Source organism: Brevibacillus sp. AG162 (assembly GCF_006715575.1).
GTDB lineage: Bacteria > Bacillota > Bacilli > Brevibacillales > Brevibacillaceae > Brevibacillus > Brevibacillus brevis.
Genome location: NZ_VFNO01000004.1, coordinates 461,372 through 519,042, shown reverse-complemented (window position 1 = coordinate 519,042; position 57,671 = coordinate 461,372). Strand labels below are relative to the sequence as shown.

Annotated in this window: 54 protein-coding genes (2 of these 54 running past the window's edge); 7 read left to right on the top strand and 47 right to left on the bottom strand. The window is 47.2% G+C overall.

Annotated elements, in window-relative coordinates:
- The 9 genes from hisD to uvrB all read right to left on the bottom strand — a co-directional run.
- Positions 1 to 92 carry the beginning of a histidinol dehydrogenase gene (gene hisD, locus FB479_RS16205; RefSeq protein ID WP_142065974.1) on the bottom strand. The gene continues 1,207 nt to the left of window position 1, outside the view, so 92 of the gene's 1,299 nt are visible here — the first part of the coding sequence; the start codon lies at positions 90 to 92; its stop codon lies off the left edge, out of view.
- A 20-nt stretch (positions 93 to 112) separates the two neighbouring features.
- Positions 113 to 760 carry an ATP phosphoribosyltransferase gene (hisG, locus tag FB479_RS16200; protein WP_142065973.1) on the bottom strand — a complete coding sequence of 216 codons (648 nt, stop codon included), beginning with the start codon at positions 758 to 760 and terminating at the stop codon, positions 113 to 115.
- 3 nt (positions 761 to 763) lie between these two features.
- Positions 764 to 1,939: an ATP phosphoribosyltransferase regulatory subunit gene (locus tag FB479_RS16195; protein ID WP_142065972.1), complete on the bottom strand. Its 1,176-nt coding sequence runs from the start codon at positions 1,937 to 1,939 to the stop codon at positions 764 to 766.
- Between the two features lie 181 nt (positions 1,940 to 2,120).
- Positions 2,121 to 2,624, bottom strand: coding sequence for an acyltransferase (locus FB479_RS16190; protein WP_047069713.1), 504 nt, complete (start codon positions 2,622 to 2,624; stop codon positions 2,121 to 2,123).
- Positions 2,625 to 2,639: 15 nt separating this feature from the next.
- Positions 2,640 to 3,575 (bottom strand): HPr(Ser) kinase/phosphatase, encoded by a 936-nt coding sequence (gene hprK, locus FB479_RS16185; protein ID WP_007718288.1) that lies wholly within the window; start codon positions 3,573 to 3,575, stop codon positions 2,640 to 2,642.
- 154 nt (positions 3,576 to 3,729) lie between these two features.
- Positions 3,730 to 4,098, bottom strand: a complete 369-nt coding sequence (locus FB479_RS16180) for a phage holin family protein (RefSeq protein WP_142065971.1) — start codon at positions 4,096 to 4,098, stop codon at positions 3,730 to 3,732.
- A 40-nt stretch (positions 4,099 to 4,138) separates the two neighbouring features.
- Positions 4,139 to 4,768, bottom strand: a complete 630-nt coding sequence (locus FB479_RS16175) for an HD domain-containing protein (RefSeq protein WP_106656794.1) — start codon at positions 4,766 to 4,768, stop codon at positions 4,139 to 4,141.
- A 66-nt stretch (positions 4,769 to 4,834) separates the two neighbouring features.
- Positions 4,835 to 7,702 (bottom strand): excinuclease ABC subunit UvrA, encoded by a 2,868-nt coding sequence (gene uvrA, locus FB479_RS16170; RefSeq protein ID WP_106656795.1) that lies wholly within the window; start codon positions 7,700 to 7,702, stop codon positions 4,835 to 4,837.
- 15 nt (positions 7,703 to 7,717) lie between these two features.
- Positions 7,718 to 9,694: an excinuclease ABC subunit UvrB gene (gene uvrB, locus FB479_RS16165; RefSeq protein WP_106656796.1), complete on the bottom strand. Its 1,977-nt coding sequence runs from the start codon at positions 9,692 to 9,694 to the stop codon at positions 7,718 to 7,720.
- Positions 9,695 to 9,874: 180 nt separating this feature from the next.
- Here uvrB and FB479_RS16160 point away from each other — a divergent pair, with 180 nt between their 5' ends.
- On the top strand, positions 9,875 to 10,807 hold the full coding sequence (locus tag FB479_RS16160; RefSeq protein WP_142065970.1) for a flagellar hook assembly protein FlgD: 933 nt from the start codon (positions 9,875 to 9,877) through the stop codon (positions 10,805 to 10,807).
- Between the two features lie 63 nt (positions 10,808 to 10,870).
- Here the strand turns inward: FB479_RS16160 and FB479_RS16155 are convergent, their stop codons facing one another.
- From FB479_RS16155 to ftsE, 6 genes are all read right to left on the bottom strand, one after another.
- The gene (locus FB479_RS16155; RefSeq protein ID WP_255438411.1) at positions 10,871 to 12,571 is read right to left on the bottom strand and encodes a hypothetical protein; all 1,701 of its coding nucleotides are present in this window, start codon (positions 12,569 to 12,571) and stop codon (positions 10,871 to 10,873) included.
- A 130-nt stretch (positions 12,572 to 12,701) separates the two neighbouring features.
- Positions 12,702 to 14,063: a PDZ domain-containing protein gene (locus FB479_RS16150; protein WP_142065968.1), complete on the bottom strand. Its 1,362-nt coding sequence runs from the start codon at positions 14,061 to 14,063 to the stop codon at positions 12,702 to 12,704.
- Between the two features lie 15 nt (positions 14,064 to 14,078).
- On the bottom strand, positions 14,079 to 15,548 hold the full coding sequence (locus tag FB479_RS16145; protein WP_142065967.1) for a S41 family peptidase: 1,470 nt from the start codon (positions 15,546 to 15,548) through the stop codon (positions 14,079 to 14,081).
- 92 nt (positions 15,549 to 15,640) lie between these two features.
- Positions 15,641 to 16,843, bottom strand: a complete 1,203-nt coding sequence (locus tag FB479_RS16140) for a murein hydrolase activator EnvC family protein (RefSeq protein WP_142065966.1) — start codon at positions 16,841 to 16,843, stop codon at positions 15,641 to 15,643.
- Positions 16,844 to 16,870: 27 nt separating this feature from the next.
- Entirely contained in the window at positions 16,871 to 17,767 is an 897-nt protein-coding gene (gene ftsX / locus FB479_RS16135; protein ID WP_048034987.1) for a permease-like cell division protein FtsX, read from the bottom strand.
- Positions 17,757 to 18,443 (bottom strand): cell division ATP-binding protein FtsE, encoded by a 687-nt coding sequence (gene ftsE / locus FB479_RS16130; RefSeq protein WP_069850788.1) that lies wholly within the window; start codon positions 18,441 to 18,443, stop codon positions 17,757 to 17,759. Before ftsE ends, ftsX begins: the two co-directional genes overlap by 11 nt.
- Positions 18,444 to 18,774: 331 nt before the next feature.
- On the opposite strand from ftsE, the gene FB479_RS16125 reads away from it, so the two are divergent.
- Positions 18,775 to 19,932: an iron-containing alcohol dehydrogenase gene (locus FB479_RS16125; RefSeq protein WP_142065965.1), complete on the top strand. Its 1,158-nt coding sequence runs from the start codon at positions 18,775 to 18,777 to the stop codon at positions 19,930 to 19,932.
- Between the two features lie 53 nt (positions 19,933 to 19,985).
- On the opposite strand, the gene FB479_RS16120 is transcribed toward FB479_RS16125, so the two are convergent.
- Positions 19,986 to 21,086 carry a GerAB/ArcD/ProY family transporter gene (locus FB479_RS16120; protein WP_106656803.1) on the bottom strand — a complete coding sequence of 367 codons (1,101 nt, stop codon included), beginning with the start codon at positions 21,084 to 21,086 and terminating at the stop codon, positions 19,986 to 19,988.
- Positions 21,087 to 21,225: 139 nt separating this feature from the next.
- Between FB479_RS16120 and FB479_RS16115 the strand changes: the two genes are divergently transcribed.
- Positions 21,226 to 22,137 carry an acetamidase/formamidase family protein gene (locus FB479_RS16115; RefSeq protein ID WP_142065964.1) on the top strand — a complete coding sequence of 304 codons (912 nt, stop codon included), beginning with the start codon at positions 21,226 to 21,228 and terminating at the stop codon, positions 22,135 to 22,137.
- 56 nt (positions 22,138 to 22,193) lie between these two features.
- Here FB479_RS16115 and argH read toward each other — a convergent pair whose 3' ends face one another.
- Together argH and FB479_RS16105 are read right to left on the bottom strand one after the other, a co-directional pair.
- A complete protein-coding gene (argH, locus tag FB479_RS16110; protein ID WP_142065963.1) occupies positions 22,194 to 23,639 on the bottom strand; it encodes an argininosuccinate lyase in 1,446 nt (481 codons plus the stop codon).
- Entirely contained in the window at positions 23,636 to 24,895 is a 1,260-nt protein-coding gene (locus FB479_RS16105) for an argininosuccinate synthase (protein ID WP_142065962.1), read from the bottom strand. Before FB479_RS16105 ends, argH begins: the two co-directional genes overlap by 4 nt.
- Before the next feature lie 277 nt (positions 24,896 to 25,172).
- Between FB479_RS16105 and FB479_RS16100 the strand changes: the two genes are divergently transcribed.
- A complete protein-coding gene (locus tag FB479_RS16100; protein ID WP_142065961.1) occupies positions 25,173 to 25,712 on the top strand; it encodes a histidine phosphatase family protein in 540 nt (179 codons plus the stop codon).
- 28 nt (positions 25,713 to 25,740) lie between these two features.
- Here the strand turns inward: FB479_RS16100 and FB479_RS16095 are convergent, their stop codons facing one another.
- From FB479_RS16095 to FB479_RS16050, 10 genes are all read right to left on the bottom strand, one after another.
- Entirely contained in the window at positions 25,741 to 27,078 is a 1,338-nt protein-coding gene (locus FB479_RS16095; RefSeq protein ID WP_106656808.1) for an HD-GYP domain-containing protein, read from the bottom strand.
- Positions 27,062 to 27,613 (bottom strand): DUF5317 domain-containing protein, encoded by a 552-nt coding sequence (locus FB479_RS16090; RefSeq protein WP_106656809.1) that lies wholly within the window; start codon positions 27,611 to 27,613, stop codon positions 27,062 to 27,064. Before FB479_RS16090 ends, FB479_RS16095 begins: the two co-directional genes overlap by 17 nt.
- 431 nt (positions 27,614 to 28,044) lie before the next feature.
- A complete protein-coding gene (gene argF / locus FB479_RS16085) occupies positions 28,045 to 29,016 on the bottom strand; it encodes an ornithine carbamoyltransferase (protein WP_142065960.1) in 972 nt (323 codons plus the stop codon).
- Positions 28,961 to 32,203, bottom strand: coding sequence for a carbamoyl-phosphate synthase (glutamine-hydrolyzing) large subunit (carB, locus tag FB479_RS16080; protein ID WP_142065959.1), 3,243 nt, complete (start codon positions 32,201 to 32,203; stop codon positions 28,961 to 28,963). Before carB ends, argF begins: the two co-directional genes overlap by 56 nt.
- On the bottom strand, positions 32,196 to 33,302 hold the full coding sequence (locus tag FB479_RS16075) for a carbamoyl phosphate synthase small subunit (protein ID WP_088909679.1): 1,107 nt from the start codon (positions 33,300 to 33,302) through the stop codon (positions 32,196 to 32,198). The genes carB and FB479_RS16075 overlap by 8 nt, the downstream gene beginning before the upstream one ends.
- 150 nt (positions 33,303 to 33,452) lie before the next feature.
- The gene (locus FB479_RS16070; protein ID WP_142065958.1) at positions 33,453 to 34,634 is read right to left on the bottom strand and encodes an aspartate aminotransferase family protein; all 1,182 of its coding nucleotides are present in this window, start codon (positions 34,632 to 34,634) and stop codon (positions 33,453 to 33,455) included.
- 18 nt (positions 34,635 to 34,652) lie between these two features.
- On the bottom strand, positions 34,653 to 35,450 hold the full coding sequence (gene argB / locus FB479_RS16065) for an acetylglutamate kinase (protein WP_142065957.1): 798 nt from the start codon (positions 35,448 to 35,450) through the stop codon (positions 34,653 to 34,655).
- A 13-nt stretch (positions 35,451 to 35,463) separates the two neighbouring features.
- Complete coding sequence (gene argC, locus FB479_RS16060; protein WP_142065956.1) at positions 35,464 to 36,504, bottom strand: N-acetyl-gamma-glutamyl-phosphate reductase; 1,041 nt, start codon at positions 36,502 to 36,504, stop codon at positions 35,464 to 35,466.
- Positions 36,505 to 36,640: 136 nt separating this feature from the next.
- Positions 36,641 to 37,018: a cytochrome c551 gene (cccB, locus tag FB479_RS16055; RefSeq protein ID WP_142065955.1), complete on the bottom strand. Its 378-nt coding sequence runs from the start codon at positions 37,016 to 37,018 to the stop codon at positions 36,641 to 36,643.
- Between the two features lie 76 nt (positions 37,019 to 37,094).
- Positions 37,095 to 37,364, bottom strand: coding sequence for a YciI family protein (locus tag FB479_RS16050; protein ID WP_007718215.1), 270 nt, complete (start codon positions 37,362 to 37,364; stop codon positions 37,095 to 37,097).
- Positions 37,365 to 37,506: 142 nt separating this feature from the next.
- Here FB479_RS16050 and FB479_RS16045 point away from each other — a divergent pair, with 142 nt between their 5' ends.
- Entirely contained in the window at positions 37,507 to 38,940 is a 1,434-nt protein-coding gene (locus FB479_RS16045) for a PAS domain-containing sensor histidine kinase (protein WP_142065954.1), read from the top strand.
- On the opposite strand, the gene prfB is transcribed toward FB479_RS16045, so the two are convergent.
- From prfB to hpf, 4 genes are all read right to left on the bottom strand, one after another.
- Positions 38,930 to 40,043 (bottom strand): peptide chain release factor 2 gene (gene prfB / locus FB479_RS16040; protein ID WP_106656818.1). Its coding sequence is split into 2 segments (ribosomal slippage): positions 38,930 to 39,961 and positions 39,963 to 40,043, totalling 1,113 coding nucleotides; the frame shifts between segments, so codons are not numbered across the junction. The genes FB479_RS16045 and prfB overlap by 11 nt on opposite strands.
- A 114-nt stretch (positions 40,044 to 40,157) precedes the next feature.
- A complete protein-coding gene (locus tag FB479_RS16035) occupies positions 40,158 to 40,619 on the bottom strand; it encodes a hypothetical protein (protein WP_142065953.1) in 462 nt (153 codons plus the stop codon).
- A gap of 244 nt (positions 40,620 to 40,863) precedes the next feature.
- The gene (secA, locus tag FB479_RS16030) at positions 40,864 to 43,383 is read right to left on the bottom strand and encodes a preprotein translocase subunit SecA (protein WP_142065952.1); all 2,520 of its coding nucleotides are present in this window, start codon (positions 43,381 to 43,383) and stop codon (positions 40,864 to 40,866) included.
- Positions 43,384 to 43,582: 199 nt separating this feature from the next.
- Positions 43,583 to 44,146, bottom strand: a complete 564-nt coding sequence (hpf, locus tag FB479_RS16025; RefSeq protein ID WP_106656821.1) for a ribosome hibernation-promoting factor, HPF/YfiA family — start codon at positions 44,144 to 44,146, stop codon at positions 43,583 to 43,585.
- A 209-nt stretch (positions 44,147 to 44,355) separates the two neighbouring features.
- Between hpf and FB479_RS16020 the strand changes: the two genes are divergently transcribed.
- Positions 44,356 to 45,408: an HD-GYP domain-containing protein gene (locus FB479_RS16020; protein WP_142065951.1), complete on the top strand. Its 1,053-nt coding sequence runs from the start codon at positions 44,356 to 44,358 to the stop codon at positions 45,406 to 45,408.
- 65 nt (positions 45,409 to 45,473) lie between these two features.
- Here the strand turns inward: FB479_RS16020 and FB479_RS16015 are convergent, their stop codons facing one another.
- From FB479_RS16015 to FB479_RS15995, 5 genes are all read right to left on the bottom strand, one after another.
- Positions 45,474 to 45,671, bottom strand: coding sequence for a cold shock domain-containing protein (locus FB479_RS16015; RefSeq protein ID WP_047070322.1), 198 nt, complete (start codon positions 45,669 to 45,671; stop codon positions 45,474 to 45,476).
- 81 nt (positions 45,672 to 45,752) lie between these two features.
- Entirely contained in the window at positions 45,753 to 46,427 is a 675-nt protein-coding gene (locus FB479_RS16010) for an amino acid ABC transporter permease (RefSeq protein WP_047069746.1), read from the bottom strand.
- Between the two features lie 87 nt (positions 46,428 to 46,514).
- Positions 46,515 to 47,306 (bottom strand): basic amino acid ABC transporter substrate-binding protein, encoded by a 792-nt coding sequence (locus FB479_RS16005; RefSeq protein WP_106656823.1) that lies wholly within the window; start codon positions 47,304 to 47,306, stop codon positions 46,515 to 46,517.
- A 289-nt stretch (positions 47,307 to 47,595) separates the two neighbouring features.
- A complete protein-coding gene (locus FB479_RS16000) occupies positions 47,596 to 48,381 on the bottom strand; it encodes an OmpA/MotB family protein (protein ID WP_142065950.1) in 786 nt (261 codons plus the stop codon).
- Positions 48,374 to 49,183, bottom strand: a complete 810-nt coding sequence (locus tag FB479_RS15995; RefSeq protein ID WP_106656825.1) for a motility protein A — start codon at positions 49,181 to 49,183, stop codon at positions 48,374 to 48,376. Before FB479_RS15995 ends, FB479_RS16000 begins: the two co-directional genes overlap by 8 nt.
- A 160-nt stretch (positions 49,184 to 49,343) precedes the next feature.
- Here FB479_RS15995 and FB479_RS15990 point away from each other — a divergent pair, with 160 nt between their 5' ends.
- Positions 49,344 to 49,535, top strand: a complete 192-nt coding sequence (locus tag FB479_RS15990) for a polyribonucleotide nucleotidyltransferase (protein WP_142065949.1) — start codon at positions 49,344 to 49,346, stop codon at positions 49,533 to 49,535.
- A 54-nt stretch (positions 49,536 to 49,589) separates the two neighbouring features.
- On the opposite strand, the gene fliT is transcribed toward FB479_RS15990, so the two are convergent.
- The 10 genes from fliT to FB479_RS15940 form a co-directional block, all read right to left on the bottom strand.
- Complete coding sequence (gene fliT / locus FB479_RS15985; protein WP_142065948.1) at positions 49,590 to 49,961, bottom strand: flagellar protein FliT; 372 nt, start codon at positions 49,959 to 49,961, stop codon at positions 49,590 to 49,592.
- Between the two features lie 8 nt (positions 49,962 to 49,969).
- The gene (gene fliS / locus FB479_RS15980; protein WP_142065947.1) at positions 49,970 to 50,347 is read right to left on the bottom strand and encodes a flagellar export chaperone FliS; all 378 of its coding nucleotides are present in this window, start codon (positions 50,345 to 50,347) and stop codon (positions 49,970 to 49,972) included.
- Positions 50,348 to 50,375: 28 nt separating this feature from the next.
- Entirely contained in the window at positions 50,376 to 51,899 is a 1,524-nt protein-coding gene (gene fliD / locus FB479_RS15975; RefSeq protein WP_142065946.1) for a flagellar filament capping protein FliD, read from the bottom strand.
- A 12-nt stretch (positions 51,900 to 51,911) separates the two neighbouring features.
- Positions 51,912 to 52,268, bottom strand: a complete 357-nt coding sequence (gene flaG / locus FB479_RS15970) for a flagellar protein FlaG (RefSeq protein WP_106656007.1) — start codon at positions 52,266 to 52,268, stop codon at positions 51,912 to 51,914.
- Positions 52,269 to 52,380: 112 nt separating this feature from the next.
- Entirely contained in the window at positions 52,381 to 53,487 is a 1,107-nt protein-coding gene (locus FB479_RS15965; RefSeq protein ID WP_142065945.1) for a DegT/DnrJ/EryC1/StrS family aminotransferase, read from the bottom strand.
- Positions 53,484 to 54,095: an acyltransferase gene (locus FB479_RS15960; RefSeq protein ID WP_255438410.1), complete on the bottom strand. Its 612-nt coding sequence runs from the start codon at positions 54,093 to 54,095 to the stop codon at positions 53,484 to 53,486. The genes FB479_RS15965 and FB479_RS15960 overlap by 4 nt, the downstream gene beginning before the upstream one ends.
- Complete coding sequence (locus tag FB479_RS15955) at positions 54,070 to 55,050, bottom strand: Gfo/Idh/MocA family protein (protein ID WP_106656010.1); 981 nt, start codon at positions 55,048 to 55,050, stop codon at positions 54,070 to 54,072. The genes FB479_RS15960 and FB479_RS15955 overlap by 26 nt, the downstream gene beginning before the upstream one ends.
- A gap of 22 nt (positions 55,051 to 55,072) precedes the next feature.
- On the bottom strand, positions 55,073 to 56,413 hold the full coding sequence (locus FB479_RS15950; RefSeq protein ID WP_106656011.1) for a nucleotide sugar dehydrogenase: 1,341 nt from the start codon (positions 56,411 to 56,413) through the stop codon (positions 55,073 to 55,075).
- Positions 56,414 to 56,448: 35 nt separating this feature from the next.
- Positions 56,449 to 57,102, bottom strand: coding sequence for a NeuD/PglB/VioB family sugar acetyltransferase (locus tag FB479_RS15945; protein WP_106656012.1), 654 nt, complete (start codon positions 57,100 to 57,102; stop codon positions 56,449 to 56,451).
- Positions 57,099 to 57,671 carry the 3' portion of a DegT/DnrJ/EryC1/StrS family aminotransferase gene (locus FB479_RS15940; RefSeq protein WP_142065943.1) on the bottom strand. The gene runs 540 nt beyond the window's last position, so only the last 573 of its 1,113 coding nucleotides appear in the window; its start codon lies beyond the right edge, outside the window; the stop codon is at positions 57,099 to 57,101. The genes FB479_RS15945 and FB479_RS15940 overlap by 4 nt, the downstream gene beginning before the upstream one ends.

The following is a 57,671-nucleotide window of genomic DNA, read 5'->3' as shown; positions in this document are numbered from 1 at the left end:
GTGAGGATCGCCTTCACCGCTTCTTGCTGTTCTCTCGTCCCTGCGTCTACCGATCGTTTTCCGTCATACTGGCTGGCTGACATGATACGCATAGCTGTCTCCCCTTCTTTCTCTAGTTCCCGCGAGGAATGACCTCTAAAAATTTTCCGGCAATCTCGTCCACCGCTTCACTTTTCATCCGATAGCTGGCTCGATTGGCAATCAGTCTCGTCGTAATTTCACAGATGCTCTCCAGTTCGACCAATCCATTTTCCCGTAATGTCCTGCCTGTTGAGACAATATCCACAATACGATCAGCCAGTCCAATCATCGGTGCAAGCTCTACTGAACCATTCAGCTTGATTACCTCAACCTGCTGTCCCTGCTCACGAAAATAACGTGACGCAATCTTCGGATATTTCGTCGCAACACGCAGTGCTTCCGTCGGTTTCCAATTTGGCAGACCCGCTACCATCATGCGACAATAGCCGATATGCAAATCCAACAGCTCGTAAACATCTCGTTCTTCTTCCAATAAAACATCCTTGCCGACCACGCCAACGTCAGCCACCCCATACTCTACATAAGTAGGAACATCGGTAGGCTTTGCCATAATGAATTCAAGCTTGGCATTTTCCACAGGGATGATCAGTTTACGAGAATCTTGTAGATCCGCAGTGACCCGCAAGCCAGCTTGCTGGAGGAAGTGGACGGCCTCTTCAAAAATCCGCCCTTTTGGCATGGCGATCGTCAGCTTTTGGTCGTTTTTCGTGAGTGCCATCTCCTACTCCTCCTGTTGTGTCATGCAAATGACCTTGGTATATCCCGCTTCTTGTCCAACCTGTTTCTCATCGCTTCTGGAAACGAGACGTGTCACTACTACGAGCCCGTCTTCACGCAATTGCTGTGCCTCTGCCAAAGCGGCGCTGCGGCAATCCTCCGTGTAAACAAGCAAAACTCGCGCAGATGCTTGCCTTTTTACAAAAGGAGTGACCTGAAGCAGCCGATCCATCTTGATCGCAAAGCCTGTGGCGGATGCAGCACGCCCAAATTGGGAGAGCAATTGATCGTAGCGTCCCCCGCCCAAAAGCGGAGAGCCCAAATCTGCGGCGTATCCTTCGAAAACGACGCCTGTATAGTAGTTCAAATTGATGATCAGATTGAAATCGATCAACAAATCTTCCGTCACCCCGTAGGCTTCTAATGACTCCCACAAGGAAGCAATCGTCTCGACTGCCCTCCGTGCCTTTCCGTTGCCTGCCAGTTCGCGGGCGACCTCAATCTTCCCTTTTCCCCCTTGCAGGCGCAACAAGGATTCCAATCGACTTTTTGCCTCCATAGGGATGTCTACTGTCGCGAGTAGCTGCCGGAAGCCAACGAAGTCCCGCTCGTACAAAAACTGGCGGAATTGATTGCGAACATGCCCATCCTCAATCTCTTCCTCCAAAAGACCGTCGACAAAATCGACATGCCCAATGGCAATGCGAAACGTCTCCACACCCGCTGCCCGCAAGCAAAACACAGCAAGCGCAATGGCTTCCGCATCCGCATCGACAGACGCATCTCCAATCAGCTCGATTCCGGTTTGTGAAAACTCTGCATTCCGTCCCGCTTCCTTTTCTTGTGCCCGAAACACATTTGCCTGGTAATACAACCGAATCGGCAATGGAACATCTTTATATAGGGAGGAAACAACCCTCGCAATTGGCGTCGTCATATCCGGACGCAGGACTACGGTGTGGCCTTGTTTATCCAGGAGGCGAAACATCCGGTCTGTGAGTGTCGCACTTGCTGCTCCTACCGTGTCGAAGTACTCCAGAGAGGGTGTGGATATTTCCTCATAGCCCCATCTCTCGATACACTGCCGCAGCTCCCGCTCCAAGTGCCGTTGTTTCGCCAGTGATTCCGGCAGTATATCCCGCATCCCGAGCGGCTTTTCGAATCCCAACGGCTTTGCCATCCTTGTTCCCTCCATCACATTCGCTTTACTCTGCTAATATGGTAATAAACTAAAGTATTATGAAGAAGATTACCACGTCGAGAATCTTAGGTCAACCAAGATGAGAATAGTCGGAAAATTTCACCCAAAACAAACAACCGCCAGGATAAACACCTGACGGCTGATCAAAAGGGAAGAGGCGCTACATGCCTTCTTCTTCTGAAGCTTTTGTTCGAATGAGCTGCATGGGATTCCCACCTACAAAGGCACCAGGCGGGACATCTTTATGAACAACCGTACCCGCTGCGACAATGGCCCCTTTGCCAATTGTTACTCCCGGCAAAATGGTAGTGTTGGCCCCCACCAAGACAGCATCCTCAATAATCACTTCTCCCAAGCGGTATTCATCTATCAAATATTCATGGGCAAGTATGGTCGTATTGTACCCGATCACGCAATTACGACCGATCTTGATTTTCTCGGGAAACATGATATCCATCATCACCATCAACGCAACCGCACTATGCTGCCCTACTTCCATACGCAAAAATGTGCGGTACATCCAGTTCTTCCACGAAACGATCGGCGTATATCGCGAAAGTTGGATGACGATGAAATTTTTCATGACTTTCCAGAAGCTTACCGTTCGATACATGTGCCAAAGCGGGTTTACCCCATTTACGGGATAACGTGTTGTCTTCCTCATATGCGTCTCTTTCTCCTACAAGTCAGAATCGGCATCTTCCAAAATGGCATTCGACTGTTTACGTGTGAAGTGCATCGCTGCGTTGTAACCCATCCGTTTCAAACGGAAGTTCATCGCTGCAACCTCAATGATGACTGCCAAGTTTCGTCCTGGTCGAACAGGAACGGTAATAATCGGAATTTCGGTATCCATGATCTTCAATGTTTCCTCATCGAGCCCCAACCGCTCGTACATTTTATGAGGCTCCCACAGTTCTAGCTGAACAACCATCTCGATGTTTTTCACATTGCGCACGGCACCTGCACCAAACATCGTCATAATGTTGATAATCCCCACACCGCGGATTTCCAAGAGATGCTGAATCAGCTCAGGAGCGCTACCGCTTAGCTGTCCGCCCTGAGTCTGCTTAATCTCCACTGCGTCATCTGCTACGAGTCGGTGTCCGCGCTTTACAAGCTCAAGTGCAGCCTCGCTCTTCCCGATCCCGCTCGATCCCATAATCAAAACGCCGACGCCGTAAATGTCTGTGAGCACCCCATGAATCGTCGTCGTTGGTGCAAGACGATTCTCCAGGAAGTTGGTCACTTTCCCGACTAGCGTCGTCGTTGCCAGCGGGGACTGAAGGACAGGTACCCCCAACCGATTGGAAACGTCAATCATCTCTTCAGGCACCATCTGATTACGGGTCACACAGAAGCAAGGAACCTGGCTTTGCATGAGAAAATTCATCCGTTCCAGACGTTCCTCTGGAGTCAGCGTTTGAAAAAAGTTGATTTCCGTCAAGCCGAACAATTGAATCCGCTCTTCCGCATAGTATGAATAGTAACCGGCTAATTGCAGGCCGGGACGACTCAAATCCGTTACGGTAATCTCACGCCCCAAGCCCTCTTCCCCGCTCAAGATCGTCATATTGAAATGGTCCACTAAATGGCTCACATTCGTCTTACGCATGAAGCTTCCCCCTCACATGGGATTTTCCGTCCCTATGGTTGTGTCTCTATTGTATCGAAACCTCTGTACTTACGACAACCTAATAAGACCTCGCATCTTTTTAGGCAAAAGCCCCGCGACTCGTTTGAGAGAATACGGGGCTTTTTCGAATATACTACCTCTTTTCTTTTTTCGTCCCTACCACCACTTCAATGAGGTAGCCAAAAATACTCATCAGTGCTGCAGCCACGATGACAGTACCAATGTTGTCAGGCCATGGCCCCACTTCAAATCCATCAATAAAGTAGGCAGTCAACGCAAACGTCACGGCATTAATGACAAACCAGAACAATCCGATCGTCAATACTTGCAAGGGAAAAGTAAAAAACAGCAGAATCGGTCGAATCACTGTGTTGACCATCCCCAAAATCAACGTAGCCCATAGTGCTACTGTGAAATTCGCGACATAAATGGAATGGAACCAATTGCTGATCAAAAGCAGCGCAGCCCCATTTAAAAGCATTTTGATTATCCAGCGGCTCATGGTGCATTCCCCCTGTAACAGTCTTGCCTTCGCGCAACGATTAACGAATCCCCGTTACTTCCCATTCCCATTGCTCAAAAAACGTTGTCATAAATCGATGCCTGTCTTCGGCGATTTTCTGGGCAGTCTTGGTGAAGAGCTTGTCTTTGATGCGTTGCAGCTTCCACGTGTATTCTTTATAAGGTGTATGCTGATTCGGGTCATCCGATTGTATGGGCTGCCCAATAACCCCAGTATAAGCAAAAACCCGAGCCACTCCAATAGCCCCAATCGAATCCAGCTTGTCAGCATCAAACAGGATCTTTTCTTCCAAGGAATGTGGAGGTCGGTCTTTGCGAAAACGATGGGCGAGAATGGCAGACTGTACACGTGAGATGAATGCTTCCGTCATACTGCGTTCGGAGAGCCATTCTCCTGCTAGTCTCGCGCTGATTTCGGCATGGCACTCACCTGTTTGCCGTTCTTCTGCTCTCCCGATATCATGCAGCAAAGCAGCGAGGCGCAGCACTTCCATATCTGCCCCTTCCTCGCGGCCAATTCGCTCACACATCGCCATCACACGCAAATTATGCTGCCAATCGTGAGCAGGATCTTGTCCATCAAAGCACCTCTGTGCTTCTGCCACCAGATCGGCAGGTAGTGCGGCAAGAGAATCCTTCACGTAATCCATCTTTTCCTCCCCCTTTGCGTCCACCTAGCAAAGATGCCCCCCTGAATCAGGGAGGCTGTCTCTCGATTACTTCGAAACGAATTGCTCTAGCTTGGCATTCGTCCGTTCTCTATCACGTTCCAAAATCGGCTTCAAATAGATACCCGTATAAGAGCCTTCCATTTTTGCCACTTCTTCCGGTGTTCCCGTTCCGACAATTTCTCCGCCACGGGTACCACCCTCCGGCCCCAAATCCACGATGTAATCCACCGTTTTGATGACATCCAGATTGTGCTCGATGACCAGCACTGTATCGCCGTTTTCTACCAATCGTTGCAGTACCTTCAGCAAACGATCGATATCATCTGTATGCAGACCGGTTGTCGGTTCATCCAAAATGTACAAGGTACGTCCAGTGCTGCGTCGATACAGCTCGGAGGCCAGCTTGACGCGTTGTGCTTCACCGCCAGAGAGCGTGGTAGCAGGCTGTCCAAGCTTCATATATCCCAGTCCTACGTCGACGATGGTCTGCAGCTTGCGCTCAATCTTCGGCAGATTGCGGAAAAACTCTACCCCATCCTCGATCGTCATTTCCAAGACATCAGCAATGCTCTTGCCTTTGTATTTCACATCGAGCGTCTCGCGGTTGTAGCGCTTGCCATGGCAAACTTCGCAAGGCACATACACATCCGGCAAAAAGTGCATCTCGATTTTAATGATCCCATCACCGCTGCACGCTTCACAACGGCCGCCCTTGACGTTAAAGCTGAAGCGTCCTTTTTTATAGCCGCGCACTTTGGCTTCATTGGTGGAAGCAAACAGGTCGCGAATGTCGTCAAAAACACCTGTATACGTCGCCGGATTGGAACGTGGTGTACGACCAATTGGAGATTGATCGATGTCGATCACCTTATCCAGATGCTCCAGTCCCAGGATGCGACGATGCTCACCTGGCTTCACCTTTGCCTTATTCAAATCACGAGCCAGTGTCTTTTGCAAAATTTCATTGATCAGCGTACTTTTTCCTGAGCCAGATACACCTGTTACGGCAACAAAAACGCCTAGAGGAAGCTTCGCAGTGACGTTTTTCAGGTTGTTTTCCTTCGCGCCCTCAATCTTGATCCATTTGTCCGAAGGCTTGCGACGCTCCATCGGTACGGGGATGAATTTACGCCCGCTCAAATAAGCACCCGTCAAGGAGTTAGGGTCCTTCATGACTTCTTCCGGGGTTCCTGCCGCTACGATTTGACCGCCATGTATGCCAGCGCCCGGTCCAATATCGATAATATAATCGCAGGCCATCATCGTATCCTCGTCATGCTCGACGACGATCAATGTATTCCCCAGCTTGGTCATATGCTCCAACGTCTTGATCAGACGGGCGTTATCCCGCTGATGCAATCCGATACTCGGCTCATCCAAAATGTAGAGAACGCCCATCAGGCTAGAACCGATCTGTGTAGCCAATCGAATCCGCTGCGCTTCTCCCCCGGACAGTGTTCCCGCCGCCCGGCTCAGTGTCAGGTAATCCAGTCCGACATCAATCAAGAAGTTCAGTCGCGCCTTGATTTCTTTTACGATCAGGTTCGCGATCTTCGTTTCCCGCTCTGTCAGTTCCAGCCCATCGACAAACTGATGTGCATCGAGAATCGACAGCGTAGTCAGCTCGGAAATGCTCCGCTCCCCGACCTTTACCGCCAAGCTCTCCTGACGCAAACGTTGGCCTTTGCAGACAGGACACGCCTTTTGGCTCATAAATCCTTCGATTTGCTCGCGGATGTAATCCGAGCTGGTCTCCAGATGACGTCGTTGCAGGTTGATGACGACACCCTCGAACGGTACGACTGCCTCGCGCACTTGCCCGAACTCGTTCTCATAACGGAAGTGAATTTTTTCGCCTTCACTGCCGTACATCAAGATTTGTCGGTGCGCTGCCGTGAGCTCCTCATATGGCACATCCATCCGAATGTTAAAGTGGCGACAAGCCGATTCCAGCAATTGTTGATAGTAAGTAGAAGTCTTCGGCTCCCATGCGCCAATCGCCCCGTCATCGAGCGTCTTCGTCGCATCGGGAACGACCATATCCGGGTCTACCTCCAGCTTGACACCCAATCCGTCGCACTCCGAGCAAGCACCAAACGGGCTGTTAAAGGAGAAAATCCGCGGCTCCAGCTCTCCGATGGAGAATCCGCATACCGGGCAAGCATGCTTTTCACTGAACAGCAGCTCTTCTTGCTCCATCACATCGACGATGACCTTGCCATCTGCTAAACGAAGTGCCGTTTCCAAGGAGTCTGCCAGACGAGACTGTACATCCGGCTTTACGACAATCCGGTCAACGACAACCTCAATGTTATGCTTCTTGTTCTTTTCCAGCTTGATGTCTTCGGACAAATCGGTAATTTCACCATTGACCCGCACACGGACGAAGCCTTGCTTGCGGATGTCCTCGAGCAGCTTGACGTGCTCTCCCTTACGACCTTGTACCATGGGAGCTAGAATCTGCATTCTCGTGCGCTCAGGATACTCCAATAGTCGATCAACCATTTGTTCAATGGTCTGGGATTGGATCTCGATACCATGCTCCGGGCAAACCGCTCTACCGACACGCGCATACAAAAGGCGCAAATAGTCGTAGATTTCCGTAACCGTCCCTACCGTGGAGCGAGGGTTGCGGCTCGTCGTTTTCTGGTCAATCGAGATCGCAGGGGAAAGTCCCTCAATCGAATCCACGTCCGGCTTGTCCATCTGCCCGAGAAATTGACGGGCGTATGCAGACAGAGACTCGACATAGCGTCGTTGTCCCTCTGCGTAAATCGTGTCAAAAGCGAGCGAGGACTTACCCGAGCCAGACAAACCCGTCAAAACGACGAATTTGTCCCTCGGAATGACTACATCAACATTTTTCAGGTTGTGGGCACGTGCACCCTTTACGACAATATGTTCTAATGGCATGAAAAAAACCTCTCCTTAGAGTTCCGCCTTCAGTTCAAGAATCAAATCACGCAATTCGGCCGCACGCTCGAACATGAGGTTGCGTGCCGCTTCCTTCATTTCTTCTTCCATACGTTCTATGACAGCCACGCGATCCTTCTTCGGCATTTTCTTGAAGTCTGCATGTGGCAAGTAATCTGCTTTTTCCTCCGCTACCTTGGTCGCCTCGATCACTTCGCGGACGGACTTTTTCACGGTTTGCGGCGTGATGCCGTGCTTTTCATTGTAAGCCATCTGAATGGAACGACGACGTTCTGTCTCTCGAATCGCAGAGGTCATCGAATCTGTCATTTTGTCCGCGTACATGATAACGCGTCCCTCTGCGTTCCGCGCAGCCCGACCGATCGTCTGAATCAGAGAGCGCTCATTGCGCAGGAAGCCTTCCTTGTCTGCATCCAAAATCGCCACAAGCGATACCTCCGGCAAGTCTAGACCTTCCCGCAAGAGGTTAATCCCGACCAGCACATCAAACTCGCCCAAGCGCAATGAACGTAAAATCTGCATCCGCTCAATCGTTTTAATATCCGAGTGAAGATAGCGGACCTTGATTCCGATTTCTTTCAGATAGTCCGTCAAATCCTCAGACATTTTCTTCGTCAGAGTCGTGACGAGAACTCGCTCATTTTTCGCAATCGTGGCTTGAATTTCGCCAATCAAATCGTCTATCTGTCCCTTGATCGGACGTACCGTAACCGTTGGGTCAATCAAGCCTGTCGGACGAATCACCTGCTGCACCATTTCCGGGCTGTGCTCCAGCTCATAAGGACCAGGCGTAGCTGAAATATAGATCGCTTGTTTCAGCTTTGCTTCAAACTCCTCGAACTTGAGTGGACGGTTATCGCGCGCAGAAGGCAGACGGAATCCGTGATCGACCAGTACATCCTTCCGTGCGCGGTCACCGTTATACATCCCCCGAACCTGCGGCAAGGTCATATGCGACTCATCCATCATGACGATAAAATCTTCTGGAAAGTAATCCAGCAAGGTATACGGAGCATGCCCGGCAGGCAGTCCTGTCAGATGGCGCGAGTAGTTTTCGATACCGGAGCAAAAGCCCATCTCCAGCATCATCTCAATATCGTACCGTGTACGTTGCTCGAGTCGCTGTGCTTCCAAGAGCTTGCCCGCATCACGGAATTCTTTCAATCTTTCTTCCAGCTCGGCCTCGATGCTTTGGACAGCCAGCTTCATTTTCTCTTCGCGCGTGACGTAGTGAGATTTAGGGAAAATAGCAATGTGATCACGCTGTCCCAAAATCTCGCCGGTCAGTACGTCAATCGAAGTAATCCGCTCTATTTCATCTCCAAAAAACTCAACGCGAATCGCCTGCTCACTCTCTGAGGCAGGGAAAATCTCCACGACGTCACCCCGCACACGGAACGTACCGCGCGTGAAGTTGATGTCGTTGCGTGTGTACTGGATATCGACCAGACGATGCAAAATCTCGTCCCGTCCTGTTTCCATGCCAACACGCAAAGACAAGAGCAATTCACGGTACTCTTCTGGTGAACCTAATCCGTAAATGCAGGAGACGGAGGCAACAATGATGACATCTCGACGTTCGAACAAAGCACTGGTAGCCGAGTGACGGAGCTTGTCGATCTCGTCGTTAATGCTCGAGTCTTTTTCAATAAACGTATCCGATTGGGGAATGTATGCTTCGGGTTGATAGTAATCGTAGTAGCTGACGAAGTATTCCACCGCGTTGTTCGGGAAAAACTCCTTAAACTCTGCACAAAGCTGAGCTGCCAGAGTTTTGTTGTGTGCCATCACGAGTGTTGGCCTGTTCACCTGAGCAATTACCTGGGCAGCCGTATAAGTCTTTCCCGTTCCCGTCGCACCCAGCAATGTCTGGTGTCGCTTTCCAGCCTTTAACCCTGCCACCAGCTCGGCAATGGCGGTCGGCTGGTCACCGGACGGTTGAAACTCCGATACCAATTCAAAACGCTCCATTCCCTCGTTCATCTCCTCATAGCATGACTGTTTCTACTTCCATTATAACACAATTCCGGCTAGTTTAAGCCCAAAATTCGAACAAATGTTTGTCTTCATCTTCCCGCCGATTTCTCCGATATAAGATGAAGGAAGAACAAACATACGCAGATAGACTCGCCACCTTCAGGGAGGATTGACATGTCAGATACCGGAACAACCGTCAAAAATAACCCTTATATACAACCGCATATGAGCTATAAAGGCAAAAAGGAATTCTCCACCGAGCTCGACCAAAATGCCTTTATGAAGCTCATGCTGGAGCAGTTAAAGCATCAAGACCCTATGTCCCCAATGGACAACTCTCAGTTCATCCAGCAAACAAGTATGCTGACCATGGTAGAAAAAATCACAAAAATGACCACGCTGATGGAGCAATCGAACAACAGCATGGTCACTTTGGAAAAGTATGAAAAGCTGGTAGGTCGTACAGCCTCGTATTCCCTTACTACAAAAGACGAGATGACGGGAGAAACTTCGACGGAGCAGAAAGAAGGCGTACTTGATGCCGTCTACATGGATCAAGGCAAAATCTACTTCCGTATCGCAGGCGAATCGACACCGATTCCGCTGGCAGACGTCTCCGGACTGGAATCGCAAGGTTTGGCTGGCAATACGCTTGATAACAGCGTGAAGTACATGGAAATGATCGGTCGAGAGATTTCCTATAAAGTAACCAAGGAAGTCGACCGGGATGGCAATCCAGCTACCACACACGACGTTTCCAAAGTTGATGAAATCTTGAATGGCGTCATCACTGGCTTTACCACCAAAAACGGTACCGCACAATTCCAACTGGATAATGGATCAACCGTAAAAGCCGAAGAAATCGTAGGCATGACGGTGAAACCTGAAAACAGAACAATGGGCAACTCTCTTGCCTACGCGCAAATGATCGGCTACAACATCACGTACAACCAGTCTTCAACGAATCCGGACGGCACCACTACCAATACGCCTCTTACCGGAGTGGTCAAGGCTGTCAGCATGAAAAACGGAGTAGTCGAATTCGTCCTGCAGGATGATAAAAAAGTCGCTCTCAATCAAATCACAGGATTCGAAGCAACTGCCTAGAAGCATAGTTAAAAGCCGCAACTCTCCAAAAACGGAGAAGGCGGCTCTTTCTTTTGCAGGATGCTATTCGTTTACAATCACTTTTCCGGTTATCGCATCCACATAAAACGTATCATCTACTTTAAATGCTCCCCCGCAGAAGCAATGCGAGCGAGTTTGACGAAACGAAAGGTCATAGCCGAGCTTCCAGGTAATCGTGTCTTTTTTATAATCTGGCTGGTGGATGTAGGTCAACTCAAGTGGAAAGGTTTGCAGTAACCGGGTCATGGCCACTTGTTCTTTAAGTGCTTGGGAACGGGCCGGGTATTTAACACTGGCCGGTTTGTTTATGCTCACCTGATCCCATGTACCCGTCCATGAATCAATTCGAATCGTATACATCCCCTGTTCCACACTCTGATTGATCCCATATACCGGAATTCCGTTCACAAGGGGATCAGCTATGAGCGAGGTGTACCTTTCATCTCCATCCTCCGTTATTTGGATTTGATTTCTTCCGGACGGAGTCAGTCTTTTCAAAAGCTTATCCGCTTCCATTCGATCCCGCTTCTTATCTGTTTTCACGTTAGACCATTGCGGATTGTTCACCCTCGTGGAAAATTCAAGGAGTTCACCAGTTTTTGCATCTGTTACAAGGAGATGACGTTGCTCACCGTTACTGCTTCCCTCAGGAAAGGCAGTCATTCGAGTTATCTTTTCAGCATCGGGAACCCCCTCGTCAAAATTTCCCCATATGAAATAACGAATGGCTCGACCATCATCGTAACTCGCCTCGTAGATGGACAGTGGCAGCTTTTCTGTTTCGATTCTAAACAGCATGCGTAACAAATCACGCGCTTGCGTCTCTGTTTGCGCTACCCACTTCTCACCTGTTCCAGTCACATGGATAGTCTGAGACGGGGTGGTTGTCGCTTGGGTATTCTTTGTTACCAATCGTTTGCCACTGAAGGCATCCAATGCACTACCTGTATGTTGTTGTGTTATGATTCCATTTTTCAGGACATAAGCGAGCTTTGCTTCTACCTGATCGCTTTGATTACGAATGGGCAATAAATAAACGAGTTCCAATGGCCGGCTTTCTTGCCACTTTCGTACAGCTTGTTCGGAGGAGATGACGCGCTGCGGAGATGGGAGTGAAGAGGGACTTACTTTTTCGTATAATCTGCCATCAAACGTGGAAAACCAGACAATTCTTCCCGAAGCATCAAAACTGACGAGACAATCATAATCGTCATCGAGCACCACATTATTCAGGACTCGCACCAATCGAACCGTCAGCAAATCCTTGTTTTTATAAACTTCTCTCGCTTGATAGGCGTTACCTGTACCAGTTCCCTGTAAACCAACGACAAAAGCCAGCGCACGTGCTTTGGCCTGCTGCTCAGTCGGGTAGGCAGGCTTTGTTGCTGCTTTCGGGGTAAGATTCAGTCTGAGCAACTCCCCTGTCTGTCCGTCAAAAATTGCATCATCCATGGACGATTCAGCCTCAGCAGCAGACTGTGCAAACGTGACTACCACCCCGCTAACACCAGGTCCATCCACATCCCCACCGTAAACGACATAGCGCGAAGACAGCTCCGGTAAAAGCTTGACTAGCTTTTGGACACCTTTCGTCACATGCATCGGCACTGCCACAACCGATTGAGCCTGCGCTACATTCACAGGACTCGTTGCGACTGCTCCTGATAAGGGGCCGGCAAAAACTGTGGCGGCAGCTAATGTACCCGACAAAAACCACGAGACCGTTCTTTTTACTTTGAACACCGAACCCACTCCCCCTTATTTCCTCCTCCATTGAGACGCAACAGCCACCAGTAAGTTACCGAATAGACAAGCCTTTCTCGAAAAAAAGAAGGTATGCACTTATTACTGCATACCTTCTCCCCAACTATGTTTATGCTCCCACATTCAGCTTCTCCAGCTTTTGCTTGATCAGCTCGACTACACTGGCGCGTTTCAAATCAACAAATGCACGGGTATTTGCATCCGGAACCACAATGATCCCCAGTTGGTGATGATTGCCCGCATAGACCGCACACTGTACGAACTTCAGCTCGCCTTCACGCGTGAGTACTTCCATTTTGCAAAAGGCAGGATTGGCTTGTAGTGCTGGATATAAATCTTCTTTTTCCCGCACTGAAATGCCATTTACTTTCACGATAATTTCACCGGGCGTGATGCCGATCTCCTCTGCTCTCGTACCCGGAATGACACCCATTACTTTTACACCACGCGAAGACTGAATGAAATAAGGCGAACGCTTTCTTTCTTGATACTGACTCCAGAAAAACAACGCCTCATGACCGAATAGCGCAAAAATCGCAACCAGCAAGACCAACGGATAAAACCATACAGTCAGAGCGCACAAACCCAACAACCCGATCGCATACAGCGTCAAATTTTTCGCAACCTGCGTTGCTTTTCTATAAGGTGTCATCGTTTGCGTCATATCGGAGAATCCGGTCACCGTCGGCAAAAGCATCAGTCCGAATGAAGCCGCTTCCGGCGAAAAGAACGGCCACCCTGGATACAACGCACCACTAATAGCACCTGGCTCCATCTGTACGAACAGCACGGCTGGTGTCAGCCAAAAAGAATGGAGCAAATAGGCACCGACGATCCGACCACGCTGCCCTTCCACAAACAGCGGAGAAGCGTCCCGCCCACCATTCCAGCGTACGAGCATCGCTTCAATCAGATGCATGACCGCAACTAACGCAAGCAACGGCAAAGGTTTCGCCTGACGAATCATTTCCCAGACATAGCTCAATCCAGGAACATCCGTAACCGGTGGAATGACCTGTGTGATCGCGTGTAAAATCGCCAAAATCCCTGCAGCGTATGCGAAACAGAGAAACCGTAAACGAATCAGCGCCAAGATGAGCGCCAATCCCCATAGTATCCACAAATCCTGTGCTTGCACGACCACGCCGAGTCCTGCACTAAGAAGAGAGATAAGCAAGCCTCCCACCAAGCCCATTCCTACAGTCCGTATCGTCGAGAGCAAGGGGGACTGAATGCGTGCAGCAAAAAGCTGTCTTTCCAGATTCATCTGTCTGCGATAATGCAAATAAATAAAAACCAGAAAGAGATAGAAGACAGGATTGATAAAAAATGCGGCAAAGCCATATGCAATGGTAAGCATATCTGCCTGAATCGCCAATTGCCTCACCTCAACTAAAAGAAAGAAAAACCACGGCATTTGATTTGCCGTGGTTATCATTTCTACGGATAGAAGGTAATTACCTGCTTCCATTTTCTTGATTATTCATTACTTGCCCGTGACGACATCCAGAGCTTTTTGCAATTGCAGGTCATTCTCTGGCTTCGTCATCGTTTTACGGAGACTTTCTTCCAGCGAAGAGCGTGTCTTCGCGTCTACTTTTCCAGTTACCTCCAGTTTGTTGGAGGTTTGGAACTGCTTGATTGCGTCCTCTGTCTTTTCATCAAAATAGCCATCTTCTCGTCCTGGGGACAGATTCAAGCCCTTTAAGATGAGCTGCAGGTTTTTCACGTCAGTGCCAGCCATATCGCGCTGCAATACTTTGTCTGCCGGCAACAGAGTTGCGTTGAAATAGTCTGGTTGCTTGACTGCAAAGTCTGGCGTAATGCCTTTTTTATGGACCCATTCACCCTTCGGCGTGACCCACTTGGCAATCGTCAGCTTCAATTGGCTCTTGTCGTTCATTTCCATTGTACTCTGAACGGTTCCTTTACCAAAGGTCTTCTCACCGACCAGCTTGTAGTTGCCGCTATCCCGCAGAGCACCTGCGAGAATCTCCGAAGCACTGGCGCTTCCGCCATTAATCAGTACCGAGATTGGGTAAGGCTTCGCAGCTTCTGTAGTCGAGAAATACTCTTCTTTTTGCTGTCCGCCATTTCCATACTCGATTTGCACGATCTTGCCTTTATTCGGTACGAGGATTTCTCCGATTTCTTTCACAGCCAGCAAATACCCGCCCGGATTGCCCCGAACGTCAATAACCAGACCACCAATCCCCTTTTGCTCGAGAGCAGCCAGCTGTTCTTTGAAGTGCTTAGCTGTGTCTGTCGAGAATTGGGTAAGGTTGATCACACCTACTTTAACACCGTTCTTCTCGATGATCTGACTGTTTACTGTCTCAATCGGAATATCGTCACGCACACACACGATAGTAAGAGGCTCTGGCACTCCGGCCCTCACTACTTTGAGAACCGCCTTCGTTCCTTTTGGACCACGAATCTTCGTCACTGCCTGATGCAGATCCAATCCTTCAAGGGATTCATCGTTTACACTCAAAATTTGGTCGTTTGGCCGCAGCCCTGCACGCTCAGCTGGAGAGTTTTTGAATGGCGAAACAACCGTTACCCGACCATTTTGCATCGTTACTTCTGTCCCGATCCCTTGGAAAGTCGAGTGTAGGGTAGATGTGAACTCCTCAGCAGAACGAGGGTCCATGTAATCACTGTACGGATCTTCGAGCGATCCGACCATTCCGCCAATTGCACCCTCTACTAACTGCTCATTGGTGACATTTTGGATGTAATCTTTCTTGATTGCTGAAAACGCCTCGTACAGCTTCTGGAACTCTTTCGGATAATCTCCGCTCCCAGAAAACAGCGCCATGCTGGATGCTGTTAAAGCCCCACCTTGACTTGAACTAGCGCTAGCCGATGTCTTCATGATTGCCATCGTAACAAAACTGCTGGCTACCATCGAGATGAGTACAAGCGCGATTACGGTACGTCCTTTCCATCTCACTGTTACGTCACCATCCTTTGTGCTACCGGAAAAAGATATGCTGCTAGTGTATGCATGTTCCGTTAACAATATTTGTCTGGTCGCACGAGGGTCTACTTCAAGTACGGCATTGGGTTGACTGCTACGTCATTTTTATAGACGGTAAAGTGTACGTGATTTCCGGTTGAGCGACCTGTTGATCCTACCTCTGCGATCTTTTGACCCCTTGATACGGATTGCCCAACAGAAACCTTGATACCTCCCTCGCGAATATGACCGTAAAGAGTGGTATATTCCGCGTTATGCTTGATCATTACTGTATTCCCGTAGCCGCCATTGTATCCTGCAAAGAGAACGACTCCGTCAGCCGCAGCCATAATTGGCGTTCCTTTCCGTGCTGCCATATCTACACCATTATGCCCAGCCGAACGGCCTGTAAACGGGTCGCTGCGCATTCCGAAGCCTGAAGTGAAGCGGAATTGTCCACTTGCGACCGGCAAGGCAAACTTTCCACCCTTGTAGCCTGTACTGGAGGCGCTCATCGCACGTACTCGTTCCGCGTATTTGGCTGATTCCTGTTTGGTGATAGCCAAAAGCTCCTGTCCGTACTGCTCCAAATCCACTTCCAGTGCAGATTCCTTCTTATCCAGTTCAGCCTTGACCACTAGACTTTGCTTGTACTGCTTGTCCAATTCGACTTTTAGCTCCTCAGCCTCATCGAACATCCCGGCGTACACAGTCAGCTGATGATCAATTTCTTTCTTTTTGGTCTCGATTGTTTCCTTATCACGAATATTATCCTCTAAAATACGCGTGTCCTGCTCCAAAATAAGCTGCAAGGCCTGCATACGTGTCAAAAAGTCCCCAAAGTCAGAGGAACCGAGAAGTACATCCAAATAGGAGATCGTACCGCGTTCATACATGGAAGTCACGCGTGTTCTGAGCAAGGCATCCCTTTTCGCCACGCGGTCTTTTGCCTCATCCAGCTGATCCTGCGCGTGTGCTGCTTTTTCCTTGGTATCATCCATCTGCTGCTCAAGCTTGTCCAGCTTTCTCTGTGTATCGTTGCGACGCAAATCAATTTGCATCAATTGCGTTTCCAAGCCCTTTTTCTCTTTTTGCACGACATTGATCTGTTGTTCGGTCTTCTTCAATTGCTGCTGCTGGCTTTTCTTCTTCTTTTGGATTTCTTTTAGCTCTCGATTAATCTTGTCCAAAGAGGCCTTACTAGGCGCTGCCAAGCTCACATTCGTCGGGAGCACAGTACCGACTACAAGCCCAGTGATTACGAGTGCTAGCAGGATTCTCTTTCTCATGATACTCCTCCCACGCTCTTCAAATTATTAAACTCGCAAGAAGCGACGTACGGACACCAAACTTCCCCAAATCCCGATGAATGCACCAATCGCCAGCAAAGCCAACGCAACTTGATACACGAGCGGGAATAGCGGCAACAGTTTAAACAGTTGGGAAGCTTCAAAGCTGGAGTGAATGGCATCCAGGAGGTAGTAATATCCAACCGTTAGCATAATGGTCGGAATCAATGCCCCTGCCACACCCATCATAAGACCTTCCACAAAGAATGGCCAACGGATAAACCAGTTCGTGGCACCAACCAGCTTCATGATTTCAATCTCTCTGCGACGTGCCACAATTGTCAGCTTAATCGTGTTGGCAATCAAGAACATCGCTGTAAAGCCAAGTCCAATAATAAAGGCAATCCCGACATTACGGACTGCTCCTGTCAAGGAAAACAACTTTTCCACAGTGCCTTCCCCATAGGTCAGGCTTTTGACATACTGGAGATTTTTAATTTGAGCGGCAACAGCGGCAGTGTCTTGCGGTTGCTTCGTTTTCACGACAAACGCATCCGGCAGAGGATTGCTTTCCTCCAACCCTTCGAACAAGTACGCTTTTTCACCAAGACTCTCTTTAAACTGCTTCAGACCCTCGTCTTTCGGTATAAATGAAACGGACTCCACTTGCGGAAGCTTCTTGATGTTATTCTCAACCTGCGTGATGTTTTCTTTCGTCGCCAGCAAGTCCATAAAGACGCGAATTTCTACTTGTTTTTCCACGGTTTGCGCAAAGTAATTGACGTTCATCGCCAGGATGAGGAAAACGCCCAAAATAAAGAGGGTAATGGTCACGGCACTAATAGAAGCGAACGACATCCAGCCGTTCCGCCCGAGGTTTTTGACCCCTTCACGGACATGGCGCCCCAGCGTCCTAATCTTCATAACCGTATTCCCCTCTCTGCTCATCACGGGCAATTTGGCCTGCTTCGATCGCAATCACCCGTTTTCTCATGGTGTTGACAATTTCTCTATTGTGGGTAGCCATGACGACTGTCGTGCCACGCTGATTGATTTCTTCAAATAGCTTCATGATTTCCCAAGAGGTCTCAGGGTCCAAGTTCCCCGTCGGCTCGTCCGCGATAATAATTCCCGGACTATTCACCAGTGCACGCGCCAAGGCAACACGTTGCTGCTCACCACCGGACAGCTCGCTTGGCAGCATTTTTGCTTTATGCTTGAGCTTTACCAGGCCCAAAACATCCATCACGCGCGGCTTGATTTGTTTCGGATTGCTCTCGATTACTTCCATCGCAAATGCGACGTTTTCAAAAACGGTCAATGTCGGAAGCAGCTTGAAGTCCTGGAACACGACACCTATACTGCGGCGGACCAATGGAATTTGCCGCTCTTTGATTCTGCTGACATTGAAGCCACCCAAAAAGATTTGTCCTTTCGTCGGCTTCTCTTCACGGTACATCAATTTGATAAACGTAGATTTACCCGCACCACTGGGGCCTACTACGTACACAAATTCACCTTTCTCAATCCGAATGTTGATACCTTTCAAAGCATTCGTTCCATTCGGGTATGTTTTCCACACATCGAACATTTCGATCAAGCCAATCACATCCTACTTCGTCAGATCCTTGTCTATGTATCTTGATCCTGAATTTTAAAGTAAAAATCGACAAAACCCCTCTACCCACTAGCAACCGCTGCCATACCTTGTTGAAAAACAGCGGGAATTCCCATCTTATCCATTATACCATCACGATTCACGGATGGTATCCACTAAATCTCTCATTTCTTGTCGAAACAGCTTCGATTGTTAACAACTGTCACGAATTAGGGAGAAAATAAGATTGCACATTCCCGCCTAGCATCATGGAAAACAGTTGGCTACAATGAGTGTGACAAGACGTCATCATGGAAAAGGAGCTGGTTATAACGTGGAAAATTTTGTTTACCATAACCCGACACAGCTGATTTTTGGACGGGGTCAATTGGCCCAGCTCGAGGAAAAAGCAAGACAGCTAAGTCCCACTGTTCTTTTGGTATATGGTGGTGGCAGTATAAAGCGAACTGGTCTCTACGACAAAGTGATTTCTCTCCTCCAGTCAGCGGGCTGCCGCGTGCATGAGTTGGCAGGAGTGGAGCCAAATCCACGTCTGAGTACCGTGAACAAAGGAATTGAACTATGCCGCCAAGAGGGCGTCAATTGGATACTCGCTGTAGGTGGTGGCAGTGTAATTGACGCGGCCAAAGCAGTCGCGATTGGTGTGCCTTATGAGGGAGATGTATGGGATTTTTATACCCGTAAAGCGGTCGCACAAGAGGCTCTGCCCCTCGGTACCGTCCTGACGCTTGCTGCTACTGGTTCGGAAATGAATCGGGGAAGTGTCGTCACGAACTGGGAGACGCAAGAAAAGCATGGAGCTGGAACGACGTTTCCGGCGTTTTCGATTCTGGACCCAGAGCATACGTTTAGCGTACCTCGCGACCAAACGCTCTACGGAATCAGCGACATTTTATCCCATGTATTCGAGCAATATTTCACGCATACAACCGAAATTCCACTGCAAACACGTTTTGCTGAGTCAATCATGAAGACCGTCATCGAAAATGCAGAACGCGTCCTCACCAATCCGGAAGACTACGATGCTCGCGCCAACATCCTGTACTGCGGAACAATGGCATTGAACGGCACTCTCCCGGTTGGCGTCACAACAGACTGGGCAACCCACTCCATTGAGCATGCTGTCAGTGCGGTTTACGACATCCCGCACGGCGGCGGTCTGGCGATCATCTTCCCGAAATGGATGCGCTATGTGTACCGTGAAAACGTCGCTCGCTTTGTGCGCTTCGCAACAGAGGTATGGAATGTCGATCCTTCCGGCAAGACAGATGATGAGATCGCCTTGGAAGGGATTGCCGCTACAGAAGCTTTCTTTGCGCGTATCGGTGCCCCTACTCGCTTGGCTGATTACGGTATCACCGACGAGCATTTGCAGCTCATGGCCGAAAAAGCTACTCCGTTTGGCCCGATCGGCCAATTCAAAACGTTGACGAGTGATGATGTGGCACAGATTCTTCGCATGTCTTTGTAAGCACAAACAAACGCCGCCTTCCAGAAATGGGAGTACGGCGTTTGTTACTTTCGTCAGTTTTGATTCAGCCATTTTTTCCGAATTAGATTTCCACATAACAGCACCAACGGTACACCGATGCTATAGGTAAAATCATAGAATGGCCAGTACTTCGCAATGATGCCGCCATAGACGACAATATTGGGCGAGAAAATTGTAGACATTACCATGAGCAAAATGATGTACGGAAAGATTAGAACCTTGAAGTTGTCGATTCGAAAGACGTGACGAATCCCCAAATGAAAAAACAAGCAATACAGTGTAATTTTGACGCTCACCGCGATAAACCAGATCACCGCGATAATCGCCTCTAGCCGCTGAATGAAATCCCCGAGCTTCAGCTGTTTGATGAGGACGTAGGTCGGATAAAAATGCCGCGCAGTCTGATCTGCCCCCAAAACAAGGATGCACATCACCATGATGATAAACAGCACAATTCCCCCAAGCAATGTCCCCATAAAAAAAGATCTCATCCGTTTTTGGATGGGCGAGACAAACGGAAGAACCGCCATAAAAATGACGAGCTCTGAAAAAGGAAAGGCAATTGCCGCTGTAGATCCCTGCAAAATAGGCTTCCACCCGTTTTCAAATACAGGTTGAATTCTCGACATTTCCGCCTGTGGAAATAGAGTAATCATGAGTAAACCAAAAAAGAAAAAGAACCAGACAAAATAGATTTCTGCCGATTCTGCGACTGTTTGCAGCCCCAATCTCACACCAAACATAATCACAATGACAAACAATAGCTGTATCGCGAATCTTGGAGTCGAGATCAATAGATGCGTACCAACAAAGTCGCCAATTTCCATCACATGCGCCCCTGCTGAAAACAAGGTATAGCTAATAAACGAGAGTGTAATGATCGTTCCCAACACTCTTCCAAGGGTTTGATCAATGAAGGTGAAAAAGCTTTGATCCCGATAAAGCTTCCCCACAGTTATGAGTAAGACAATATTGAGCAGTCCCACCACAAGCCCGACTAGGACGGATATCCACGCATCCTGTTTAGCGAGTGCAGCCGTCATGCCAGGCAGGACGAGAACGGAGTCCCCAATGGTAACAAGGGTGACGAGCATCAATAGTTGACGGGGACTGATCTTGTAGCTCTCTTGCATGCTTGCTCCCTGCTCTCTTTAAGCCTTCGATCCCTTTGTACAATTATTTCCTCCATGATTCGGCGCTAAACACATAGGCATTTCATGCTATGATAAAGAAATATATGTAAATTCCGAAATGGACTGGAGGACTGCAACCATGTACAGAGTAAAAAAGCAGGACGTGATTTATGCCATGTCTCCTGAGAATCGGCCGGTCTTGAAGGTGGAAGCAGGCAGTATCGTAACGTTTGAAACCTGCGATTGCTTCGAGGACCAAATCCAAACGGCTGACACCGTATTTCAGGAGCTTGATTGGAATCGGATCAACCCTGCTTCCGGCCCCATTTATATAGAAGGAACAGAACCAGGCGATATTTTGGTTGTTCATATTCAGAAAATTAAGATTAAAAACCAAGGCGTAATGGTTACTGGACCTGAACTGGGTGTAATGGGATTCGACTTGCAAGAAAATGTGATCAAAATGATTCCGATACAAGATGGAAAAGCTGTGTTGTCAGACAAGCTTCAGGTTCCGATCAATCCCATGATTGGCGTAATTGGAACAGCTCCTGCCAACGAAGCCATTTCATGCGGTACGCTGGGCGATCACGGCGGCAATATGGACTGCAAGCAAATGCGTGAAGGTACGACATTGCTTTTACCCGTAAATGTTCCTGGCGCATTATTTGCCCTGGGTGACCTTCATGCTGCAATGGCTGACGGTGAAGTAGCTGTATGCGGTGTGGAAATTGCAGGAGAAGTAACCGTAAAGCTCGATGTGATAAAAGGCAAGCAGTGGCCGTTACCGATGGCAATCAACCAAGAGCACTTGATCACGATTGCTTCGGAAAAAGAGCTGGACAAGGCTGCGGATCGAGCAGCAATCAACATGGTGCAATTTCTACACGAAGAGCTGGGCGTAGAAAAAACCGAAGCCGCCTTCCTGCTCTCCGCTGCGGGGGATTTGCGTATTTGTCAGGTCGTCGATCCTTTAAAGACAGCCCGCATGGAGTTGCCTCTTGCGTACGCAACCGCAGTAGGCTTTGATTCGAAAATAGTCGGCAGATAAAGAACGCAAAAAAACCCCCAAAGCTTGGGGTTTTTGCTTTTCATACATACACGTTTTTATGCAGGTGAACCGACATCGATCAGGGATTCAATCATGACCTTTTGACTGTTTTTGTCCACCCAAGCATGTGTTTCCACCAGTTGCTTGCGGTACCAATCAATTTGGACTTCTACCTGATTACGAGCAGTCCCACCCAACACGTTGCGCGCATTGACAACTGTCTCAACAGCTAGAGCGTCATACACATCCGCCCCAATAGTCTCTGAGAAGCTCTGAAATTCTTCCAAAGTCAAATCGAGAAGATATTTTTGCTGCTCGATGCAGTACAAGACGGTTCTCCCTACAACTTCATGTGCCTGACGGAACGGCATGTCTTTGCGAACCAAGTAATCTGCCAAGTCTGTCGCATTAGAAAAATCGTTGGTAACGGCTTGACGCATGCGATCTGTTTTGACTTGCATCGTCTTAATCATCGGCGTGAGCAACGCCAGTGCACCATGAATGGTAGCGACCGTATCGAACATGCCTTCTTTATCTTCCTGCATGTCCTTGTTGTACGCCAGCGGCAAACCTTTCAATACGGTCAACAATCCAAACAGATTGCCGTAAACACGCCCTGTTTTTCCGCGCACCAGCTCTGCTACATCAGGATTTTTCTTTTGCGGCATGATACTGGACCCCGTGCAAAATGCATCGTCCAGCTCCACAAAGGAGAATTCCTGACTGCTCCAGATGACGAGCTCTTCGCACAGACGGGAAAGATGGGTCATAACCAAAGAAGCGTCTGCCAAAAATTCGACGATGAAGTCACGGTCACTCACTGCATCCATGCTGTTTTGATAGATACCGTCAAATTGCAGCAATTCCGCTACAAACGTGCGGTCGATCGGGAATGTCGTACCTGCGAGGGCACCTGCCCCAAGCGGCAGCACATTCACGCGCTTCCACGTCTCGGTCATCCGTTCGATATCGCGTTGCAGCATGGACACATACGCCATCAGGTGATAGCCGAACAATACCGGCTGCGCACGCTGCAAATGTGTATAACCTGGCATGACCGTATCGAGATGCTGGCTCGCTTGCTCAAGCAATGCCTCTTGCAAATACATCGCCAATTGGATAATCTCCATCAGCTTTTCTCTGAGGTACAGATGCATATCCAACGCAACCTGATCATTGCGGCTGCGGCCGGTGTGGAGTTTGCCTCCCACCGGACCGATCTCTTCGATCAGCATCTTTTCAATATTCATATGCACATCTTCGTGCGCAACGAGAAACTCAGCTTGCCCACGCTCAATTTTCTCTTTTACTTTTTTCAAGCCAGCGATGATCTGTCTTACTTCCTCCATCGGCAGGATGCCGCACTTGCCCAACATGGCAACATGAGCCAGGCTTCCGACGATGTCCTGTCGCCACATTTTCTGGTCGAAAGAAATAGAAGCAGTATACTCTTCTACGAGTTGATTCGTCGGCTTCGTGAAGCGTCCTCCCCAGAGTTTCATTGCTTGATCGCATCCTTTTCATCCAAAATCTTAATCGCGGTGTTTTTATTCTCGTGCAGTACACCCTCGTTTACCTGTGCGTATACCTTTGTAGGCAGACCCCACAGCTTGATGAAACCGAGTGCTGCTTTGTGGTCGAATTGGTCACCTGCATTGTAAGTCGCCAGCTCATGGCTGTAGAGAGACGATGCAGAGGTGCGGCCTACAACAATCGCATGTCCTTTGTGCAGCTTCACGCGTACGACACCCGTTACGTGTTTTTGCGTTTCTTCAATGAATGCCTGGACAGCATTGCGAATTGGCGAATACCAGAGACCCTCGTAAATCACTTGCGCCAGTTTTTGCTCAACGATCGGTTTGAACTGAGCGACCTCACGAGGTTGCGTCAAGAATTCCAGCTCACGGTGAGCCAAAATCAAAGTAGTCGCAGCCGGTGTCTCGTAAACTTCGCGAGATTTGATGCCCACCAAACGGTTTTCCACATGGTCGATACGACCTACGCCATGGTTACCAGCGATTTTGTTCAGCTTAAGGATCAGCTCAGCCAGTGGAAGCTCTTCGCCGTTCAATGCAGTTGGCTTCCCTTGCACGAAAGTGATTTCGATTTCTTCTGCCTCGTCTGGAGCATCCATGATCGACTTCGTCAGATCGTATGCACCTTCTGGAGGAGCAGCCCATGGATCTTCCAGAACACCGCACTCGCAGCTTCTGCCCCACAGGTTTTGGTCAATGCTGTATGGATTATCCAGATCGATTGGGATCGGGATATTGTTCTTTTTCGCATATTCAATCTCTTCGTCACGCGTCCAGCCCCATTCACGAACCGGCGCCACGATTTTGATATCCGGGTTCAGCGCTGTAAAGGAAACATCGAAACGCACCTGGTCGTTTCCTTTTCCTGTGCAACCGTGTGCGACAGCCACTGCGCCTTCTTTTTCCGCGATTTCAACCAGTACACGTGAAATCAGGTAACGTGACAGTGCAGACACCAGCGGATACTTCCCTTCGTACATCGCGTTTGCCTTCAGAGCTGGCAATACGAATTCCTCTGCGAATGCTTCTTTTGCATCTACTACGATTGATTTCAATGCCCCTACCTGCAATGCTTTTTTCTGTATGAAATCGAGGTCTTTCCCTTCCCCTACATCCAATGCCACTGCAATGACATCGTAGTTATACGTATCTTGCAGCCATTTAATTGCTACCGATGTATCTAAACCGCCTGAGTAGGCCAACACAATTTTATCTTTTGCCATCATTCTCTCTCCCCGTTTCGAAATTTCTCTTATGCGAGTAATTATACAAACGAACTAATAAAAATACAACTATTTTTCTTGTATATTTCTTGTGAATTCGCAGACAAAAACAGGAATGCAAAGAAATTATACATTTCTCGCATAAAGAGTATCTTGTTTTTATGCATACTCATCATCTGTTTATGCATAAACGTTGCGCGTTTGAAAGGGAAACTTATCCAAGATAGAGAATGAATGAAAGGAGGAATACCATAGGAGAAGTCTGTTGGAGGGATTTATGAAAACAATTTATTTGGTACGTCATTGTCAGGCTGCTGGCCAAGAACCCGAAGCCCTGCTCACGGAAAAGGGAGAAGTACAAGCTCGGGAGCTTGCCTCCTTCTTCGCAGGTACCCACATTGATCGAATCATTTCGAGTCCGTATCATCGGGCGATTGCCACCATCCAGCCACTTGCACAGGAACGCGGAATCGTGATTGAAGAAGACACGCGTTTGGTCGAGCGCGTCCTTAGCGAAATACCACGTGAGGATTGGTTCGATCGACTCCGCGATACGTTCGATGACTTGACTCTTGCATTCGAAGGGGGTGAATCCAGTCTTACTGCTATAAATCGGGCAAATTCGTTGCTCACTGAGATTTTGGCAGATACGCATAAAGAAATCGTGCTTGTTAGCCATGGATGCCTGCTGGCCTTGCTCATGAAATCAATTGATAACCGCTTTGGCTTTCACGATTGGGAGAAATTAAGCAATCCAGATGTATTCAAGCTTACCTGCCATTTAGAAACCAGAGAGCTCGTCCGCATATGGTCGTAAACGAATAAAAACAGTTACAAGGGGCAGCTCATCTCATTGCCTCCTGTAACTGTTTTTGTGGGATGGACTCTATTCCGATAATGCTCTGCAACTCTTCGTACGGCAGTCGCTGAACGATTCTGATAAAATGCTCCGCCAATATCGGGTCAAATTGGGTACCGGAGCCCCGTCTGATTTCTTGAAGCGCTTCCTCCACAGGCAAGCCTTTTCGATATGGCCTGTCCGCGACCATCGCATCGAAAGCATCTGAAATGGCTAAAATTCTCGCCATCAGCGGAATCTCATCCCCGGCTAAACCATCTGGGTATCCCCTTCCATCTATTCGCTCATGATGGGAGCGGATCGCAGGAAGCAATTCATTGAACATCCCTGCTTGCAAAATAATTTCGTAGCCAATGACCGTGTGCTGCTTGATCTTGTCGTACTCTTCCGGGGTCAGCTTTCCTTTTTTATTGAGAATTTCGTCTTCGATGCCGATTTTTCCAATGTCGTGCAGGATTCCCCCGATATAAACATCCTCCACTTTTCGTTCGGCCAAACCAATATCTCTCGCAATTTCTCTTCCCCAGTAAGCTACACGCTGAGAATGTCCACTTGTGTATCGATCTCGTGCGTCAATGGAAGCAGCCATCGTCGTTAAGAAGTTGTGATTGAATGATTTGACCTCTTCTACTTTTTGCTGAAGCCTTTGAAGATTGTCATAGTAATGATGAAAGACGTAGCTGATCGTAATAAACGCAATCATCATAGGAATTAGCGTTAACGGACCATATAACTCTACTAATCGTGAACCTACTCCGGCTAGAATTAAAAGCAACAAGTAAGTCGAGGTAAAGCCTTTTGCCATCATCTTTACGGTTCGCGCCCATGTCATTTGATGAAAATAGGAGATACCCAATCCACATAAAGTCAGGTTCACAAACCAATATACAACAGCCAAAAACAAATCGCTAATAATGGGAGAAACAGTTCCGAAGCCCTCGATCCAATCCTTCAAAAATGCTACTGTCCATATAGTCATTAACAATTGCCCAATGTTAATAATAGCTTTTAGCGGATTAAACCTTACCAGGAAAGCAATGATTAAAGATTCAATAACAGCAGCCCATACTCCGACCCAGACTCCGTACAACAAGATACCCGAAAAGATTACAGCATTGTTCACTGTTAAAATCGTATTAGATATACGCACGGGAGCAAAACAGGAAAAAATGGTCAGGAGGGTGTAGGTAGATAATACCCCCCAATGCTCACGAGCAGCCCATTCAGATGAAGATGTGTAAAAAATATAGATTGCTGCAATGACAAATCCAACCTGTACAACAATCCCTTTTATCCAAACCGCATAATCAGTTTTTTGTCGCATAACTTTTACCTTCGCGAAGTTGTAGTAATGAAATCGGTTTATTCATCAATCGCTGAACAAGTAAAAAGGCACCTAACATAATAAAAATATCGCCGATGCTAATAATCCGAGGAATGAAAGATGGCATGTAAATGACATCCGTCAAAAACGGAAAATTTGAACTTTCCGTCAATACACTATGCTTGAAATTCGTTCCGTTTATAACTGGCTCTAAATCATAAGGAAGCTTTGCTGCTTGAACTAAATCGATTGGCATTTTTCCATTGTTAGACCAAATTGCAATCGCATTCAGAAACCAGCCGATTAAAAAAATCCGCATATCTTCAAATTCTCGATTAAAAACGAGGAAGGCCAAAATAAACACATACGCGATCGATATGAAAATGCCACCGATCGTAGGGAAGAAGACTGCACAAGCCTGCAGCAATATAGTAACGATAAGAAGTTTCATTTGGTTGAATTTAGGTAATTCTTTGATTCTTCCCCCTCGCAGCAATGCTACGAGAAAAGATAGGGCAATTACATCCAATAGCATGTTGTTTCCTCCAAGCTTGAAGAAAAAACACCACTCAGCCAAGCGGTGTTTGTTTCTCCATTACGCTTATTTATCCAATATGGAAGTTTGCAGAAGTAGCTGCTACGATTGCTACCACCATCATAATTGCTGCGAACCATTTTTTCATTTTCTTTTCCCCCCTTCAGGCATAGTGGAGAAAGCTGGCTTCGCTACTGTCCGTGATGCAGAGGCCAAGCGACCAAGTACAGCCCCTGCTCCCCTTTCCTTTTCCATTACGGAAAAGGTTGGATTCGCTACTGGCTCCATACGGACCAAGCGACCAGATACAGTCCGTACTTCCTTGCTTCTTTCCTACCTTTATTTTACACATAAGTGACAAAATTCGGCAATCATAGATTCATAGTCTATTCGATTTAATTACAGCTAGTTCTATTTAACTAGAACTATGTTCACACCAGCGCCGCCAATATCGCCTTTTGTGCGTGCAATCTATTTTCAGCCTGATCAAAAATGACAGAGCGCGATCCGTCGATGACCCCGGTTGTCACTTCTTCCCCACGATGTGCTGGCAAGCAGTGCAAGAAGAGATAATCACGATTTGCCGCTGCTACCAATTTTTCGTTCACTTGATAGTCGGCAAATGCTTTCAATCGCACCTCATTTTCTTCTTCAAAACCCATACTAGTCCAAACGTCCGTGTATACAGCATCTGCCCCCATGACAGCCTCTGTCGGATCGGTAGTCACCATCATTTTTCCACCGCTTTGTTTCGCATATTCTGTAGCTTTTGCGACAATTGCTGCATCCATTTCGTAGCCTGCCGGAGTCGCCACTCTCACATCCAGGCCTAGCAGAGCTGCGCCCAGCACCAGTGAGTTCGCCACGTTGTTGCCATCTCCTACATAGGCGAGCTTGACTCCTTTCAGCTTGCCTTTATGCTCCCAGATCGTCAGCAGATCAGCCAACGCCTGGCAAGGATGGTACAGATCGGTCAAGCCATTGATAATAGGGATCGACGCGTGCTCAGCAAGCTCTTCTACATAGGAGTGGGAAAAGGTGCGAATCATGATGGCATCCACGTACCGAGAGAGAACTTTCGCTGTGTCGCTGATCGGCTCCCCGCGTCCGAGCTGCAGCTCTTTTCCACTCATGAACATCCCCAAGCCGCCCAACTGATGCATCCCTACTTCAAAGGAGACGCGCGTGCGGGTCGAAGCCTTGTCAAAGATCATCCCCAACGTCTTGCCTTGCAAAGGCTGGAATGGCTGTCCCAGCTTTTGCAATTGCTTGACGTGAGCAGACAGATGGAGCAGCTCCATCAATTCTTCCCCGTTGAATTCATCGACGCGCAAGAAATCTTTTCCTTTATGCTTTTGTAACGGCAAGTTTTGAAAGTGTTCCAATATCTTCACTGGCTGCATGCGAGCCACCTCTTTTCTTCATAATAGACTTCACATATAACTCGAACGTATCGACAGCGGAGAACAAGGGCACACCTTGTTGCACCATACGGCTTCGCAGAGCAAATCCTGTCCGGCCCTGACGATTGCCTTTCGTCGCAGTAACGAGAGCGAAAGCCGCTTCTTCTTTTTGCAACAGCTCGATCCACGCCGCTTCATCTGCCACGATGTGCTCCACGCCAATTCCTTCGGCTTCAAGCCACTCGGCCGTTCCCGGAGTAGCCGCCAGTTTGGCACCGTCTGCTTGAATTTGTCCGATTGATTCTTTTACGCCGTCCTGCTTATCTCCATCTGCCAGAGAAATCATGACCAACTGACCTTTTTGCCAGTCGCCGTACAAATTGTCCTTGAAAGCAAAGGCTTTGCCTGCTGCCTCTTCGAAAGAATGCCCCAAGCCGAGGACTTCCCCCGTCGATTTCATCTCTGGACCTAGTACCGGGTCTACGCCGTTCAGCTTGATCGTGGAGAAAACCGGTGCCTTGACCACTGCAAAAGGAATCTCTGGCAAAAGCCCTGTACCGTAACCCATCTCCGACAGCTTTTCACCCAATTGTGCGCGAACTGCCAGTTGAACCATCGGGATGCCAGTCACTTTGCTCGTAATCGGTACGGTCCGTGAAGCACGAGGATTGACCTCCAGTACATAAACCGTTTCGCCATCAATGACAAACTGGATATTGATTAACCCGACCGCTTCCATTTCCCTCGCGATTGCTTCTGTATAGCTGGCGATTTTGTGCTTGATGTCATCCGTCAGCTGAGGAGCCGGGAACAAGGCTACACTGTCGCCTGAGTGGATGCCCGCTCTCTCCACATGCTGGAAAATCCCTGGGATGATGACAGATTGCCCGTCGCATACCGCATCTACTTCTGCTTCCTTGCCTGGAACGTATTTATCCACGAGGAGTGGGAAAAACATGCTCATGTCCGGATGGTTCAACCAGTCGTGAATAGTAGCTTGCAGCTCCTCGATATTGTGGACGACTACCATGCCTTGCCCGCCGATGACGTACGAAGGTCGCATCAAAACAGGGAAGCCGATTTCCTCCGCAATCGCGGTCGCATCCTCCAAGGACGAGACTCCTTTACCAGGGATATGCGGAATGTCCAGCTTGCGCAGCATGGCGTAGAACAGCTCGCGATCCTCCGCGCGTTCGATGGCTGTAAGCGACGTACCCATTACTTTCAGACCCGCATGCTCCAGCTTGGCCGCCAGATTGATCGCGGTTTGACCCCCGAACTGAACCATGACGCCCGCAACGTGTTCGCGTTCTGCGATATGCAGCACGTCTTCTACGTGAAGCGGTTCAAAATAAAGATGGTCGGCAGTTTCATAATCAGTGCTGACCGTCTCTGGATTGTTGTTCACAACGACAGCCGCAATACCGCTTGCCTGAAGCGCTTTGGCTGCATGCACGGAGCAGTAGTCAAACTCGATACCCTGACCGATGCGAATGGGACCTGAGCCAAGTACCAATACTTTTCGGCCAGACAGTGGCTCGACCTCATCTATTCCTTGCCAATCCGAATAGTAGTAAGGGGTTTGGGCGTCGAATTCTGCTGCACAAGTGTCCACAATTTTATAAGTAGGCGTAATGCCCGACTCTTGACGACGTGATTTGATTTCGGCAGGTGTTGCACCAACCAGTGAAGCGATGGTTTCATCGGCAAACCCGCGACGCTTTGCTTCCAACAACAGCTCTGGGGTCAGTGTTTTCCTGTCGTGGCAAGACAGCTCTACTTCCAAGTCCACGATTTTACGCAAGCTCCGCAAGAAAAACGGATCGACACCAGTCAGGCTGTGCAGCTCACTTTCTGTAAAGCCTTTGCGGATCGCCTCGGCAAAAACAAACAGTCTGATATCAGTTGCTTCCTGCAAGGAATGTGCAAGCTCCTCATGCGTCCAGGATGCCAGCTCTGGTCGAGTCAAATGTGTGCAGCCCTGTTCCAGAGAACGAACTGCCTTCAAAAGTCCTGCTTCCAGATTGCGGGCGATCGACATGACCTCGCCAGTCGCTTTCATTTGCGTTCCCAGCTTGCGGTCTGCCAGTGGGAATTTGTCAAACGGGAAGCGCGGGATTTTCACAACGATGTAGTCCAACGCTGGTTCAAAGCTAGCGTACGTATATCCCGTGATTGGATTGAGTACCTCATCCAGTCCGTAGCCCAATGCGAGCTTGGCGGCGATCCGCGCGATTGGATAGCCTGTTGCTTTGGACGCCAACGCACTTGAACGGCTTACCCGCGGATTTACTTCGATCAGCACATACCGATCAGAATTCGGATCAAGCGCAAATTGAATATTGCAACCGCCGACTACCCCAAGCGAACGAATTACTTTCGTTGATACGCTGCGCAGCATTTGGTACTGGCGATCTGTCAGCGTCTGAGATGGCGCGACGACAATACTGTCTCCCGTATGAATCCCTACCGGATCCAAATTTTCCATATTGCACACAATCATGCAGGTATCATTTGCGTCCCGCATGACCTCGTATTCAATCTCTTTCCAGCCTTTTACACTGCGCTCAATCAGTACCTGACCGATTGGGCTAGCCGCAATGCCACCGGCTGCAACCTTTCGCAAGGTCGCTTCATCTCCTGCGATCCCGCCACCTGCTCCTCCGAGTGTATAAGCAGGACGCACGATCACTGGATAGCCGATAGCGTTCGCAAACTCGATGGCTGCTTCTACAGATTCGACTGTATCGCTCTCAGGAACAGGCTCTCCGATTTGTTGCATCAATTGCTTGAACAGCTCACGGTCTTCCCCGTTTTGAATGGCAGCCAGCGGCGTACCCAACAGTTGGACGCTGTACGTTTCCAGCACGCCCGCTTCTGCCAGCGAAACAGCAAGATTAAGTCCCGTTTGGCCGCCTAACGTAGGCAAGAGGCCATCGGGACGCTCTTTTGCGATAATAGCTGTCACGGATTCCACCGTGAGCGGCTCCAGATATACTTTGTCCGCTACTTGTTCGTCTGTCATAATCGTTGCCGGATTGTTATTCACCAGCACGACCTGCACGCCAGCTTCTTTTAGGGAAAGGCAAGCCTGTGCGCCTGCATAATCAAACTCCGCTGCCTGCCCGATGACGATCGGGCCAGAACCAATGACCAATACTTTATGAATGTGTGGCAATTTAGGCATATCTCTTCGCTCCTACTACGCGCATCGACTGCAAGAATTGGTGGAAAATGTGGGATGTATCACTTGGGCCTGGATGTGCTTCCGGATGGAACTGCACACTGAAAACAGGCAAACTGACGTGACGCAGTCCTTCGACTGAACCGTCATTGACATTGCGATAGGAAACCGTTAACTGACGTTTATCCAGAGATTCTTCCTTGACCACGTACCCGTGATTTTGTGAACTCATATATACTTTGCCAGTCATCAGATCCTTGACTGGATGATTGCTGCCGCGGTGACCGTATGCGAGCTTTTCTGTCTTGCCGCCATACATCAACGCCAATACTTGATGCCCCAAACAAATGCCCAATGTCGGGTACTGCTCCACGGCTTTGCGCCATTCGCTGCAATACGCAAGCAAGTGCTCCGGATCGCCAGGCCCATTGGAAAACAGTAAGCCGTCTGGTGCGAGAGCATTGATTTGGGCAAAACTCGTATCAAAGGGAACGACCGTGACACGGCAGCCCTGTTGGAGAAGGGCATCCAAAATCGATTGCTTCATGCCGAGGTCAATCAAGACGACATGCTCGCCTGTTCCCGGATAACGTTCCACTTGTTGTCTGGATACGTTGGCAACTAATGATTTCTTGGCGTGCTTGTAGCGTAGCGACACCACTTCCTCTACCTGCATAGGCTGATCGGAAATGACCCCGAATACCGTACCGTCTTGACGGACGCGCTTGGTAATCGTTCGCGTATCAATCCCCGCAAGGATCGGGAATCCAAATGCTTCTGCCGCTTGGGCCAACGTCATGTTTGATTCGTAATGGCTTGGTTCCGTGCATAGCTCGCTGACAATCATCCCTGTCAACGCTGGCTTGGCTGCCTCATAATCCTTTTCGTTGATCCCGTAGTTTCCGATCAAGGGATACGTGAAGGTAACGATTTGCCCTGCAAAAGAAGGGTCTGTCATCACCTCTTGGTATCCCGTCATTCCTGTATGAAAAACCACTTCTCCGAATCCGTTAATGGGGGCACCATACAGCTTTCCTGTAAAAACCTCGCCGCTCTCCAGCGTTAAATATCCTGTTCCTAACGATTGATTCTCTCTATCCATCTATGAAGCCACTCCTCTCCAATGGGCACCGGCCTGATCGCTCTTTACCGAAATTTTATGCAACCTTTTGTATTAATATACATTTAGGATTATAAAAATGCAACGAGTTTTTTGACCACTTCCACTCGTTGCATCTTATGCTTTTTTTATCTAAACCTGCGACAGCGCCTCGCTTAATACAGTAATGGCTTGCTTTATTTCAGCATCTGTCGTCACAAACGAAGGCAAGAGTCTCACTACCTGCGGGCCAGCCATCAGCAGAATGACTCCTTTTTCCCGTGCATACGTGACCGGCTCACCAGCAGGAATCGTTAGCTCCACACCGAGAAGCAACCCTTTTCCCCGAACCGTAACCACTTTGTCTGGATGCTCTGCCTTGAGCTTCTCCAGCTCTTTGATCAATACGTCATGGATATGGGCTACCCGCTCCAAAATCTGCTCCTCTTCCATCGTCGCAAGCGTCGCGATTCCAGCGGTTGCTGCCAATGGATTCCCGCCAAAAGTAGTGCCATGCGTACCTGGAGCAAACGCTTCTGCTACTTCTTTTGTCGCGACTACCGCTCCAATCGGGAAACCACTTCCCAAGCCTTTTGCCAATGAAATCGCATCTGGCTTCACGTCATAGTGCTGGAAGGCAAACCATGTACCCGTGCGCCCAATCCCCGTCTGTATCTCATCTACCAGTAGCAGCAATCCGTGTGTATCGCACAATTCACGCAGCGCCTTCACCCACGCCTCTTCCGCTGGATGTACACCGCCTTCTCCCTGAACCAGCTCCAGAATGATCGCGCATGTCTTGTCTGTAATTGCTGACTTGACTGCATCAAGGTCGTTGTAAGGAACGGTGACAAATCCTTGCGGCAATGGCGCGAATCCGTCCTTCACCTTTTCCTGTCCGGTAGCCGTCAGGGTAGCCAATGTCCGTCCATGAAAAGACTGTTCAAAGCTGATAATTTCGTAACGATCGGTCCCTTTTACTTTTTGTGCATAGCGGCGGGCGAGCTTGATCAAGCCTTCATTCGCCTCCGCTCCACTGTTGCAGAAAAAAGCCTGATCCAGTCCAGACAGACGGCTCAGCTTTTCCGCCAAAATCTCTTGCTGAGGAACATGCACCAGATTCGAGCAATGCCACAACGTATCGAGCTGCTCGTGCAGCTTTGCCGTTACTTTTGGCGGAACATGCCCTAACGAGGTCACAGCAATTCCTGAGGTAAAATCGAGATATTGCTTGCCTTGATCATCCCACACCTGGTTTCCTTGTCCTTTTACCAAACTGATTGGCCATCTCGCATAGTTATTCATGAGATGTACAGGCGCTGTTGTTGTATGCATATTCATTTCCCTCCTCACCTAAACGTAATTGACATTCATACGGACTGTTGTCCCAACTGCCTGCCCCGCACAAACACCGAGCAGATCATCAGCGGTTCCCCGGCAGATGACAACCTGCTCCACGCCCTGTCCGAGAGCGTCGAGAGCTGCCTGAACCTTCGGAATCATTCCGCCAGTAATAATCTCTGCCCGAATCATTTCCTGTATCTCTTCTGCACTTGTTGCTGGCACTACTGCCTTGGTTCCGTCTGGCTGTGGCTGCATAATGCCCGGAACGTCTGTCACCATGATCAGTTTTTCGGCGCTGAGTGCTGCTGCAATCGCTCCTGCGGCTACATCAGCATTGACGTTAAATGTCTCTGTGCCATCTTCACTAACGGAAAGGGGAGCAATCACCGGGACGTAGCCCTCCCCAAGAATCGCTTTCGGAATGGTCGTATCAGCCTTTTTGATTTCTCCTACCCATCCGAGTGGCTTGGGTGTTTTTGTTGCCAAAAGAGTCTGACCATCGATGCCACTAACTCCCCAAGCCTTGGCTCCTGCCTGTGTCAGCCTTTTTACCAGCGCCTTGTTGATACTGCCGCACAAGACCATCTCTACAACACGCAGCGTGTCCTCGCAGGTAACACGAAGCCCATCGACAAATTGCGGAGTGATCTGAACTCGATCGAGCATACTGTTAATGGCAGGTCCGCCCCCATGGACGATGACGATCTCTTGTCCCTGTGCCTGCAGTCCAGCAATCGCCTGAAAGAAGGAGTCAGGCAGCTGATCCATGGTGCTTCCGCCACATTTGATCACGACAATTCCTTGCATCTGCTCTCCTCCTCTACGGGTATACAGGTACGAGTGGCAAACCCGTTTTTTCAGGCAAATCAAACATGATATTCATGTTTTGTATGGCTTGACCGGCTGCGCCCTTCATCATATTATCGATTACCGACAGCAAGATAACACGCTTCGTGCGCTGATCAACATGGATCGCGATATCGCAATAGTTGGAGCCATAAACTTCTTTCGTATGTGGATGACTGCCTGCAGGACGTACGCGCACAAATGGCTTATCCGCATAAGCAGCTTCGTATAGCTCCTGAATTTGCGCTTGTGTGACATCAGTGGTAAGTTGTCCGTAAGCTGTGACTAAAATCCCTCGGGTCATCGGCACCAGATGCGGCGTAAATTGAACAAGCGTCTCTTCCCCGCTCTGTTTTTGCAGCTCCTGTTCAATCTCTGGTGTATGTTGATGACTCGCCACTTTATAAGCATGAATGCTTTCATTAATCTCGCTGTAATGAACACCGAGCGATACTCCACGTCCAGCGCCGGACACACCTGATTTGGTATCGACGATCCAACTGTTTGACTGTACCCAACCTGTCTTCACCAGCGGTAGCAAGGCGAGGAGCGTAGCAGTGGGATAGCACCCTGGATTCGCTATGAGACTGGCCCCCGCCACTTGCTCTTGATTCCACTCGGTTAAACCGTAAACCGCTGCTTCTACCCATTGGGAAGGGGCCGGCTCATGTTTGTACCACGTTTTGTAGACCGCACCATTTTCCAGACGAAAATCCCCCGATAAATCAATGACCTTTACACCTTTTTCGACCAACTTCGGAGATAGCCCGCTACTTACTCCCGCAGGCGTAGCGAGGAAGATCAAATCGTTCACACCGCTCATGCTGTCTGCATCAATTGGTGACAATGTGGGCAACCCGAGTCCAGATGCATGTGGAAACGATTTTTCCAAGCCTTCTCCTTCTGATGAACTTGAATATAAATTGGCAATCTCAACATGCGGATGCCCAGCCAAAAGACGGATCAACTCCGCGCCACCATAACCCGTTGCTCCAACAATCCCGACCCGAACCATGCTCTCTCCCCTTTATTCCATACTGTATTTTTATACATGAATAATAATAAAAATCCATTTAGAATACAACAAAAAAACTTTTTTACGTCCAAAGAAAAAAGCACCCGATTGCTCGAGCGCTGGTTTCTTGCCCTGTTTACTTTTTGTCCGCTAACCATGCAGCGATGTTTTCTGCATCTTTTCCGGTGACGAGACCCGGAGGCATTGATCCTTTTCCTTTTTCCAAAATGCCCATGATCTCGTCCTTGTTCAACTGGCTGCCGATCTTTTGCAAGTTCGGTCCAACTGCCCCTTCCAACGTCTGTCCGTGGCAGCCTGAACAGGTATTTTTGTACATGGTTTCTGCAGTTGCTGCATCATAGCCGCCAGATGGTGCCGTGGTTGGCGGAGTTTCTGTAGCCGGAGCCTCTGTTGCTGGTTGGTTGGCTGGCGGCTGTGTTTGCTGATTTCCGCCACAGGCACTTAGCGAGAATGCGAGTACAGCCGCTGTCAAAACGAGTGGAATACGTTTCAAGGCTGTTCCCTCCTTTATTCGGATTTCTTCGCTAAGTATGCCTCCGACTACCACTTCTCATTCTTGCGACAACCATTTAGGACAGAGGAAATTCCAACGGGCTCCATTCACGTAACTCCAACGTCCGTGCACCTTCCACGACAACTGGATCAGCTTCAGCCAATTGACGAGCTTCTTCCAGAGAATCCGCTTTGTAAATAACCAATCCGCCAAGCTTATCTGTGAAGGGTCCTGCCATGAACACTTTTCCCTGCTTGTACAAATCATTGATATACGTAAGATGCGCAGGTCTTACTTGAGCATTCAGCTCTTGATTCACGATTGGCAAAAATGCGGCATACAACATGACGGTTTCTCTCCTTTTTCATGACCTTATTCTTTCATGAAGTATAACATAATTATGAATACAGACTTTAGTCTGGTAGGATTTTTCCTTTCTACAGCGAACGATTCAAAGGTAGCAAGTAGCAACAGAGAGGCGGATAGGTATGGACACGCAGATACAGTTATATACATCTCTCTTCCACAACAATCCTGACGCTGTTTTCATGTTCGATATGCAGGGCAGATTCACAGGCGTAAACGCTGCTGGTGAAGCATTGGTAGGATACACCTCTCAAGAATTGCTGCGCATGCAAATTTGGGAAATTCTCGCTTCTACTGAAGGTCTCGACAGTAAGAAACAACAAATCCTCTCTGCAGGAATCAGAAAAAATAAGTATTACCAATTGCTTCATAAAAACGGACAGGTTGTGGATATTATCGCTTCCAGCTTTCCCATTTTTCAAAACGGCGAAATCATCAGTCGCTATTCCATTGCCAAAAACATCACGCAGCAAAAGAAAATGGAAGAGGCTCTTCACCAAATGCAAGAGAACTTTCGGTTAATATCCGAAAACATTATGGACTTGATTTTTATTGTAAATGTGGATGGAATTATTACCTACGCTTCCCCTTCTGTTCAGGCGGTTAGTGGTCTCACGATTGATCAAGTGATTAACCAGCATTTTTCGATCTTGATTCATCCTGAGCAAGTAGCCAACGCCAAGAACGATTTTGCTCAAATGATGAAGCAGAAGATCACACTCGACGCCGAGTACCATTACCTGCACCCAGACGGTAGAATGTTGCTATTCGATGTGAAAGGAACACCTGACATTTGTTCGAACGGCCGTATTCTCAGCACGGTTTTTGTCGCACGTGATATTACAGAACGTCGGCAATCAGAAGAATTGCTTCGTTACTCTGACAAGCTGTCCGTTCTAGGTGAGCTTGCCGCGGGGATCGCCCATGAAATTCGCAATCCACTTACGGCCTTGAAAGGATTTATTCAACTCATGGAAGGGGACAAGTTTGCCAATCAGCAATATTTGCAAATTATGCGATCCGAAATCGACCGGATCACTACGATTACCAGTGAGCTTTTGATAATGGCGAAGCCGCAAGCGTTGCGATTTGCTCCCAACGGCCTTTTGCCATTGCTTTCGTCTGTCATTAAACTTTTGGAACCGCAAGCACTTCTTAAAAATGTGTCCATTCTCACTGATTTTCCTCAAGTCACGTCCCTCATATTGTGTGAGGAATATCAAATCAAGCAAGTCTTCATAAACATCATAAAAAACGGCATGGAAGCCATGCCGTCAGGTGGAAATCTCACAATCAAGGTTGTAGAGCGCTCTTCCGATGTTATCATCCGAATCAGCGATCAAGGACAAGGCATCCCTGCCGAGCTACTTCCCCGATTAGGAGAGCTTTTTTATAGTACAAAAGAAACAGGAACTGGCCTGGGGTTAATGGTAAGCTCAAAAATCATTCGCGATCACGGCGGTACAATCGACATCGCTAGTGATGTCGGCAAAGGAACCACCGTATCGATTTCCATACCAAAAGCCTTGAAGCCTATTGTTTCGTTTAACGATTAATCTGCGCGCGCAAATAGGCATCGATAAACGAATCAATATCACCATCCATGACTGCTTGAACGTTTCCTACCTCCATATTGGTCCGGTGGTCTTTTACCAGACTGTATGGGTGGAAAACATAGGAACGAATTTGGCTGCCCCATGCAATATCTTTTTGTTCCCCTTGAATAGCGGCCAACGTTTTCTCTTGTTCTTCCCGTTTTTTCTCAAACAGTCGTGCCGTCAGCATCTTCATCGCGCGCTCCCGATTTTTAATCTGGGAGCGTTCTGTTTGACACGTCACCACAATTCCAGAAGGCAAGTGAGTAATCCGTACAGCGGAGTCAGTCGTGTTGATATGCTGACCACCCGCACCACTGGAACGATACGTATCGATTTTCAGGTCTTCTGTACGTATGTCTACCGCATTATCGTCTTCGATCTCCGGCAGGACGTTGCAAGACACAAACGATGTGTGACGACGTCCAGAGGCATCAAACGGAGATATCCGCACAAGACGATGAACCCCTTTTTCTGATTTGAGGTAGCCATACGCATTGTAACCCTTAATGAGGAGAGTAACACTTTTTACACCGGCTTCATCGCCAGGCAAATAATCCAATGTCTCAACCTTGAAGCCTTTGGCATCCCCCCAACGTGTATACATACGCAGAAGCATGGACGCCCAGTCCTGGGACTCTGTACCACCCGCGCCCGGATGCAGCTCCAGAATGGCGTTGTTTTTGTCGTATTCATCACTCAAAAGCAATTCCAGCTCAAAGCTCTCAAATGACTTCCGCAGCTCCTGCGTACTGTCATACAGATCTTGAATGAGGGACGAATCCCCTTCCTCGATGACGAGCTCCAGCATCACTTGGAGATCCTCGTACTGAGAATCCAGCTTGCTCATCGTCTCTACGAGGCTTTTGATTGCATTCAGTTCACTGATCGTCTTCTGCGCGGCATCATTGTCATCCCAAAAATCGGGTGCCAGCATGCGCTCTTCCAGTTCACCGATTCGTTCCTGTTTTACTGGGAGGTCAAAGAGACCCCCTGATATCCGCTAAACGCTTAGCCATGCTAGACATCTCTTGTTTGATGTCCGCAATATCGATTAATGCCATGTTGCGAATCACCTTCTCTTTACGTAAGCTATGTTTTATTGTAACGTAATTTGCCAGATGCGCAAATACGGCAGCTTGTCGCATTTAGAAAAGGGACTTCGCCGCTACACTTTATCACGTTGCCACCGGTGGTGATGGCGAGGATCTCAGGTCTCGGATTTCATGTGGTTGTTTATTTTCCGCCTGTGGTGCAGTAACCAGATGGAGATGGGTACGCCGAGCTTCGCTTGCTCTCAGCTGGTAAACTTGCTTGATGACAGCTTGTCGCTTCCAGTTGTGCGTTTTCCGATATTTTTTGGCTAGCGGACTTTCACGCGTTCGATCCACCATGCCATTCGGCGGTGCGATCAAAGCCTCATTCCAATTCGGCTCCGGAATTTCCTCCATCAGTCGCTTGTCCTCAAAGACCGGGTCTTGCGCTGAGATGACTCTCGGTAATTCGATTCCCTCCTCCTTTTCAATGAGCTGTACTTTTTTATTTTCTTTTCCTGTCTTTAGGACTGCTTTTAAAGTAACGGAAATGCGCTCCATAATATTCTTCGTTTGTATCCCCATCACGTTAACTGACGTTCTCATTTGTTCATTCCCCCGTCTTCGTGAATTTTTGGTAAAAGTGTTGTACTTACGATTCTATTTATTTTTCAGATAATTACCACTTGAATCGTTCGATCACATTTACCAGTGTTAGACAAATAGATCGTTTATATCAGACGAGGAAGAATAGATGAGGACGAATACTGTCAAGGCATTAGGAATGGGCAAGAAAAAAACATTCCCCTCGTACCGAATTTGCCGATACGAGAAGAATGTTCTGTCATTGCTATTGTTTCTTATTTTGGCGTTTGCGTTCTTGCTCCTGAGCTCGACGCTGTGCACGGTTCTTTGGATCAGCATCACCGGAGGTCTCTGGATCTGGACGATCAGATGGTCCGGAAGTTTGCAAGTTGTCCGGGTCGATTCCTTGACCGCGAATGACATCCTGACGCTCCAGGTTTTGGCTGACTTCAGCCTTCATGATATACATAGCGACTTCTTCCTGAACAGCAGCCAGCATACCTTGATACATTTCGTATCCTTCGAACTGGTACTCACGAAGCGGGTCGTTTTGTGCGTAGGCACGCAGGTGAATCCCTTGACGCAACTGATCCATCGCATCGATGTGATCCATCCACTTGCTGTCGACAGCACGCAGAATGACGACTTTTTCAAACTCGCGAATCGATTCGCCGATTTCTTCTTCACGCTGTTTGTACTGCTTATCGACTTCTGCTTTCAACAGCTCAAGAATTTCTTCTGCTTCCATGCCTTTCAGCATTTTAGCCGTAATCGTTTCTTCATGGAGGAACCCATTATTGGCAGCATCTGCCATTGCTTGCAGATCCCAATCCTCTGGTACCTCTTCTTTTGGACAATGCAGAGACACTGCACGCTCCATCACTGCATAGATCATATTCAAAGCAACATCGCTGAGATTTCCCTGTTCCAGGATGTCTTTACGCTGTTTGTAGACAACCAGACGCTGCTGATTCATCACATCGTCGTACTGGAGAACGCCTTTACGTGCATCGAAGTTCGATCCCTCTACACGCTTCTGCGCGGATTCTACCGCACGAGTAACCAGGCGGCTCTCGATCGGCATATCCTCTTCCATACCCAAACGATCCATCATATTCATGATATTGTCCGCACCGAAACGACGCATCAGCTCATCTTGCATCGAGAGGAAGAACTGGGATGAACCCGGGTCCCCCTGACGACCGGCACGACCGCGCAGCTGATTGTCAATCCGACGGCTCTCGTGGCGTTCTGTACCGATAATATGAAGACCGCCCAGCTCCGCAACACCTTCACCAAGCTGAATGTCCGTACCGCGACCCGCCATGTTTGTCGCAATGGTAACCGCTCCGTACACACCTGCACGTGCAACGATTTCCGCCTCGCGTTCATGCTGCTTCGCGTTCAATACGTTATGCGGTACGCCTTTTTGCTTCAGCATTTGTGACAAGCGCTCCGAGTTTTCGATGGAAATGGTACCTACCAGGATCGGTTGGCCCTTTTTGTGGCGCTCGACAATGTCGTTTACAACCGCACGATACTTGGCTGCCTCTGTTTTGAAAACAAGGTCAGGTGAATCGATACGCTGTACAGGCTTATTCGTTGGAATCACCACAACATCGAGACCGTAAATCTTTTTGAACTCTTCTTCTTCCGTCTTCGCTGTACCTGTCATACCCGCCAGCTTCTCGTACATACGGAAGTAGTTTTGCAAAGTAATGGTCGCCAGTGTCATGCTCTCGCTTTGGACACGCAGACCTTCTTTGGCTTCAATCGCTTGATGCAAGCCATCGCTGTAACGACGTCCAACCATCAGACGGCCGGTGAACTCGTCAACGATCACCACTTCGCCTTCCTGGACCACATAATCGACATCGCGCTTGAACAGCACTTGTGCTTTCAATGCCGCCGTAATGTGGTGATTCAACGTGATATGTGCAGTATCGTACAGGTTGTCAATGTTGAATGCCTGTTCGACTTTGCTCACACCTTCATCTGTGAGGTTGACGATTTTCAGCTTCTCATCGATGGTGAAATCTTTTTCTTCTTCCAGTCGTTTCACAAAATGCGAGCAGATGTAGTACAGCTCTGTCGATTTGTTAGCAGAACCGGAGATGATCAACGGCGTACGTGCTTCGTCAATCAAAATGCTGTCCACCTCGTCGATGATAGCGAAGAAGAGCGGACGTTGCACCATTTGTTCCTTGTACAGAACCATATTGTCACGCAGGTAATCGAAACCAAACTCATTGTTCGTACCATACGTAATATCACACGCGTATGCTTCGCGTTTTTCTTCAGGGCTCAGTCCATTCTTGTTCAAACCAACTGTCAGTCCGAGGAAGTTATACAGCCTACCCATGATAGTCGAGTCACGCTCAGCCAAGTATTCGTTCACGGTAACGACGTGGACGCCTTTTCCCATCAAGGCGTTCAGGTATGTCGCCAGTGTCGCAACCAGCGTTTTACCTTCACCCGTCTTCATCTCGGAGATACGGCCTTCCTGAAGAACCATACCACCAATCATCTGGACGTCGAAGTGACGCATACCCAGTACACGGATCGATGCTTCACGTACAACGGCAAACGCTTCATTCAAAATTTTGTCCAGTTCTTCTCCATTTGCCAAGCGAGCCTTAAACTCAGCTGTTTTCTCCCGCAATTGGTCATCCGAGAGTGCCTTAATTGTTGGTTCCAGCGCGTTGATACTTTCTACACGCTTAAACATCTTCTTTACTTCACGTTCATTGCTATCGCCAAATATCTTTTTAACGAGTCCTAACATGAGGACACCCCTTCCATATGCTGCCAAACAAAAATGCACAAGCCGGCATGAGTCCAGATAATAAAAAAGAATACCGATTCTACGAAAATAATACTTTCTAAAAAGATATTTTATCAAATAGAGCATCCTCTACACAAGTAAAGGGAGTTGCCAATAGCAACTCCCTAGTCTTATACGAATGAGAATGTGTAAAGTTTCGTTATTTTGGTTCAATTAATCCGTAACGCCCATCATTTCGGCGATACACCACACTGACGTCATTGGTGTCACTGTTTTGGAAAACGAAGAAGCTGTGTCCCAGCATATCCATCTGCATGACCGCTTCCTGTGCATCCATCGGCTTCAGATCGAAGCGTTTGGTTCGAACGATATCGATGTCAATGTCGATATCCTCCTCATCCACATCCGGGATCATGACTGCTACTGGTTGACTCTCACGCTGTGCGATTCTTCCTGTCGAATCCACTCGCAGCTTCCGCATCAGCTTCGTCTTGTGTTTGCGAATCTGACGTTCCAGCTTTTCTACTACCAGATCGATAGCAGCATACATATCTTCGTGCGTTTCCTCCGCTCGGATAATGACCCCACTCAGTGGGATAGTTACCTCGATCGTGCCTTCTCCGCGATGTACATGCATGGTGACTTGTACTTCTGTAGGCTGTGGAGTTTCAAAATACTTTTCCAGACGGCCGACTTTCTTTTCGACATATTCTCTAAGCGCAGCGGTGACTTGAATGTTTTCTCCACGAATGTTAAATTTCATGGTTCCAACCTCCTTCCGTCTATACATACGTATTCGCCACTTCTGTAAATAATCCTTCCACTCAGCTTAAAAAAATCTTTGCAAATCTTTTACAAACCATCAATATCCGACATTATTTTACCAATACTTACTAGATTCCCTATGCTATAATAGGAGAGGTAGTCATCCTATCTTATATCGCGGTCGTACATCGCACTGGAGGAATCCTCATGGCCGAGGTAAAACCTTCCCATTCACTTATCGGAACAACGCTCGCTCAAGACGTCTACAACGAGTACGGCCTGCTTTTATTACCCGCTGGTGCAATCCTTCATCTAAGTGATATACGACTCTTAGAGGCTCACCAGGTGGAAGCCGTACACGTCACTACTGACTCGGAAGCACCCGAAATGCCTTTTCCTCTCCTTCATTGGAGTGAGGCAGAGGCTGCAAAGGCTTATATGGTAGCCGTACAAAAAACCGAGTATTTATTTAATCAGCTCGCAAATGGGGATACCCCCCGACTGCAACAATTTAGCGACGCTGTTCATCCTATGCTCGATCAAGTTCTTCATCATATGAGATTTCTGCGCTTCATTTATTTGAATGAAGGAATAGAAAGTTATACGTATCGCCACTCCCTGCATGTAGGTATCGTGGCAGCCTTAATCGGAAAAATCATAGGATTGCCACAACGTGATGTTCATTTTTTGGGCCTTGCAGGTCTTCTCCATGACATCGGCAAGATGAAGATCCCAGACGAGGTACTGTCCAAACCAGATCGTCTGACAGATGAAGAGTATACGATTATGAAAAAGCATACCGTATATGGTTACCAGCTCCTGCGCTCCATGGAAGATGCCGATGATTTGCTGGCTCAATGCGCTCTCATGCACCACGAGCGCTGGGATGGAAGCGGATATCCGCTCGGGAGAAAAAAAGACGACATTCCTTTTGAATGCCAGATCATCAGTGTTGCAGACGTATTTGATGCAATTTGCGCAGATCGCGTATATCGCCGCGGGACCTCTCCCTTTGAAGCAGCGAATGTTCTGTGGGAATTAGCTTGTTCAGGCCAATTAAACCCGATGATTGTCTCCCGTTTTATTCATTACATCATCTTGCTTTACGTCGGTTCCCATGCGCTTTTGAGCAATGGCGACCACGTCGAAATCATTATGATTCATACAGATGAGCCTATGCGCCCTCTCGTTCGTAGAGGTAATGAATTTATTGACCTGAGACTACAGCGTTCCCTGCACATTCAAAGAATGATCAGTTAAACACGTTGAAAAAACGAATCCCCCTTTCCTATCAAGGAAACAGGGGGATTTTGCTATTGTTTCGTTTATAACTTCACGACGTTCGCCGCTTGTGGACCTCGGTCCCCTTCTACAATGTCGAATTCTACAGCCTGTCCCTCATCTAACGAACGAAACCCATCCGACTGAATCGCCGAAAAATGGACGAATACGTCATCACCGTCTTCTCGTTCAATAAAACCAAAGCCTTTTTCTGCATTAAACCATTTTACTTTGCCTTGCATGAAACAGCACAACCCTTTCTTTTGTGAAAATAAAATCACGTTTAGCTTTCCCTGATTCAGGCGATTCATTCCACACGCTCATTACCGTGTGGAGTATTTTTTCTCAAGTCCTCTCACGACTACACGGGACAAGAACAACGTAAGTACCAGGTAAACCGCCGCTTCCGTTAAATACGGGGGGTAGCGCTCAAATGTACTTTTCGCCACGTTCATGGCTGCGTAGTTCAATTCCGGTGTCGCGATCACTGCCAGAAGGGACGAATCTTTCAAGAGAGCAATAAACTCATTTCCGATCGCAGGCAGCATTCGTGTAAACGCTTGCGGAAGTATAATTTGGCGCATCGCAAGGCCCTTGTTCATGCCAAGTGATCGTGCCGCTTCCATTTGCCCCGGATCAATGGATTGGATGCCAGCCCGAAAGATTTCCGCCATATAGGCAGCCGCATTGAGCGATAGCGCGACGAAGCCTGAATAAATTGCTTCCGGGCTGCTCGCTCCCGGATACAGAATACCCCAAATCGACGGAATCACCGCAAAATGAATCAGCAAAATTTGGACCAACATCGGTGTTCCCCGAAACAGCTCTACGTAAATCGAACAGGTCCAACGCAAGATTCGCTTGGAGGACATTTTGCCCAAGCTGATGAACAACCCCAAAAATGTTCCGCAAACCGTAGCCACTGCCGTTAGTAAAATCGTATTAATAATGCCTCGGATAAACAGCTCTCGATAGTCGTAGATGACACTCCAGTCCAATGGCTAATCCTCCCTTCTTATGTCAGCAAGCCAAGTTGCGAACAAACGCCGGCTACGTCGTAAGGACGCACCCGGCCATTTTGCTGCCTACTTATTGCCAAAGTACTGGGTGTAAATTTCCTGCAGCTTTCCATTTTCTTTTATCTTTTTCAATCCATCGTTGATTTTGTTCATCGCATCGGTATTGCCCTTTTTCACGATAATTCCGTAAAATTCTTTTTCAAAGGTATCATCTTTAATGAGCTTAAACTTCTTATCTTTTACTTTATTCACGTAGTAGGACAAAACGCCATTGTCACCAATCACTGCATCGACCCGACCATTAAAGAAGTCATCCACGGAGGATGGCATGTCGTCATAGCCTTTCAAGCCTTCGTACGTATCTCCAAACGCTTTTTTGACCACTTCTTCACCCGTGGTCGCAGCTTGAACCCCGATCTTCTTGCCTTTCAAATCCGCAAGCTTCGTCACTGGAGAATCTTCCGCTACCAGAATGAGTTGATTCGCTTCAAAGTATGAGTCCGAAAAATCGTATTTCTCCTTGCGCTTCTCCGTGATCGTAATAGACGAGATTCCAATATCAACCGTCCCTTTGTCCAGTCCATCAAAAAGCGGGTCCCACCCGGTGTTTTTCCACTCGATCTTGAATCCGCCAGCTTCCGCGATCGCGTTCATCACATCGATGTCGTGGCCACTAATCTTGTCTGCCTCAAGCATTTGGAACGGTGGATATGCCGCATCTGTACCGACTACGTACACCTTGTCACCCGAACCGCCACTGCCAGACGTTTGCTGACCACCCGATCCACAGCCTGCGAGAAGTACCCCCACACCGACGACCAACGCGAGCGATTTGAACCAATTTGTCCCGATACGCATTTCGAAATCCCCCTTGTGTCTCTTTATCTGCCCATTTTGTCCCCAGCGATGTCCACATGAAAATCACGGATTTTTTGCGTTCTCCACAGAGTTATCCACATTATCCACATGCCCTTGTGCACAAGCTGGGTATAACTATTTTCCTGTATATTCTGCCACTTTAGTACGAAAGTAAGGGGAACGAATGGGGAGTATAAGTAGGTATAGCAGCAAAAAAACAGGATTCATATATACGGGATATAGTTCTACCCTGCATATAAAAATCCTGCTTTTATCTGAAAATAATGAATTATTCTTTTTCCCCCAAAATCACGATCTCTACCCGGCGATTCTTCGCGCGGTTCTCCGCGTTGGAGTTGTCCACAAGCGGTTTGTATTCGCCCAAGCCTGCCACTGTAAAACGAGACGCTGGCAAGGAGTGCGCATCCACCATTTCACGCATGACAGAGATCGCGCGCGCCGAGGACAGCTCCCAGTTGGATTGGTAGGAACTGCGAGATATCGGCACATCATCCGTATAACCCTCGATTCGCACCTTGTGCTCAAAGCGCTTCAAAACCCCTGCTACCGTTCCAACGACTTGCTTCCCTTGGGGCTGTAAGTCTGCCGAACCACTCGTAAACAAAATCGTTTCCGGCAAACGGATACGCAAACCTTCTTCGGTCTCCTCGTAGTCGAGATTCAGCTCAGCCAAAGCGGAGGATAGCTGGTTGCGCACCGTCTCCATATCGCGCTCACTCGATTCAGACATGCCCATTGGCGGCTTCGGCACGTTTACGGTGTCTTCGGAGCCTCCTTCTTCTTTTTCGCCTTTGAGCTCCTTCTGGCGGGCCTCCAATTGGTAGACCTCTCGCTGCAGCTCCAGCTTTTGCAGGTTGAGCAGGTCGAGACTCTCATGCACCTGCTCCAAGCTCGCTTTTTCCTTTTGGACCTCTTCCTTTTGTGACTGAATGCTCTTCGTCTGCGTCGCCGCGATAATAATCACGATCACGAACAACAGCGTAATCAGGTCACTGTAGCTGAGCAGCCAGCTTTTTTCTAGTTCCTTTTCGTCGTATAACCGTTCGTCATGCATAGCGGTCCTGCCTTTCAATCGTGCCCTTCATGCTGCCTGCCTCTTTAATCAGCACCAGCTTTTGGTCACCTGGCAAGAATGAGTTCAGCTTTTCAAACAATAAGCGTGGTGTCTCCATGCGCTGGAGACCAACACAACCCTCGATAAAAAGACGCTTTTCAAACATTTCCCGGTCGTACAGATCCATCAGGCGGTAGTAGCATGGCAACGCGAACAAGTTCGCCAAGAGCGCGCCATACAGCGTCGCTACGACCGCTGCGCTCAGACTGTGTCCGGTCAAGGCCATGTCTTCAAGCGACTTCAGTACGCCCGTCATCCCCAAGAGCGTACCGACCAGCCCCATCCCCGGCGCAAGCAAGCTGATGAGGCGGAAGAAACCTGCTGACTGTTGGTAGCGATACTGCTCACCCTTGAGCTCGTTCTCCAGGATCAAGCGCAGTTCTTCTTCTGGAACACCCTCGATCGCCAGCAGGCATCCTCGTTGGACAAACGAATCGGTTTCCTGTTGCAGCTCCTTTTCGAGCGCGATATAGCCCTGTTCCTTCTGGACGAGCGCGTAGTAGTAGAAGCGCTTGATCGTTTCTTCGACGTTGCTTTGACGACCGTGGATGAGCAAGCGCCAGATTTTTTTCAAGTCGAGATGCTTGCGTTTGACTGCGTATGACATGACTACGGAGAGCGCGACTAGCTCAATGGCGGTTACGTTGAGGAGGTCCGATAGGGTTCCGTTTAGGTAGACCGCGTGTATGAAGATGAGGAGGACGGCTCCGATTAAGACGAGTGAGCGGCGTTTTGTGGACAAAAGTGATTCACCTTCCTGGTTTTCTTCCTTTGTAACTGTTAGCAGTGAAATAGGTTTTCTTTTGGTATATCGGCTGTTTTGAATTTTAATATTATAGCAAAGGTTTTCCAATCCGATAATAGTAATGAAATAGTCCCTATAGAAAGGAGAGACATAAACTATGGACATCAATTCAATCATGAGTGGGCAATTAAGCCAACTCCAGCACACCGTAAACCTTAGTATCATGAACATGGCTCAAGCATCACAAGCAGCCGGAGCTACCGTAATGTTGGATGATTTTTCAAAAGCCCAAGCCACAGTACAGGCTTCTCATCCTACATTAGGAAAGCAAATAGATATTAGTGTATAGTACGATCAAAGGCCTGTAAAAACTGAAGTTCAGTTTTTACAGGCCTTTGAACCTTTAGTTCCTCTTATCGAAGTAAGCCCCATATGGATTTATATTTCCGTAAGATCCATATTTTGCTCCTACCATAATACTCTTTTGGATGTTCTTCGATTGTCTATCCAAATTATCATACTTTTTCTCTAGCAAAGGAAAAACTTGCAGATCGATCTCATACACTTTTTGGAGATAACGTTCCTTATCCTCATTTGTTACAATGGCACCCTGATTTTGCAACTTGGAAATCTGTTTAATAATTTCCTCTCTTTGATCAATCAAGCCTGTCCATCCTTCAATATCATCATCGTCTGCAAATATTTTGCTACGAAGTTCTTTCGATGCTGAAAGCAATTGCTCCAATAGAGATGAGACTTCCGTCCATTCCTTCATATCATCTCTCATCCCTTATTCTTGCTCAAAGCAATTGCTTGCTTCCATGTGTCACGAAATTGTGTAAAGAAGTCCTCTACTTCATCAAAAATTTCCGCATCTTTTTTCATATTGGCTTCAATAGTCCTATGCAACATATAGTCATACATAGCTGCCATTTGCTCACCAACTGGATAAGAAAGATTGAGAGTGCTAGTGAGTTCTCCTAAAATAGCTTGGACTTTCATTGCATTCTCATGCGTCTTATCCAGTTTTTTTTCTTGAAGCGCTACCTTCGCCAAACGAAGGAATTTAATACCGCCGTTGTATAACATTAAGGTTAGTTCTTCAGGCGGAGCTGTTGTAACTTGATTCGTTTGATATGCTTGCGCTGCATTAATACTCATATCATTACCGCCCCTTTACTGTCATCTGTCATCCACCAAGTTGCTGTGCGAGCCACGCACTTTGAGAGTTCATTTTGTTCATCGCATTTTCAAGTGCAGTAAACTTTCTCCAGTAGCGATCCTCTATTTTATCCATGCGTCTTTCCCATTGCTTAATTTGATCTTTTAAATTCTTCATGTCTTTTCCCATTGTAAAATATTCGGATTCATCTGTCATGCCAACTGAACCGGCTTTTTTCGTGATCTTCGTTGTAATTTCGCCTAATGTACTATATAGTCTCTGAGCGATTCCACTTTCCTCAAACTTGGTTTTAGGATCGGTCGAAGAGCTGGTTTTCGTGAAGAGATCCATTACATCTGTACCGTTTTCACGGATTGCTTTACGCAATTTTGTTTCGTCTATATACAATTTTCCCTTGTCCAGATAGTTAGTTGCAGAACCTTCAGCACCTGGACGGGTAGTAGAAATCCCCACTTCTGTTAGCAAGTCAAACTTTTTATTTACATCCGAAACAGGGTTAAAGATAGCCCCACGCATTTGATTAAGCGTTTCTGTAATCATGGGGTCACGACGAAGCAAACCACTTTTCGCTTTTTCTTCCCATTTCTCAATTACTTTCTCATCCATTGCCGCTTTTTCTTCATCAGAAAGTGGATGATAGTCTTTATAACGAGCTTGCGATATTTTTTTGTTAAGCTTATCAATTAGTGTATTGTAATCTTCAACAAACTTCGTAATGGATTTAAATATTGCATCCTCATCAGGATTAGAAGTAATGGTGTAATTCTGTCCAGGTGCCGTGCTTTGCTTAAAATTGAATTCCATCCCGTCATATGTAAAATTGTTGCTTGGGATACTAAGTTCAGTTCCATTTATGGTGGCTTTTCCTGGTATGTCTGCTACTCCGCTTTTGCCTTGGTAGTCCACCAAACCAATTGTGTTCTTTCCACCATTTGTAGTGTCTACGGTTAACTTCATATTTGTCTCGCCAGTCTTTGTAGCAGTAAACACCAATTTTTTGTCAGTAGGATTGAAACTCGCAACGACTCCCGTGTCTTTGGAAACACTATTAATCTTACTAATAATGCTATTCATAGAATCGGTTGATGCCACTTGAATCGTCTTTTCTACACCTGAGTCACCAGCAATTTTAAGCTCAAATTTATTTCCTAATGAGGCCTCAGGATTACTTACTCCAGTAGCATCAAATGTTTTTGCATGAGGTTTCCCAGCTATTGCTAGTTGAACATTTTCGACGACATAAGATGGCAAGCTAGGATTTCCTTTTTGCTTTGCTGTCACAATGGCATCGTTAGTAGAACTGACAGTCTTTTTCAAGTACGTAGATTGCATCCGCATATCGCGCATCGTCGTGTCACGAAACGTAGCAAGCAACAAATTCATATCACGATAGTCATCGCGCTTCCATTCATCCAATTGTTTTTTTCGTAATAAATTGTCTAAGGGCTTTCGTTCAGCTTTCATCAGGTCTTTAACCATTGTTTCCGTATCCATACCACTGGCCATACCTGAAATACGATTAATTGCCACTTTTACTCACCTCTATCTTTTTTCGTCAACCAATATTCCTACCATTTCATACATTTTGGCTACAACGTCCAACATTTTCTTTGAAGGTATTTCTCTGACAACCTCATTGGACTGGTCATTGACCACCTGTACGTAATACTCACCCAGCTTTTCATGCAATTTGAACTTTAGATGTGTCGTGCTTCCCTTCAAAAAATCATTGAGAGAATCTACTTCTTTCTCCAGTTCCTTTTTTGAGTACTTCTTTTCATTCCCGTACGTATCTGCCGAATCAGCTGTTTTATTGTCCTTTGTACTCTGTTCCCCTGCATTTTTCAACTCTAAACCAACTGCACCTCTTCCAGGATCATTTATCCCTTTTATATCCATTCCCTTTCTCCCCCCAGCGGAATATCTTTACTATTGATATCGGCATACGTGTAGGAAAGGTTTACTGGTTCGATAACAAAAAAATCAGCCCTATATCAATAGGGCTAATTTCTCATCGTTTGAAAAAGTTCTTAATTGCCGTAATTACTTGATCTTGAACTTCGGTTTGAATATTTGGCCATATAGGAAGGCTCAGCACTTCTGCAGCAGCTTGCTCAGACTCAGAGTAAGACTCATGAATCTCGCTAAAAATCGGAAGTTTATGCACTGGTGTAGGGTAATAGACCATTGTGCTAATTCCTTGCTCCTCTAAGTAAGTCTTTAGCAATTCTCTTTGATCATCGGAAACCCGAATCGTATATTGATGAAAAACATGAGTGCATTGAGGACTCTCTTCCGGCGTTACAATTCCGGGCAAGTCCTTTAATGCAGCTGTATAATACGAAGCTGCCTGCCTTCTTTTTCCGTTCCACTCCTGTATGTACGGCAATTTTACCCGAAGGATTGCCGCTTGCATTTCATCGAGTCGCGAGTTATAACCCACCAGTTCGTTGTAATATTTCTTTTTCGAGCCGTGAGATCGAAGCATTTTCGCGACTTCAGCCACTTTGTCATCATTTGTAGTGAGCAATCCTCCGTCACCATAGGCTCCGAGATTTTTGGAAGGAAAGAAAGAGAAGCACCCAACATCGCCTATAGTCCCTAGCATGGAATCCCCAAATGTACCTCCAAATGCTTGGGCCACATCCTCTATGATTTTCAAATCATACTTTTTAGCTAAGCTCATAAGCGCATCCATTTGTACAGCTTGTCCAAACAAATGAACTGGTATGATTGCTTTCGTTTTATTTGTTATTTTTTCTTCCAAACCGTCTACTTTAATATTGAAAGTGACAGGATCGATATCTGCAAAAACTGTGCTAGCACCGACATGTTGAATCGCTTCTGCCGTTGCATAAAACGTGAAGGGTGTCGTTATCACTTCATCCCCTTCCCCAATCCCTAGTGCCCTCAATGCTATAACCAATGCATCTGTACCAGAATTAAGTGTAATCGCATGCTTAACACCTAAAAAATCTGCTAGTTCAGACTCCAATGCTTTTACTTGTGGTCCCATAATGAACTGCCCTGATTGCAGAACATCTTCAAATGCTGTGAACAACTTTTCACGAAGGAATTGTATTTCTTGCTGTAAGTCAAGAATAGGAATTTTGCTCATTGTCCCACTTCCGCTTCTTCATGATAGATATCCATTTCTCCACTTTCCGCTTTTCGATAGGTCCGATTGCAGCTAGCACACTTTGCGGTCTCCGAATCAGCAGTAACCGCCAAAGCTTCACCACACTGGCATACCCAGCCAATAATTTTTGCAGGTACTCCTGCCACTAAAGCATAATCAGGTACATTTTTTGTAACAACCGCACCAGCTGCTACGAACGCCCATTTCCCAATCGTTACGCCACATACAATAGTTGCATTGGCTCCAATAGAAGCTCCGTACTTGATTGTTGTTTCATAATAATCATCGCTCGTGTTGCGTGGAAAAGCCGAGCGCGGTGTTTTGACGTTTGTAAAAACCATGCTTGGACCACAAAACACATAGTCCTCCAAAATCACCCCTTCATATAATGAAACGTTATTCTGGATTTTAACATGATTTCCTACTCGTGTATGATTCGCAACAAAGACATTTTGTCCAAGATTACATCCTTCACCAATTTCTGCTTTACCCATAACATGAGAGAAATGCCAAATCCGTGTTCCTTTTCCGACCTTGGCCCCTTCATCGACGTATGCTGACTCATGCTTGAAGAACTCGTCGCTCAATGCTATTCTCCTCCTTTTCAAGGAGTCTGGATGCTTGCTCCAAAATACGAACAACTTCCATTCCATTCTTTCCATCTGATAGAGGTAGTGCTCGGCTTTGTATGCAAGCAAGAAAATGTTCACATTCGTTTTTTAGCGGATTTTCCGTACCACCCTGGTAAACGATTTCCTCTCCGGTAGACCAGTTTTGTAAATCGCTTCCTACACCCTTTTTGTATAAGGTAACGATCTGTTTATCTTCTTCATATACCAGAAACCCTTCCGTTCCGGTAATAACCATTGATCTCTTCTGTATTGGCCAGAGCCAGGATGTACGTAAATGTGCTTGGATACCATTTGCAAAGTTCAAATGAAGATGCGTATCGTCTTCGACAGTCGGTTGAACGATGCTTTGGCCGTTTACTTGTATAGAAACAGGCTCTTTCCCAATTAAATACAAGAGAACAGCAATGTCATGGACACCGAAGCTCCACAGCACATTTTCCACGGAACGAACTCTTCCAAGCTTCATGCGCTCTTGATGAATGGAGCAAACTTTGCCGATTACATTTTGGTCTAGAAGCTCTTTCATTTTCTGAATAGCCGGTTGATACAGCAAAAGATGTCCGACCATTAGAATTCGATCTGTATTTTTGGCGACCTCAACCAGTGATTTAGCCTCTTTCATAGAAAGTGTCATAGGCTTTTCTACCAGTACATCTTTGCCAGCGAGCATCGCCTGTACCGCTAATGTATAATGAGTAGGCGCAGGAGTTGCAATCACAACCCCATTGGCTTCAACTGCAAGTCCTTCCTCAAGTGAAGAGAATATTGATACATCAGGATATTCCTTTATCAACTCTACATGTGAACTAACATTAGTTTCTACTACACCAGCAAGCGCACCTAGTTCGTAAAATGTTTTCACATGATTAATCCCCCAATGCCCTGCCCCTACAACTATAACTTTTTGCATTTCCTTACACTTCCCAACTTTTTTATAACCGGAAATAGTGGTTTTTATGTTCAATGGCCTGCATTGCATTTCGCGTATCAAACAACACTTCCGCATATTCTCCAATCAGCTTGTAATCATAATCGGAGTGATCCGTAGTTAAAACCACAATATCAGCAGAGCGTAGATTTTCTTCTGATACTTCTATTCCTTCGTAATCCGTACCTTTGTAACTAAAATGCGGAATTTTAGGGTCACTAAACACAACATGAGCACCTTTTTGCTTAAGTATCTCAATGATTTTTATTACTGGAGACTCCCTGTAATCATCAATATCTTTTTTATATGCGATCCCTAGCAAATATACTGTTGAACCATTAATCGGCTTGCAAAATTGGTTCAATATGCCGCCGATTCTTTCCACAACAAATTCTGGCATGCTATTGTTAATTTCCCCTGCGACTTCGATAAGCCGGGTGTGATAGTTGAATTCTCTTGCTTTCCATGTCAGGTACCAAGGATCTACCGGGATGCAGTGTCCTCCGAGACCTGGACCTGGATAGAAGGGCATAAAACCATAGGGTTTTGTGCTAGCCGCATCAATTACTTCCCAAATGTCTATGCCCATTCGATTGCATAGAATTGCCATCTCGTTTACTAGAGCAATGTTGATATTACGGAACGTATTCTCCAGAATTTTTTCCATCTCCGCTACTGCAGGGCTGGATACCTGGTGAACCTTCCCCTCTAAAACTTGTTCATAGAGCATGGCGGCAACTTGCGTGCAATCCTTTGTAATGCCTCCGACTACTTTTGGAGTATTTTTCGTATTATATACGCGGTTTCCTGGATCTACCCTTTCAGGTGAGTACGCCAAGTAAAAATCTACACCGCATTTTAAACCAGTTTCTTCGAGGATTGGTAAGACGATTTCCTCTGTCGTTCCTGGATATGTGGTACTTTCCAGTACAACGAGCATTCCAGGGTGCATGTGCGCAGCTACTGCCTCAGCAGAAGCTTTAACATATGTAATGTCAGGCTGTTGGTATGAATCTAACGGAGTAGGCACGCAAATCGAAATGACATCCAGATCGCGAATGAATGAGTAATCTGTCGTTGCGGTTATCATGCCTGTCTGGACCAATTCTCTTAATTCGTTTTCTACAACATCCCCAATATAATTGATGCCTTGATTGACCATATCTACTCTTTTTTGCTGAATGTCGAAACCAAATACGCGGTAACCTGCTTTCGCTTTTTCAACAGCCAACGGGAGACCTACATAGCCGAGACCAATGACGCCTAAAGATGCTTTTCGCAATTTTATTTTGTCTATTAAAATATCTGTTAAGTTATCTGTTAAAATCTCTGTGAAAGGAGACATACTCTATCACCCTTGTCGATCAAATTAGATTAACATTAAGTTCCTTTTAATATTCTCGCAGGGTTTCCCGCAACTACCGTTCTCGTTGCCACATCATCCAATACATTACTTCCCATACCAACTAAACAGTAGTCTTCCAATGTAAGATCACCTTTAATTTGGCTTCCCATTCCCAAATAGCAACTTCTCCCGACCGTGACCTCTCCAGCAATGCTTACATTTCCTGCAATAATTGTAAAATCGCCAATTTCCACTCCATGATTAACAGTGACGTGTGGAGAAACAATCACACAACAATTTAGGTGAGCACCTGGCCCAATAACAGAATACGGCATAATGAGGCAGCCTTTATCAATTCTTGCTAGTCGAGATACTACAGCACTTGGATGAATAATCGTTTCCAACTGGAATTGGCCGATTCCAATTTTTGTAAATATCTCTTCCCTCTTGTAATAATTGTTCGGACTACCTAAAGCAAACACAAAAACTGAGTCTCTGAATTTGTTAGCTTCCGCTATCGGTCCTAAAATAGGAATCTCAAGTATACTCTTATTCCACTTTTCCTTGTCATCATCTAAGAAGCCTTGGCAAATGTATTCTTGTTTCCCAGAGAGGAAGTTAATAAGGTTAATTGTTTCTAACACTTCTATTCCAAGAGGACCTGCTCCGATAATAATAATTTTCTTCACCTAAGCACCTCTCGTAATGTGTGAGAAATATATGTGATCTCTTCTTCCGTTAATAAAGGATGTAATGGTAGGGCCAAGCCTTTTTCATAGAACAATTTAGCATTTGGAAACTGATTCAAGCCGAAGTGATATTTATCCTTATAGTAAGACATCATATGAATTGCTTGAGCGCCTAAATTGGCTTCAATTCCTTTTTCCGCTAGACATTTTATCACTTTTGCTCGCTCATGCTTAGAGTTTAGAACTATCATGAAAGTCTGCCAAGAGTGGCCATCTATCATTTCTGGTAGGCTAATATCCTCTACACTTTCAAGCTCTCTTTTATAAACTTTCACAAGCTGCTTTCTTCTCTCAAGGTTATACTGAAATCTTTGTAACTGAAGATTTCCCAAAACAGCTTGAAATTCTGTCAATCTATAATTGAATCCAGGGACTATAAAATCAATTGATCCATCTTCAAGCCTTTGGATTCCATGATTTCTAAGTATGTTTATTTTTTGATGAAGAGATTCACTTTTCGCAACGATAGCTCCACCTTCGCCCGTTGTGATAGACTTTCGTGGATGCCA

What these genes read in the sequence shown, in the direction of transcription:
- FB479_RS16160 (WP_142065970.1), top strand. Translation starts at nt 9,875, where the DNA reads ATGTCAGATACCGGAACAACCGTCAAAAATAACCCTTATATACAACCG.
- FB479_RS16105 (WP_142065962.1), bottom strand. Translation starts at nt 24,895, where the DNA reads ATGGCAAAAGATAAAATTGTGTTGGCCTACTCAGGCGGTTTAGATACA.
- FB479_RS15955 (WP_106656010.1), bottom strand. Translation starts at nt 55,050, where the DNA reads ATGCAAAAAGTTATAGTTGTAGGGGCAGGGCATTGGGGGATTAATCAT.
- argF (WP_142065960.1), bottom strand. Translation starts at nt 29,016, where the DNA reads ATGCAGCCAGTGAAGATATTGGAACACTTTCAAAACTTGCCGTTACAA.
- FB479_RS15965 (WP_142065945.1), bottom strand. Translation starts at nt 53,487, where the DNA reads ATGAGCAAAATTCCTATTCTTGACTTACAGCAAGAAATACAATTCCTT.
- FB479_RS16120 (WP_106656803.1), bottom strand. Translation starts at nt 21,086, where the DNA reads ATGCAAGAGAGCTACAAGATCAGTCCCCGTCAACTATTGATGCTCGTC.
- FB479_RS16095 (WP_106656808.1), bottom strand. Translation starts at nt 27,078, where the DNA reads ATGCGACAAAAAACTGATTATGCGGTTTGGATAAAAGGGATTGTTGTA.
- argC (WP_142065956.1), bottom strand. Translation starts at nt 36,504, where the DNA reads ATGGTTCGGGTCGGGATTGTTGGAGCAACGGGTTATGGTGGCGCGGAG.
- hpf (WP_106656821.1), bottom strand. Translation starts at nt 44,146, where the DNA reads ATGAAATTTAACATTCGTGGAGAAAACATTCAAGTCACCGCTGCGCTT.
- FB479_RS16180 (WP_142065971.1), bottom strand. Translation starts at nt 4,098, where the DNA reads ATGAGCCGCTGGATAATCAAAATGCTTTTAAATGGGGCTGCGCTGCTT.
- fliT (WP_142065948.1), bottom strand. Translation starts at nt 49,961, where the DNA reads ATGAAGGAATGGACGGAAGTCTCATCTCTATTGGAGCAATTGCTTTCA.
- FB479_RS16050 (WP_007718215.1), bottom strand. Translation starts at nt 37,364, where the DNA reads ATGTTGTATGCCGCATTTTTGCCAATCGTGAATCAAGAGCTGAATGCT.
- uvrA (WP_106656795.1), bottom strand. Translation starts at nt 7,702, where the DNA reads ATGCCATTAGAACATATTGTCGTAAAGGGTGCACGTGCCCACAACCTG.
- FB479_RS16020 (WP_142065951.1), top strand. Translation starts at nt 44,356, where the DNA reads ATGGCCGAGGTAAAACCTTCCCATTCACTTATCGGAACAACGCTCGCT.
- FB479_RS16035 (WP_142065953.1), bottom strand. Translation starts at nt 40,619, where the DNA reads ATGAGAACGTCAGTTAACGTGATGGGGATACAAACGAAGAATATTATG.
- FB479_RS16000 (WP_142065950.1), bottom strand. Translation starts at nt 48,381, where the DNA reads ATGCATGACGAACGGTTATACGACGAAAAGGAACTAGAAAAAAGCTGG.
- FB479_RS16015 (WP_047070322.1), bottom strand. Translation starts at nt 45,671, where the DNA reads ATGCAAGGCAAAGTAAAATGGTTTAATGCAGAAAAAGGCTTTGGTTTT.
- argB (WP_142065957.1), bottom strand. Translation starts at nt 35,450, where the DNA reads ATGCAAGGAATTGTCGTGATCAAATGTGGCGGAAGCACCATGGATCAG.
- FB479_RS16005 (WP_106656823.1), bottom strand. Translation starts at nt 47,306, where the DNA reads ATGCGTATCGGGACAAATTGGTTCAAATCGCTCGCGTTGGTCGTCGGT.
- FB479_RS15990 (WP_142065949.1), top strand. Translation starts at nt 49,344, where the DNA reads ATGGACATCAATTCAATCATGAGTGGGCAATTAAGCCAACTCCAGCAC.
- ftsX (WP_048034987.1), bottom strand. Translation starts at nt 17,767, where the DNA reads ATGAAGATTAGGACGCTGGGGCGCCATGTCCGTGAAGGGGTCAAAAAC.
- uvrB (WP_106656796.1), bottom strand. Translation starts at nt 9,694, where the DNA reads ATGGAGCGTTTTGAATTGGTATCGGAGTTTCAACCGTCCGGTGACCAG.
- FB479_RS15950 (WP_106656011.1), bottom strand. Translation starts at nt 56,413, where the DNA reads ATGTCTCCTTTCACAGAGATTTTAACAGATAACTTAACAGATATTTTA.
- FB479_RS16175 (WP_106656794.1), bottom strand. Translation starts at nt 4,768, where the DNA reads ATGGATTACGTGAAGGATTCTCTTGCCGCACTACCTGCCGATCTGGTG.
- hprK (WP_007718288.1), bottom strand. Translation starts at nt 3,575, where the DNA reads ATGCGTAAGACGAATGTGAGCCATTTAGTGGACCATTTCAATATGACG.
- FB479_RS16140 (WP_142065966.1), bottom strand. Translation starts at nt 16,843, where the DNA reads ATGAGAAAGAGAATCCTGCTAGCACTCGTAATCACTGGGCTTGTAGTC.
- carB (WP_142065959.1), bottom strand. Translation starts at nt 32,203, where the DNA reads ATGCCTAAATTGCCACACATTCATAAAGTATTGGTCATTGGTTCTGGC.
- FB479_RS16115 (WP_142065964.1), top strand. Translation starts at nt 21,226, where the DNA reads ATGTACAGAGTAAAAAAGCAGGACGTGATTTATGCCATGTCTCCTGAG.
- FB479_RS16070 (WP_142065958.1), bottom strand. Translation starts at nt 34,634, where the DNA reads ATGCATACAACAACAGCGCCTGTACATCTCATGAATAACTATGCGAGA.
- secA (WP_142065952.1), bottom strand. Translation starts at nt 43,383, where the DNA reads ATGTTAGGACTCGTTAAAAAGATATTTGGCGATAGCAATGAACGTGAA.
- fliS (WP_142065947.1), bottom strand. Translation starts at nt 50,347, where the DNA reads ATGAGTATTAATGCAGCGCAAGCATATCAAACGAATCAAGTTACAACA.
- FB479_RS16190 (WP_047069713.1), bottom strand. Translation starts at nt 2,624, where the DNA reads ATGAGGAAGACAACACGTTATCCCGTAAATGGGGTAAACCCGCTTTGG.
- FB479_RS16195 (WP_142065972.1), bottom strand. Translation starts at nt 1,939, where the DNA reads ATGGCAAAGCCGTTGGGATTCGAAAAGCCGCTCGGGATGCGGGATATA.
- FB479_RS16100 (WP_142065961.1), top strand. Translation starts at nt 25,173, where the DNA reads ATGAAAACAATTTATTTGGTACGTCATTGTCAGGCTGCTGGCCAAGAA.
- FB479_RS16090 (WP_106656809.1), bottom strand. Translation starts at nt 27,613, where the DNA reads ATGCTATTGGATGTAATTGCCCTATCTTTTCTCGTAGCATTGCTGCGA.
- FB479_RS16075 (WP_088909679.1), bottom strand. Translation starts at nt 33,302, where the DNA reads ATGGATAGAGAGAATCAATCGTTAGGAACAGGATATTTAACGCTGGAG.
- argH (WP_142065963.1), bottom strand. Translation starts at nt 23,639, where the DNA reads ATGAAACTCTGGGGAGGACGCTTCACGAAGCCGACGAATCAACTCGTA.
- FB479_RS16150 (WP_142065968.1), bottom strand. Translation starts at nt 14,063, where the DNA reads ATGGAAGCAGGTAATTACCTTCTATCCGTAGAAATGATAACCACGGCA.
- hisG (WP_142065973.1), bottom strand. Translation starts at nt 760, where the DNA reads ATGGCACTCACGAAAAACGACCAAAAGCTGACGATCGCCATGCCAAAA.
- FB479_RS16045 (WP_142065954.1), top strand. Translation starts at nt 37,507, where the DNA reads ATGGACACGCAGATACAGTTATATACATCTCTCTTCCACAACAATCCT.
- flaG (WP_106656007.1), bottom strand. Translation starts at nt 52,268, where the DNA reads ATGGATATAAAAGGGATAAATGATCCTGGAAGAGGTGCAGTTGGTTTA.